At 70.5% G+C, this 55,835-nt stretch carries 53 protein-coding genes and 2 pseudogenes; 34 read left to right on the top strand and 21 right to left on the bottom strand.

The features are described from left to right. Positions 1 to 60: 60 nt before the first annotated feature. The 3 genes and pseudogenes from ABFY07_RS03075 (at position 61) to ABFY07_RS03065 (ending at position 2,543) form a co-directional block, all read left to right on the top strand. Positions 61 to 1,134 (top strand): alpha/beta hydrolase family protein, encoded by a 1,074-nt coding sequence (locus ABFY07_RS03075; protein WP_346172921.1) that lies wholly within the window; start codon positions 61 to 63, stop codon positions 1,132 to 1,134. An 85-nt stretch (positions 1,135 to 1,219) separates the two neighbouring features. Then, positions 1,220 to 1,528 (top strand): annotated as a pseudogene (locus ABFY07_RS03070) (serine protease); the annotation flags it as partial. A gap of 529 nt (positions 1,529 to 2,057) precedes the next feature. Next, a complete protein-coding gene (locus ABFY07_RS03065; RefSeq protein ID WP_346172920.1) occupies positions 2,058 to 2,543 on the top strand; it encodes a hypothetical protein in 486 nt (161 codons plus the stop codon). A gap of 113 nt (positions 2,544 to 2,656) precedes the next feature. Here ABFY07_RS03065 and ABFY07_RS43070 read toward each other — a convergent pair. Next, positions 2,657 to 2,773 (bottom strand): annotated as a pseudogene (locus ABFY07_RS43070) (IS982 family transposase); the annotation flags it as partial. A gap of 223 nt (positions 2,774 to 2,996) precedes the next feature. Between ABFY07_RS43070 and ABFY07_RS03060 the strand changes: the two are divergent. Together ABFY07_RS03060 and ABFY07_RS03055 are read left to right on the top strand one after the other, a co-directional pair. After that, complete coding sequence (locus ABFY07_RS03060) at positions 2,997 to 3,491, top strand: hypothetical protein (protein ID WP_346172919.1); 495 nt, start codon at positions 2,997 to 2,999, stop codon at positions 3,489 to 3,491. A 13-nt stretch (positions 3,492 to 3,504) separates the two neighbouring features. Continuing rightward, a complete protein-coding gene (locus ABFY07_RS03055) occupies positions 3,505 to 4,065 on the top strand; it encodes a hypothetical protein (protein ID WP_346172918.1) in 561 nt (186 codons plus the stop codon). 10 nt (positions 4,066 to 4,075) lie between these two features. Here the strand turns inward: ABFY07_RS03055 and ABFY07_RS03050 are convergent, their stop codons facing one another. From ABFY07_RS03050 to ABFY07_RS03040, 3 genes are all read right to left on the bottom strand, one after another. Then, positions 4,076 to 4,642, bottom strand: a complete 567-nt coding sequence (locus ABFY07_RS03050) for a TetR/AcrR family transcriptional regulator (RefSeq protein WP_346172917.1) — start codon at positions 4,640 to 4,642, stop codon at positions 4,076 to 4,078. Positions 4,643 to 4,729: 87 nt separating this feature from the next. Further along, entirely contained in the window at positions 4,730 to 6,115 is a 1,386-nt protein-coding gene (locus ABFY07_RS03045; RefSeq protein ID WP_346172916.1) for an amidase, read from the bottom strand. Then, complete coding sequence (locus tag ABFY07_RS03040; protein WP_346172915.1) at positions 6,102 to 6,311, bottom strand: hypothetical protein; 210 nt, start codon at positions 6,309 to 6,311, stop codon at positions 6,102 to 6,104. The genes ABFY07_RS03045 and ABFY07_RS03040 overlap by 14 nt, the downstream gene beginning before the upstream one ends. A gap of 195 nt (positions 6,312 to 6,506) precedes the next feature. Between ABFY07_RS03040 and ABFY07_RS03035 the strand changes: the two genes are divergently transcribed. Continuing rightward, on the top strand, positions 6,507 to 7,433 hold the full coding sequence (locus ABFY07_RS03035; protein WP_346172914.1) for an MBL fold metallo-hydrolase: 927 nt from the start codon (positions 6,507 to 6,509) through the stop codon (positions 7,431 to 7,433). A gap of 52 nt (positions 7,434 to 7,485) precedes the next feature. Here ABFY07_RS03035 and ABFY07_RS03030 read toward each other — a convergent pair whose 3' ends face one another. Then, positions 7,486 to 8,337, bottom strand: a complete 852-nt coding sequence (locus ABFY07_RS03030; RefSeq protein WP_346172913.1) for a LysR family transcriptional regulator — start codon at positions 8,335 to 8,337, stop codon at positions 7,486 to 7,488. Between the two features lie 81 nt (positions 8,338 to 8,418). Here ABFY07_RS03030 and ABFY07_RS03025 point away from each other — a divergent pair, with 81 nt between their 5' ends. Beyond that, positions 8,419 to 8,913: a cupin domain-containing protein gene (locus ABFY07_RS03025; RefSeq protein WP_346172912.1), complete on the top strand. Its 495-nt coding sequence runs from the start codon at positions 8,419 to 8,421 to the stop codon at positions 8,911 to 8,913. Between the two features lie 70 nt (positions 8,914 to 8,983). Here ABFY07_RS03025 and ABFY07_RS03020 read toward each other — a convergent pair whose 3' ends face one another. Further along, a complete protein-coding gene (locus ABFY07_RS03020; RefSeq protein WP_346172911.1) occupies positions 8,984 to 9,352 on the bottom strand; it encodes a VOC family protein in 369 nt (122 codons plus the stop codon). A gap of 109 nt (positions 9,353 to 9,461) precedes the next feature. Next, positions 9,462 to 10,412 (bottom strand): LysR family transcriptional regulator, encoded by a 951-nt coding sequence (locus tag ABFY07_RS03015; protein ID WP_346172910.1) that lies wholly within the window; start codon positions 10,410 to 10,412, stop codon positions 9,462 to 9,464. Positions 10,413 to 10,483: 71 nt separating this feature from the next. Between ABFY07_RS03015 and ABFY07_RS03010 the strand changes: the two genes are divergently transcribed. Further along, complete coding sequence (locus ABFY07_RS03010; protein WP_346172909.1) at positions 10,484 to 11,431, top strand: quinone oxidoreductase family protein; 948 nt, start codon at positions 10,484 to 10,486, stop codon at positions 11,429 to 11,431. Between the two features lie 117 nt (positions 11,432 to 11,548). Beyond that, the gene (locus ABFY07_RS03005) at positions 11,549 to 12,460 is read left to right on the top strand and encodes a PhzF family phenazine biosynthesis protein (RefSeq protein WP_346172908.1); all 912 of its coding nucleotides are present in this window, start codon (positions 11,549 to 11,551) and stop codon (positions 12,458 to 12,460) included. A gap of 109 nt (positions 12,461 to 12,569) precedes the next feature. On the opposite strand, the gene ABFY07_RS03000 is transcribed toward ABFY07_RS03005, so the two are convergent. Next, entirely contained in the window at positions 12,570 to 13,142 is a 573-nt protein-coding gene (locus ABFY07_RS03000) for a carboxymuconolactone decarboxylase family protein (protein ID WP_346172907.1), read from the bottom strand. Positions 13,143 to 13,279: 137 nt separating this feature from the next. Between ABFY07_RS03000 and ABFY07_RS02995 the strand changes: the two genes are divergently transcribed. Beyond that, a complete protein-coding gene (locus ABFY07_RS02995; RefSeq protein ID WP_428836851.1) occupies positions 13,280 to 13,576 on the top strand; it encodes a winged helix-turn-helix transcriptional regulator in 297 nt (98 codons plus the stop codon). A gap of 54 nt (positions 13,577 to 13,630) precedes the next feature. On the opposite strand, the gene ABFY07_RS02990 is transcribed toward ABFY07_RS02995, so the two are convergent. Together ABFY07_RS02990 and ABFY07_RS02985 are read right to left on the bottom strand one after the other, a co-directional pair. Beyond that, positions 13,631 to 14,053 (bottom strand): SRPBCC family protein, encoded by a 423-nt coding sequence (locus ABFY07_RS02990; RefSeq protein WP_346172905.1) that lies wholly within the window; start codon positions 14,051 to 14,053, stop codon positions 13,631 to 13,633. Then, a complete protein-coding gene (locus ABFY07_RS02985) occupies positions 14,041 to 14,625 on the bottom strand; it encodes an alpha/beta fold hydrolase (protein ID WP_346173117.1) in 585 nt (194 codons plus the stop codon). Before ABFY07_RS02985 ends, ABFY07_RS02990 begins: the two co-directional genes overlap by 13 nt. Here ABFY07_RS02985 and ABFY07_RS02980 point away from each other — a divergent pair. The 4 genes from ABFY07_RS02980 (at position 14,543) to ABFY07_RS02965 (ending at position 17,730) form a co-directional block, all read left to right on the top strand. Then, positions 14,543 to 14,884 carry a LysR family transcriptional regulator gene (locus ABFY07_RS02980; protein WP_346172904.1) on the top strand — a complete coding sequence of 114 codons (342 nt, stop codon included), beginning with the start codon at positions 14,543 to 14,545 and terminating at the stop codon, positions 14,882 to 14,884. The two genes, ABFY07_RS02985 and ABFY07_RS02980, sit on opposite strands and share 83 nt — an antisense overlap. Beyond that, complete coding sequence (locus ABFY07_RS02975; protein WP_346172903.1) at positions 14,881 to 15,417, top strand: LysR family substrate-binding domain-containing protein; 537 nt, start codon at positions 14,881 to 14,883, stop codon at positions 15,415 to 15,417. Before ABFY07_RS02980 ends, ABFY07_RS02975 begins: the two co-directional genes overlap by 4 nt. Before the next feature lie 191 nt (positions 15,418 to 15,608). Then, positions 15,609 to 17,177 (top strand): MFS transporter, encoded by a 1,569-nt coding sequence (locus tag ABFY07_RS02970; RefSeq protein ID WP_346172902.1) that lies wholly within the window; start codon positions 15,609 to 15,611, stop codon positions 17,175 to 17,177. Further along, complete coding sequence (locus tag ABFY07_RS02965) at positions 17,059 to 17,730, top strand: TetR/AcrR family transcriptional regulator (protein WP_346172901.1); 672 nt, start codon at positions 17,059 to 17,061, stop codon at positions 17,728 to 17,730. Before ABFY07_RS02970 ends, ABFY07_RS02965 begins: the two co-directional genes overlap by 119 nt. Before the next feature lie 108 nt (positions 17,731 to 17,838). On the opposite strand, the gene ABFY07_RS02960 is transcribed toward ABFY07_RS02965, so the two are convergent. Beyond that, positions 17,839 to 18,789 carry a helix-turn-helix transcriptional regulator gene (locus tag ABFY07_RS02960; RefSeq protein ID WP_346172900.1) on the bottom strand — a complete coding sequence of 317 codons (951 nt, stop codon included), beginning with the start codon at positions 18,787 to 18,789 and terminating at the stop codon, positions 17,839 to 17,841. A gap of 63 nt (positions 18,790 to 18,852) precedes the next feature. On the opposite strand from ABFY07_RS02960, the gene ABFY07_RS02955 reads away from it, so the two are divergent. The 9 genes from ABFY07_RS02955 to ABFY07_RS02915 all read left to right on the top strand — a co-directional run bounded on the left by ABFY07_RS02955 (position 18,853) and on the right by ABFY07_RS02915 (position 33,792). Beyond that, a complete protein-coding gene (locus tag ABFY07_RS02955; protein WP_346172899.1) occupies positions 18,853 to 21,156 on the top strand; it encodes an ATP-binding cassette domain-containing protein in 2,304 nt (767 codons plus the stop codon). A 75-nt stretch (positions 21,157 to 21,231) separates the two neighbouring features. Continuing rightward, positions 21,232 to 24,396 carry a beta-galactosidase, LacZ type gene (lacZ, locus tag ABFY07_RS02950; RefSeq protein WP_346172898.1) on the top strand — a complete coding sequence of 1,055 codons (3,165 nt, stop codon included), beginning with the start codon at positions 21,232 to 21,234 and terminating at the stop codon, positions 24,394 to 24,396. A 125-nt stretch (positions 24,397 to 24,521) separates the two neighbouring features. Further along, positions 24,522 to 25,520 carry a LacI family DNA-binding transcriptional regulator gene (locus ABFY07_RS02945; protein ID WP_346172897.1) on the top strand — a complete coding sequence of 333 codons (999 nt, stop codon included), beginning with the start codon at positions 24,522 to 24,524 and terminating at the stop codon, positions 25,518 to 25,520. A gap of 157 nt (positions 25,521 to 25,677) precedes the next feature. Then, entirely contained in the window at positions 25,678 to 27,018 is a 1,341-nt protein-coding gene (locus ABFY07_RS02940; protein ID WP_346172896.1) for an ABC transporter substrate-binding protein, read from the top strand. Between the two features lie 5 nt (positions 27,019 to 27,023). Further along, positions 27,024 to 27,980 carry a carbohydrate ABC transporter permease gene (locus tag ABFY07_RS02935; protein ID WP_346172895.1) on the top strand — a complete coding sequence of 319 codons (957 nt, stop codon included), beginning with the start codon at positions 27,024 to 27,026 and terminating at the stop codon, positions 27,978 to 27,980. Further along, complete coding sequence (locus tag ABFY07_RS02930) at positions 27,977 to 28,852, top strand: carbohydrate ABC transporter permease (protein WP_346172894.1); 876 nt, start codon at positions 27,977 to 27,979, stop codon at positions 28,850 to 28,852. Before ABFY07_RS02935 ends, ABFY07_RS02930 begins: the two co-directional genes overlap by 4 nt. A gap of 49 nt (positions 28,853 to 28,901) precedes the next feature. Then, the gene (locus tag ABFY07_RS02925) at positions 28,902 to 30,500 is read left to right on the top strand and encodes a glycoside hydrolase family 13 protein (protein WP_346172893.1); all 1,599 of its coding nucleotides are present in this window, start codon (positions 28,902 to 28,904) and stop codon (positions 30,498 to 30,500) included. Positions 30,501 to 30,559: 59 nt separating this feature from the next. Further along, on the top strand, positions 30,560 to 32,740 hold the full coding sequence (locus ABFY07_RS02920; protein ID WP_346172892.1) for a discoidin domain-containing protein: 2,181 nt from the start codon (positions 30,560 to 30,562) through the stop codon (positions 32,738 to 32,740). Positions 32,741 to 32,958: 218 nt separating this feature from the next. Then, the gene (locus ABFY07_RS02915) at positions 32,959 to 33,792 is read left to right on the top strand and encodes a PIG-L family deacetylase (RefSeq protein WP_346172891.1); all 834 of its coding nucleotides are present in this window, start codon (positions 32,959 to 32,961) and stop codon (positions 33,790 to 33,792) included. Positions 33,793 to 33,874: 82 nt separating this feature from the next. Here ABFY07_RS02915 and secD read toward each other — a convergent pair whose 3' ends face one another. The 3 genes from secD to ABFY07_RS02900 all read right to left on the bottom strand — a co-directional run bounded on the left by secD (position 33,875) and on the right by ABFY07_RS02900 (position 38,505). Further along, positions 33,875 to 36,184, bottom strand: a complete 2,310-nt coding sequence (gene secD / locus ABFY07_RS02910; RefSeq protein ID WP_346173116.1) for a protein translocase subunit SecD — start codon at positions 36,182 to 36,184, stop codon at positions 33,875 to 33,877. Positions 36,185 to 36,832: 648 nt separating this feature from the next. Beyond that, positions 36,833 to 37,540 (bottom strand): response regulator, encoded by a 708-nt coding sequence (locus ABFY07_RS02905; RefSeq protein WP_346172890.1) that lies wholly within the window; start codon positions 37,538 to 37,540, stop codon positions 36,833 to 36,835. A gap of 2 nt (positions 37,541 to 37,542) precedes the next feature. After that, positions 37,543 to 38,505: a HAMP domain-containing sensor histidine kinase gene (locus ABFY07_RS02900; RefSeq protein WP_346172889.1), complete on the bottom strand. Its 963-nt coding sequence runs from the start codon at positions 38,503 to 38,505 to the stop codon at positions 37,543 to 37,545. A 387-nt stretch (positions 38,506 to 38,892) separates the two neighbouring features. On the opposite strand from ABFY07_RS02900, the gene ABFY07_RS02895 reads away from it, so the two are divergent. The 4 genes from ABFY07_RS02895 (at position 38,893) to ABFY07_RS02880 (ending at position 41,225) form a co-directional block, all read left to right on the top strand. Next, the gene (locus ABFY07_RS02895; protein WP_346172888.1) at positions 38,893 to 39,222 is read left to right on the top strand and encodes a TraR/DksA family transcriptional regulator; all 330 of its coding nucleotides are present in this window, start codon (positions 38,893 to 38,895) and stop codon (positions 39,220 to 39,222) included. 51 nt (positions 39,223 to 39,273) lie between these two features. Next, positions 39,274 to 39,642: a TraR/DksA family transcriptional regulator gene (locus tag ABFY07_RS02890; RefSeq protein WP_065968238.1), complete on the top strand. Its 369-nt coding sequence runs from the start codon at positions 39,274 to 39,276 to the stop codon at positions 39,640 to 39,642. After that, positions 39,639 to 40,496, top strand: a complete 858-nt coding sequence (locus ABFY07_RS02885) for a rod shape-determining protein (RefSeq protein WP_346172887.1) — start codon at positions 39,639 to 39,641, stop codon at positions 40,494 to 40,496. The genes ABFY07_RS02890 and ABFY07_RS02885 overlap by 4 nt, the downstream gene beginning before the upstream one ends. Before the next feature lie 102 nt (positions 40,497 to 40,598). Beyond that, positions 40,599 to 41,225, top strand: a complete 627-nt coding sequence (locus tag ABFY07_RS02880; protein WP_346172886.1) for an Rv1733c family protein — start codon at positions 40,599 to 40,601, stop codon at positions 41,223 to 41,225. Between the two features lie 433 nt (positions 41,226 to 41,658). On the opposite strand, the gene ABFY07_RS02875 is transcribed toward ABFY07_RS02880, so the two are convergent. The 4 genes from ABFY07_RS02875 to ABFY07_RS02860 form a co-directional block, all read right to left on the bottom strand. Further along, positions 41,659 to 42,951: a serine hydrolase domain-containing protein gene (locus tag ABFY07_RS02875; protein ID WP_346172885.1), complete on the bottom strand. Its 1,293-nt coding sequence runs from the start codon at positions 42,949 to 42,951 to the stop codon at positions 41,659 to 41,661. Between the two features lie 261 nt (positions 42,952 to 43,212). Further along, positions 43,213 to 43,884: a response regulator gene (locus ABFY07_RS02870; RefSeq protein ID WP_428836846.1), complete on the bottom strand. Its 672-nt coding sequence runs from the start codon at positions 43,882 to 43,884 to the stop codon at positions 43,213 to 43,215. Further along, entirely contained in the window at positions 43,871 to 45,070 is a 1,200-nt protein-coding gene (locus tag ABFY07_RS02865; RefSeq protein ID WP_346172883.1) for a sensor histidine kinase, read from the bottom strand. Before ABFY07_RS02865 ends, ABFY07_RS02870 begins: the two co-directional genes overlap by 14 nt. Positions 45,071 to 45,389: 319 nt before the next feature. Then, positions 45,390 to 46,820, bottom strand: coding sequence for an endo-1,4-beta-xylanase (locus ABFY07_RS02860; protein ID WP_346172882.1), 1,431 nt, complete (start codon positions 46,818 to 46,820; stop codon positions 45,390 to 45,392). A gap of 557 nt (positions 46,821 to 47,377) precedes the next feature. Here ABFY07_RS02860 and ABFY07_RS02855 point away from each other — a divergent pair. Next, positions 47,378 to 48,847, top strand: coding sequence for a non-reducing end alpha-L-arabinofuranosidase family hydrolase (locus ABFY07_RS02855; protein ID WP_346172881.1), 1,470 nt, complete (start codon positions 47,378 to 47,380; stop codon positions 48,845 to 48,847). Between the two features lie 144 nt (positions 48,848 to 48,991). Here the strand turns inward: ABFY07_RS02855 and ABFY07_RS02850 are convergent, their stop codons facing one another. Next, positions 48,992 to 49,657, bottom strand: a complete 666-nt coding sequence (locus ABFY07_RS02850; RefSeq protein ID WP_346172880.1) for a TetR/AcrR family transcriptional regulator — start codon at positions 49,655 to 49,657, stop codon at positions 48,992 to 48,994. Between the two features lie 63 nt (positions 49,658 to 49,720). On the opposite strand from ABFY07_RS02850, the gene ABFY07_RS02845 reads away from it, so the two are divergent. The 4 genes from ABFY07_RS02845 (at position 49,721) to ABFY07_RS02830 (ending at position 52,394) form a co-directional block, all read left to right on the top strand. Continuing rightward, entirely contained in the window at positions 49,721 to 51,241 is a 1,521-nt protein-coding gene (locus ABFY07_RS02845) for a monooxygenase (protein ID WP_346172879.1), read from the top strand. 12 nt (positions 51,242 to 51,253) lie between these two features. After that, entirely contained in the window at positions 51,254 to 51,385 is a 132-nt protein-coding gene (locus ABFY07_RS02840) for a hypothetical protein (protein ID WP_346172878.1), read from the top strand. An 83-nt stretch (positions 51,386 to 51,468) separates the two neighbouring features. Further along, positions 51,469 to 51,909: a VOC family protein gene (locus ABFY07_RS02835; protein ID WP_346172877.1), complete on the top strand. Its 441-nt coding sequence runs from the start codon at positions 51,469 to 51,471 to the stop codon at positions 51,907 to 51,909. A gap of 197 nt (positions 51,910 to 52,106) precedes the next feature. Beyond that, positions 52,107 to 52,394, top strand: a complete 288-nt coding sequence (locus ABFY07_RS02830) for a YiaA/YiaB family inner membrane protein (RefSeq protein ID WP_076971172.1) — start codon at positions 52,107 to 52,109, stop codon at positions 52,392 to 52,394. A 214-nt stretch (positions 52,395 to 52,608) separates the two neighbouring features. Here ABFY07_RS02830 and ABFY07_RS02825 read toward each other — a convergent pair whose 3' ends face one another. Together ABFY07_RS02825 and ABFY07_RS02820 are read right to left on the bottom strand one after the other, a co-directional pair. Next, positions 52,609 to 53,415: an HD domain-containing protein gene (locus ABFY07_RS02825; RefSeq protein ID WP_346172876.1), complete on the bottom strand. Its 807-nt coding sequence runs from the start codon at positions 53,413 to 53,415 to the stop codon at positions 52,609 to 52,611. A gap of 245 nt (positions 53,416 to 53,660) precedes the next feature. Next, positions 53,661 to 54,446, bottom strand: coding sequence for a helix-turn-helix domain-containing protein (locus tag ABFY07_RS02820; protein WP_346172875.1), 786 nt, complete (start codon positions 54,444 to 54,446; stop codon positions 53,661 to 53,663). Positions 54,447 to 54,509: 63 nt separating this feature from the next. Here ABFY07_RS02820 and ABFY07_RS02815 point away from each other — a divergent pair, with 63 nt between their 5' ends. Continuing rightward, positions 54,510 to 55,316: an SDR family oxidoreductase gene (locus ABFY07_RS02815; protein WP_346172874.1), complete on the top strand. Its 807-nt coding sequence runs from the start codon at positions 54,510 to 54,512 to the stop codon at positions 55,314 to 55,316. 133 nt (positions 55,317 to 55,449) lie between these two features. After that, a partial coding sequence (locus ABFY07_RS02810; RefSeq protein WP_346172873.1) for a hypothetical protein occupies positions 55,450 to 55,835 on the top strand: 386 nt, incomplete at its 3' end.

Genomic DNA, 55,835 nt, shown 5'->3' with positions numbered 1-55,835 from the left:
GCCTTTCGGCCAGGGCCTGAACCTTCGCATCGTGACGGCCCCCGCCCCAAGGATGTCCGTATGACGTCACGACGCGCTCTTCTGAAAGGCACCCTATGCGGGAGTGCCTCCGCCCTGCTGCCCACGGCCGCGTCCGCCTCCGGTGGCGGCCCGGTCCTCCGGCTGCCCGCGCCCGCCGGCCCGTACCCGGTGGGCATGCGGACGGTCCATCTGACGGATCCGGCCCGTACCGACCCGTGGGTGGGCGGCGTGCGGGAGGTCATGCTGACCGTCCTGTATCCGGCCCGATCGGTACGCGGCTGCTCCCGGGCCCCGCAGCTCACCCCGGATGAGGCCGCGGTGTTCGCCGAGTACGCGCCGCACGTTCATCCGGGACTGCCGGGGCCGGGGACGGTGGACTGGGGCGCGGTCCTCACCCACGGGTACGTCGGCGCACCGCCGCTGCCCGGGCGGCGGCCGGTGCTGGTGTACTCCCCCGGTGGCGGTGACTCCCGCACGCTCGGCACCACCCTCGCCGAGGACCTGGCGAGCCACGGCCGAGTGGTCTTCCTCGTCGACCACCCCGGTGACGCCTCTCAGGTGGAACTGCCGACCGGGATGCGGACGACCGTCCTGACCGGACCGCCGGACCCGGCGACCTTCCGCACGATGGTGGACACCCGGATCGCGGACCTCCGCTTGGTCCTTGACCGGCTCGGCGACCTGCCGCTCGCCCCGGTCATGGACCCCTGCCGGATCGGGATGTACGGACACTCCGCGGGTGGCACGGCGGCGGTGTACACGGCCCGTGGCGACCGCCGGGTCGGCGCGGTGGCGAACCTCGAGGGCTATCTCGACCTGTATCCGACGCCGGGCGGCTTCGACCCGCCGCTGCTGCTGTTCCGCACCGGCGGATTCGAGGGCGCCGCCCGTATCGAGTCCTCGTGGGCGAGCCTTCCCGGCCACCGCGCGCTGCTCGCCGACGCGAACCACTGGGCGTTCACCGACTACGGCTCGCTCGTCGCGCGGCTCCAGACCGCCGGACTCGTGACGGCGACGGCGCGGGCCGCGCTCATCGGCACCGGCGACCCTGCGGTGACACTCGCCGAGGTACGGCGCCGGGTGGGGACCTTCTTCGCCCGCCACCTGTTGTAGCGGGGCCGCTCACCCGGGCCCGGCCGGTGCTCGGGCCGCCACCGCGGGGGGCAGGCCCCCCATCCGCCGACCCGCTGCCCGGATGGTCCAAAAGGGCCGCGACGGCCGCTGGGAGCTGATCGGTGTCACCTCGGGGCCCGGCGCCCCGAACGTGCCGTGCTCCAAGGGTCCCGGCCTCTACTCCAGCGCACCCGCCTACACGGGCTGGATCGCCAAGACCATGAAGGCCAACCGGGCTCCCGCTCCGTCGGCTGCGGCCAAGGGCTCCGCCCTCGCCGAGACCGGCACGGACGACAACGCCGCGGCGATGGCCGGCGTGGCGGCCGCGCTGATCGTCGCCGACGGCGGCACCGCCCTCGCCGTACGCCGCGGCAAGGCCCGCCGCGCCGCCTGAGCGGCCCTCCTTCCTCTGCGGCGACGACCACCTCGCAACAGATCATCCGTGGCTTGCACCGTTCCCGCCGGCCATACGGAGGGCGCCGGGCGTGGTCGGGCTCGGCGCCCTCCGCTGTCCGTCGTCGGTCTTCGCGCTATGACCAGGGCAGGACCAGGGCGCCCCAGGCGACGACGGGGCCGAGGGCGACGATTCCGCCGGTGTAGCCGATGACCTGGCGGTAGAAGCGGCGGGTGTCCACCCCACGGGCGTTGCTGAGGACGAGTGCTCCGTTGGTCGAGAAGGGAGAGGTGTCGACGATCGTCGTGGAGACGGCGAGCGCGGCGATCAGTCCGGCGCCGCTGAGGTGACTGGCGAGCAGCAGCGGTACGGCGATGGGGATGATCGCCGTGAGAATCGCGGTGGAGGAGGCGAAGGATGCGGATCAGCAGGCGGATGTCGCCGGCGTTTCCTTGCGGGCCGCCCTGCGCGGGAGCTTCAGGCCTTCGATACCCGCCCCGTCGCTCGTCAGGTATGCGACCACCGCCCAATGCTGCGCAGCCTTGAGATCAGTGCGGTTCTGTCCGGAGTGGAGCAGGCTCACCGTGAACGCTTGTTCTGGGAGCGCACGATCGAGTTGAGCTTGGACTGCTTCGTCTGCGAGCGAGTGGGCCGGACGACGGTACTGAAGTGGGGAGCCGAGCGGGCTGTCTGCATGAGCGGCCGGGATGGCCACCACTTCACGGCAGCAGGGATCGCGGCGTTCGACGTGACGAGCCAGGATGACCGGCTCACGTTGAAGTCCGCGGTCGACTTCTGGTGGGCACCGTTCCAGGACGCCAAACGCGGAGGGCAGGCGACGCCGCTCAGCTCATGGGTCCGCCTGCATTACGGCTGCTACTGCCCGCATCAGGAGACGTCAAGCAAGGGCTCGATCCAGACCAATGTGCGGCGTCCCAGCCCCGTGTATTGCGCAGAGTGCAAGACGGAGATCGCAGTTGATGTGGAAGCACCGTCGATTCGGCTGCTGGTGTAGACCTTGGGAAAGGGTGCGTCCGCCCGCGCGGCTCAATTCCCCACTGCATGCCGGACTGGTAGGGGCGAGCACCGGGCGTCCAACGGGCTCGGCGCTCCCCCGACGCCCCGGCATCGCACGACCGGCTGTCCGGTCTTGTGGTTGTGCCCGCTCTCCGCGGCCGGCGCGAGGAGGCGCTGTCCGACGCGGACGGCGACACCCTCGAAGGTCCGACCGCCGCGCTGTTCCAGTCGAGCCGGCCTTGAGGGGCCGCAACCGGGAAGGCCCAACCCCCGGCCACACACCCAGCGGCAAGCTGGACGAATTGAGGCTAACTTTGCCCGGCCGCAGCCGGAGTGATGTCATCCGATTCAGCTAGCATGCGTTTTTATTCGCGATGTGGTGCGGCGGGCCAGGGGAGGGACCGCCGCGGCGCCGGGCGCGGTGATGTTCTTTTCGGGAGGTAACGGGGAAATGTCGTTCGACAGCGAGTGGTCTCAGCTCAAGGCGGACGCGGCCGGGCAGCAGAGCGCCCATACGCGACTCAACCAGCTTGCCGCGGCCGGCGGTGGCGGCGGGGGCGAGGACGGCGGCAAGTCCTCCGATCTCATCGTCCACCAGGACGACTTGGGCGCCGTGGGGCACGAGGCCTTCGTCCTGCACGGGAAGCTGCAGAAGGCGGCCGACATCGCCGGGGCCGGGGCGGACAAGGACGGCGTGGGGTCGTCCATGCAGGCGGCCAAGGCGCTGAGCGACCGCAACTTCACCATGGGCGATGAGCTGAGCACGACGGTGTCCGTCTGGACTTCCCAGGTGAAAACCGTGCTGCAGATGTGCGCCCATATCTCCAACCACCTGGACTACTCGAAGAAGAGTCACGCGCACGACGACGAGCTGATCGCGGCCTCGTTCCGAAACCGGGACGGCTCGGCCGTGAGCGTTTCCGAGATATCCGAGATGGTGAAGTAGCGGAAACGGGGGAATGACCATGGGGACTCTTACTTACACGGATCTCGTCGGGGCCGATCTCGGAAAGCTCAGTACCGCCGCCACGGACTGGAAGTCCGTTGTCGATGGCCTGAAGGAGCTGATGAACGACGCGCGTTCGGGCCTGCTGAAGAAGTCGGAGGGCGCGCGGTGGGCCGGGCTCAACGCGACGGTCACGGGTGAGTTCGTCGGCAAGACCGCGAAAGAATTCGAGGACCTGTACAAGGAGGCCAGCAGCGTCTGGGCGATCCTGGACGACGCGCATTCCCAGCTGACTGCGATTCAGTCCAAAGTCAAGTCGCTCGTGGCAAGCGCGCAGGACGACGGGTTCCAGATCTCCGACGACTCCGACGGCACCGTGACTTTCCATGAGGTCGGGGACGGCGGGTCGTGGTGGTCTCTGGACTCCCCGCAGTCATACGCCGAAGCCGTCAATCATGAAATTCGCCGGGCCGTCACGGTCGACGGCATGGCCAAGCGCGCCCTGGCCAAGATCCACGGCGGAGACCCGTCCGACGCGGGCCACGCCCAGTACCACTCTCTGCTGGACGCATAACGGCGGAGCGTCATCCGTCGGCCGAGCCGAGGAGCCCTGTCACGAGCTGATGCGCGTAGGCGGCGTCGAGCCCGTCCGGGCGGAAGAGGATGCGGTACATCACCGGGCCGACGACGCGGTCGAGGACCATTTCGACGTCGGGCGCGCTCTCCCCCCGATCGGCCGCGCGGGTGAGGATGACGTCGATCTGCTCGGCCGCGTAGGCGGAGCACTGGCCGGCGTTGCTGCCGTCCGGGTCGCCCAGCAGGGCGTCGCGGATGTAGGCGCGGCCCGTCGGGGAGGCCATTTCCTCGAGGAACTGCTCGGCCCAAGCCTCGAGATCGGACCGCAGATCCCCTTTCTCCTCCGGTGCGGTTTCGGGCCGCAGGCGCTCAACCGCCACGTCCGACAACAGCTCCTGAAGGTCGCCCCATCGACGGTAGATCGTGGAAGGGGTGACTCCGGCCCGGGCGGCCACCAGGGGGACGGTCAGACCCTCCCGGCCCACCTCCGACTCGAGCTCGCGCACGGCGGCGTGCACCGACGCCTGCACCCTGGCGCTGCGCCCACCGGGGCGCACCATCGGTTTTCGACCCATGCACCCAGCTTAAAGCAAATTTGTTGCTTCAAGCGCCCCGGTCCCGGTCGGTCGGCCGGTGCCCGCGTTCGTCCGTTCGTCCGTTCGTCACACCGTCGCGAGTCGGCGCGCGGGCCGTGTCTGCTCGTAGGCGTGGCCCATCCGCAGGAGCACGGGTTCCCCGAGGGGTCGGCCGAGCAGCTGCATGCCGATCGGCAGGCCCGCCGTGTCGTCGCCGACCGGTATCGAGAGTGAGGGCACCCCGGTGATGTTGGCTGGGGCCGAGAGGCGTACGTAGGCGTCGGACACGCCCTCCACGGTGCCGTCGGACCAGGTGACGGTGTCCTGGCCGGCCTTCACCGCGGTCACCGGGACCGTGGGGGCGGCGATCACGTCGACGTCGTCCAGCAGGCGGGTCCAGGCCTGCCGCATGAGGGTGCGGGCGCGCTGGGCGCGCACATAGTCCCCGGCGGGCATGAGTTCCCCGGCCTCGAGGAGGATGCGCACGTCCGCCTGGTACAGCTCGGGGACCGCGCGCAGGGTGCGCTCGTGGTAGGCGGTGGCCTCCGGCACCATCAGGCCCCACTGCGTGGCCTGGATGTAGCGCGTCATGGGGATCTCGACCTCGACGAGGCGGGCGCCGAGGCTCTCGAGCGTGTCAATGGCGCGCCGGACGGCCGCCTCGACCTCCGGGTCGACGTGGTCGAAGTAGTAGTTGCGCGGCACCCCGACGCGCAGGCCGGTCAGGTCCGTGCCCGCGCCCGGCCGGTAGTCCCCGGACGTGGCGAGGGAGGCGGGGTCGCGGGGGTCGTGGGCGGCCAGGGCGGCGAGGACCAGCGCGGCGTCCTCGACGGTGCGGGTGATCGGCCCGACGTGGTCCAGGGACCAGGACAGCGACGTGACACCGTGACGGGGGACGAGGCCGTACGTCGGCTTGAGGCCGACGACGCCGTTGAGCGCGGATGGCACGCGGATCGATCCGCCCGTGTCGGTACCCAGGGCGAAGGTCGCGGTGCCCGCGGCGACCGCGACGGCCGATCCGCCACTGGAGCCGCCGGCGACGCGGTCCCGGTCCCAGGCGTTGTGGGTCTGCGGGGTTGTCAGCCCATAGGCGAACTCGTGGGTGTGTGTTTTGCCGATCAGGATCGCGCCGGCCGCGGTCAGGCGGGCGGCGACCGTGCTGTCGGCGTCCGCGCGGTGGTCCGCGCGTACCCTGGAGCTGGCCGTGGTGGCCGCCCCGGCGACGTCGATCAGGTCCTTCAGGCCCATGGGGATGCCCTGCAGCGGGCCGCGCCGCCGGCCGGCCGCGAGATCCCGCTCGGCCTCGCGCGCCGCCCGGCGGGCCTGTTCCGGGGTGACGGTGACGTAGGCCTCCAGCTGCGGCTCCACCGTCCCGAGGCGGTCCAGCACGGAGTCCACCAGCTCGACCGGGGACAGCTTCCGGGTCCGGATCGCCTCAGACGCTGCCGTGAGGGACAGTTCATACGGCTGCATCGCGCTTCTCCTCTCCCGCGCGATAGGCGGCGGCAGGCGGGGTGTCGCCGAAGTCCAGTTCCCGCAGGACCGCGACGACGGAGTGGATGTGGTCGGCGGTGGCGGCCACCGCGGCGTGGCGGTCGGCCGGAAGCGAGAGACCGGCACGGGCGGCCCAGCGGGCCGCTTCCGGCGGTGTGAGTTCATCGGCGGACATGGACGTTTCCTCCTGACCGGACTGGAGCGACTGCGATCGGACTGGAGCGACGGAGCAGCAACCCCACCCATCAAAAGCTAATGGTTTGCTTTAAGCGACTCTAGGGCCTACGGTGACTTAAGGCAAATCCATTGCGTTTAGCGGGGAGGGACGCCCCCTCCCATCACCTCCGCTGACGACCAAGGGAACACGACCATGAACACTTCACAGGCCGACGAGACCACCGCCACCCCCACGTGGACCGTGGGCGACATCACCGTCCACCGCATCGACGAGACCCCGCTGCCCTCCGCAACCGGACCCTGGCTACTACCGGACGCCACCACGGACGTCGTCAACCAACAGGATTGGCTGCGCCCCGACTTCGCCGACCACGAGGGCACCCTGCACCTCGACAGCCACAGCTTCGCCTTCACCATCGGTGGAGTGCGTGTCCTGGTCGACACCGGCATCGGCAACGGCAAGACGCGAGCCAACCCCGCCTGGCACGACCTGCGGACCGATTACCTGGAGCGCCTCACCGCCGCCGGATACGCCCCGGAAACCATCGACTTGGTGATCCTCACCCACCTGCACACCGACCACGTCGGTTGGAACACACGGGAAGTCAACGGCACGTGGGTCCCCACCTTCCCCACCGCCCGCTATGTCACCTCCCGCGTCGAGCGGGAGTTCTGGGCCGGCTACGACATGGACGAGCCGCGCGAGCAGATGTTCCGCGACTCCGTGATCCCGGTCGAGGAGGCGGGCCTGCTCGACACCGTCGACGTCCCCGCCGAGGGCGCCGAGATCGTGCCCGGCCTGCGCCTGCTGTCCACTCCCGGGCACACCCCCGGTCACCTCGCCGTCCGACTGACCAGCGAGGGCGAGACAGCACTGATCACCGGCGACTGCATCCACCACCCGGTCCAGCTCGCCCACCCCTCCATCGGCTCCTGCGTCGATATCGATCCGGAGCAGTCCGAGGCATCGCGCCGCCGGCTGCTCGGCTCGCTCGCCGGCACCGGCGCGCTTGTGCTGGGCACCCACTTCCCGCCGCCCACCGCCGGCCACGTGGTCCCCCATGGCGACGCCTTCCGGCTCTCGCCCGTCCCTCCTGCCCCGCAGGCCGCCCCGCACTGACCCAGGACCGGTACCGCCGGTGGCCGGGGCGCGGACCCCACCTCGCCAGCGCTCAGTGGCGGTACGCGGCTGTCGCGATCTCGGCGAAGGATCGGATCAACGGGTTGGTGTCACCTTCGTTCCACACCGCCACCACTCGGCTCGGCGCCATGTCGATCAGCGGTACCACGGCCAGCTCCGTGGGAAGGTCGTGTCCGAGCGGGGCCAGGCCGACCGTGCCGTTCCACAGCACGGCCTGCAGGCATTCCTGGACAGCGCGCACCACGGGGCCCTCGCGCGGCCTGCCGCCGTTCCAGTACGACTGCCAGAGGGGGTCGGTGCCCTGCGGGAACTGGAACCAGCGGCGTTGGCTGAGGTCGGCCAGCCGCAGCCGTTGGTGGCGGGCCAGCGGATCATCGGCGCGCAGGACCACGCCGACCGGGTCGGTCCGCAGCGCACGCACCGTCAGGGCGGTCTCGTCGAACGGCGCTCGGGTCAAGGCGATGTCGACCAGTCCGGCGCGCAGCCCGCACGTGGGGTCGGTCAGATCGGTGTCGCGGATGCGGATCTCGATGCCGGGGTGGCGTCGTCGGTAGGCGGCGGCCAGCCTGGTCACTCCCGGGTCGGTGCCGTCACCCAGGATGCCGACGGTGATGGTCGTGACGCCGGCCGCCGCGCTCACGCGTTCACGGACGCGGTCGGCGTGGTCGAGCAGGGCCCGCGCCTCGTCGAGCAGCACCGTGCCCATCGGTGTGAGCGCGACGCCGACGGGCGAGCGGGCGAACAGCAGGGCCCCGACATCGGCCTCCAACTGCTTGATCGCCCGGCTCAGCGGCGGCTGGCTCATATGCAGTCGGGTGGCGGCCCGGCCGAAGTGGAGTTCCTCGGCGACCGCCACGAAGTAGCGCAAGGTCCGTAGCTCCACCCTGCAACGATACCCACCAGGTATCCGCGCCACGGGACAGGTCTTGGACACGAGCAGGGCCCCGGCGGTGCACTCGTGAGCATGAGTGAAGAAGCCAAGACCAGCGACCCGCAAGCCGCCCCCGCCCTCTCTGTGGTGGGTCCCGGCGACGGTGAGACGATCGTTCTGGGCACCACACGCATGCGTGTCCTGGAGGACGGCAGCCACACCGGGCACCGCCTCGCGATCGCCGAGTCCGTCCTCGCCCCGCACACCCAGGGACCGCCCCAGCACCGCCACGCCCGACACGACGAGGGCTTCTACATCCTCTCCGGCACCGTGCGGTTCACCGTCGGAGACGAGGACTACGACGCCACCACGGGCACACTCGTGATGGTCCCGCCCGGCACCCCGCACACCTTCGCCAACCTGACCGACCAACCCGCCGTCATGCTCAGCACCTTCACCCCCGATCTGTATGTGCAGTACTTCCGAGACCTCCGGGACGCGCTCGCCGGCGGCCGGCCGCTGACGCCACAGGCCAACATCGACGCGATGAACCGCTACGCGACCGAGCCCGCCACCGAACTCGCCTGAAGCCGCCGGGCCGCACGGCCCGGCGGCTCCCCTTCCGACCGGCGGGGCCGTGGCGCGTCCCCCTTCCGCGTCACTGAGCCGGGATCGGCTGGGTGAGGTTCACCGGGTTGCCGTCGGGGTCCTGGATGTGGGCGACGCGCTGTCCCCACGGCATGTCGTTGGGACCGCCGCGGACCGAGCCGCCCAGCGCCGTCACCCGGCCGAGCATCTCGTCGACGTCGTCGACACCGATGCTGAGCAGGATCCGCGGTGCCGCCCCGGTCCCCGGGTCCGTCTTGGCCACCAGCCCGAGGTCGGTGTCGCCGATGCGCAAGCCGAGGTAGAAGGCCGGGCCTTCCTCCGGTACCCGGAAGATCTCCTCGGCGCCGAACAACTTCGTATAGAAGCCGAGCAGGACGTCCTGGTCGGCAGTCAAGATCACTGGCTGGATGGTGGACATGGCACTCCTGTCGAGAACGGTCGGGTCGCTGGGTAGACCGTTCGAGGGCGGTGAACTCATCGGCAAACCGCCCGCCAGACGATCTACACCACAGACTGCCGCCCGGGACTCAACGCGATACGGAGGGCCGGTGCTCGGTCGTGCGCTGGGCGCGGAGCTCGGCGATGAGTCCGCGGACGGCCGCTGAGTTGAGCATTTCGGGGGTGGTGACGTATCCGATGCGCCGGATCGGTGCGTCAGGGCCGAGTTCCTGCACCGCCACCGCGGGGTGCGCGCTGCCCAGGGTCAGTCGCGGGACGACCGCCGCGCCGAGTCCGTGGCGCACCATGGACATGGCCACGTCGTCGTCTTCCACCCGGATGTCGTTCGCGGAGAGCCAGTCCTGCCGTGCGCACCAGGCTTCCGTTTCGGCCGAGGTGCGTGCCTTCCAGTGGATTGTGGGGAGGCTACGCGGATCGGGGTGTCCGGTTGGGTAGGCCAGTACATACGAGTCCTCGAAGAGTTGCCGGGTGACCAGGTCGTCAACAGGGGGGAAGAGAGCGGTGACGCCCACGTCGGCCAGACCGTCACGCACTTTTCCAGGAACGCCTGCGTCGGTCTCCGGCACGACACTCACATCCACGGTGACGCGGGGACACCGCTGCCCGAAGCGGCTCAGCACGCCGGGCAGCAGGTGGAACGCGGCGCTGCGGAAGGACGCGACCCGGATCGTTCCGGTTGTCCCGCCCGCCGCGGCGATGCCGGCTTCCTGTCGCATGGTGTCCATCAGGCGAAGAATCCGGCGGGCATGCCTGACGGTGGTCGCGCCGGCTTCGGTGGGTTGCGCTCCGCTGCGGCCGCGCTGGAAGAGCACCGCTCCGATCTTGCGTTCCACCGTGCGCACCGCGTGAGAGACCGCGGACTGGGTGAGCCCGAGTCGCTGTGCGGCGGCCGTGAAGCTCCCTTCCCCCGCGATGGCGACCAGGATGCGCAGTTCCCCCGCGGTCAGGTCTCCCGTACTCACTCGCGCGAGGCTACATGAGGAGCTTTCATGGAAGGCGCTCAGCCCATTGGTGATCACCGATGGTTTCTCCGGCGGCCTGCTTTCTAGGCTTGCAGGGCACCTGCTGGTCACAGCCTCGAGGAGAGCCCATGCGCGCCGTTCAGTTCGACAGATTCGGCGGGCCCGAAGTCCTGACCGAGGTCGAGCGCCCAGACCCGGTGCCGGGCGACGGCGAGGTCCTGGTCGAGGTCGAGGCCGCGGGCGTCAACTTCGGAGACATCAAGAACGTCGCCGGCCAATACGCCCCAGCCGAGACCCTTCCACACGTGCCCGGCATGGAAGTCGTGGGAAGAACCGCCGACGGTACGCGCGTCCTTGGCTATCTGACATCCGGCGGCTACGCGTCCCTGGCCGCCGTCCGCGCGCGCGACCTGATCGAGATCCCGGAAGAGATCGGCGCGGGCCAGGCGGCGGCACTGCTCGTCCAGGGGCTGACCGCCTGGCACCTGCTGCGGTCGGCAGCACGGGTCCAGCCGGGAGAGGCCGTGGTGGTGAACGCGGCTGCGGGCGGCGTGGGGTCGCTCGCGATCCAGTTGGCCAGGCATTTCGGTGCCGGACGGGTGATCGCCACGGCGTCGACCCCGGACAAACGGTCCCTGGCTCTTGACCTCGGGGCCGACTCGGCGGTCGACGGGGCTGCCGACGGCTACCGGGAGCGAATCCTCGACGCCAACCACGGAAGAGGGGTGGACGTCGTGCTGGACGCTGTCGGCGGCGAGGTGTTCGAGCAGGCTCTCGGCACGCTCGCGCACTTCGGCCGTCTGATCACCTACGGAGCCTCGGCGGGCGGGCCCCTGCCGGCGGTCGATCCGGCCCGCCTCACCATGAGCAACACCGTTCTGGGCGGCTTGTGGCTGGTGCCCGTGCTTGAGCGAAGCGGTGCCGCGGGACCCCCGCTCCGCGAACTGCTGCGCCTCACCGTCGCCCAGCAGCTCCGACCGCTCGTGGGCGGAGAGTACCCGCTGGCGTGCGCGGCCGACGCGCACCGCGACCTCCTCGACCGCCGGACCGCGGGCAAACTCGTCCTCCGCGTGTGAAGCGGTGTCACCGCGACCTCGGCGGTGTGGCGTACGCGCGATGGCACTCTTTCCCGTTCACGTACCGTGCGATAGCGTGCCCGCATATTTCGATTTCCGAAACGATCGGTGTGTGTCATGCATGATCCCCTCTCCGGTACGACCGCCACGGGCGGCGCCGGCCCGTCGGTCACGCTCGTGCATGCCTGCCTGCGTGACGGAGCGGGCGGCAGCCCGACCGCCGTATTGGAGGAGACAGGCCTCGGCGAGGCGGAGCGCCGCAGGATCCCGACCGTACTGGGAACGTCGCATGCCGTCTTCGTCTCGGTCGAGGCCGATGCCCCCGCTCACCCCGGCGCTGGTCCTGTGGTGTCGCTGCGGTTCTTCACGGCCGCCGGTGAACTGCCCGCGTGTGGCCACGGAACCATTGCCGCCATGGCGTTTCTCGCCGAGCGGTCGGGACAGGTCGAGTACCACGCAGCCCTTCGCAGCGGGGGACGCGTCGTCGTGGGCCGGGCCGTCCGGACCGGCGGGCAGTTCAACTCCTCGTTCGACTGGGGGCCGGTCGGGATCGAGGAACCGGAGCCGGACGCGCACCGTCCCGTGCTCGACGCTCTCGGCGTTCCCCCGGAGATGCCCGCGCCCGGGGCGAGGGTCGCCGAACTCGGCCGGCGGCGACTGCTCGTTCCCGTGGCCACGCAGCACGCGCTCCAAGCGCTCACACCGGACTTCGACCGGCTCGCCGAGGCATGCGACCGCCTCGGCCTGCTCGGCTGCTACGCCTACAGCCCGCCGTCGGCGACCGGGCGTCTCGCCGCCCGTATGTTCGCCCCCTCCATCGGCGTCCCGGAGGACATCGCGAACGCCAACAGCTCCGCCTGTCTCGCCGCCCTGCTCGCCGACGACGGCGGCACCGGCGTCACCGTGGACATGGGCGACGCCCTCGGCACCCCCGCAACCGTCACCGCCTCCGCCCGCCTGACCGAGGCCGGACCGGTCGCGCTCGTCGGGGGCATGTCGGCGATCGAACGCGTCGTATCCCTGCCATGACCGGGGCGCCGCCCTTCCCACGCCGGCGCCCCGCGGACGATGCCCCCTGACTGGTGGCGCTCATGGCCTTCGGGATGCCGCTCAACACCGGCACAGCTGCGGAAGCGGCTCATCCGGCAGACGGAAGGACGTCGGCGAAGCGGGGCGCGCCGGGCTCGTGGGGCACGCGTGCGGCGCGCGCGGCGAAGCTGACGGCGTGGTACCAGCCGCAGAGCAGCAACAGATCGAGTAGTTGCAGATCGTCGAAGAAGGCCGCGAGCCGTGCCCACAATGCGTCGTCGATGTCGGAGTGCTCGTGCAGGGCGTCGACGGCGAGGATGAGCAACCTTTCCCGCTCCGACGTCCAGCACGGGTCGTCCGGGCCGCCGTGGACCAGCGATGCCGTCTGCTCGTGGGTGAGGCCGGCCTTCCCGGCGAAGGTCATCACGTGCACGCCCCACTCGTACTCGCAGCTGCACCGTGCGCACGTCCGGTCGATGACGATCTCGCGTTCCCGCAGGCTCAGAGTCAGTTGCCTGCCCAGCTCGTAGCGCCCCCATGCGTGCATGGCGCCGGCCATCGGGAGGTTTCTGGCGAACATCCGGAACAGTCCGACGGGGGCGGCTCCCGCAGGCATCATGCGGGCGAGCTGCGCGCCGGCCTCGTCAGCGTACGGGGGCTCCAGAAGGGCTATCCGCGACATCGAGTCTCCCAGTGCACTGTTTCGAAATCAGAAACAACGACGGATGCTAATGTTTCGAATAGCGAAACACAAGGAGGGCCATGCCGACACCGCACCCGGGAACGCCGGTTCGTGGCTCGACGACCGGTCGTCCGGTCATGGCCGCGATGGATCTCTTCGGCCGCCGATGGGCCTTGCGGATCCTCTGGGAGCTGCGCGAGGGGCCCCTGGGCGCTCGCGCCCTGATGGCGCGGTGCGAAGGCCTCTCGTCCAGCGTCCTCTACCAGCGGCTCCGCGAACTCACGTCGAACGGCATCGTCGTCGCCACGACCGACGGCTACGCGCTGACCCCGCAGGGGTCGTCCCTCATCGACGCCCTCGGTCCGCTCAACCAGTGGGCCATCGCCTGGGCCAGGGCACAGGAGCAGGACGGCGAGGGTCCCGCGGGGGCGTGAAGGCGACTCCGGCGCAGGAAACCGTAGCCCGCGGGAAGCCGTGGCCCGACGGCGTCAGCCCGATTCCTCAGCGCGCCGCTTCATGCTCATCGCCTCGACCTCGACGTAGCGTCGCGTCTGCCACCCCGTCAGCAGACCAACGAGCGGGGCCAGGAGCCCGGTTTGATCGATGCCGAGGGTCAGGCTGCTGCCGTCGCCTCGGGGGGCGACGGTATGGGTGCCGGTCGTCGTCACACCGCCGGACGCGGACTGCCAGGCGAACGACCGACCGGGCGTCCATTCGATGATCCGCCACGTCAGCACCGGCATGCGGGGCTGGGCGACGCGCACCAGCGAGCCCGGCCCCGGCTCCTTGCCGTCGAGGCGCTCGACGCGCCGCATCGTGGCGATGAACGCCGGCCAGCGTTCCACCTCCGCAACGACCTTCCACAGAGCGTCCGGCGACGCTTCGACATCGACCCGGGTCACCCACTGCATCGAAGAACACCTCCACGGTGACCGGACTTGGCGCCCCGCACGATATCGCGCCGCCCCGGATCCGGGCACGGGTCCCGACCGGGGAGGCCGTGTCCGCCGGGCACCCGCAGCAGCCTGGCGTGGGGGATGCGGTCGGCCAGGTCGTGCTGGTGGGGCGGGGGCAAGACGCGATCGTCGCCGCTGGCGATGATCAGCGTCGGAGCGCTGACGCTCGGCAGGAACTCGGCGATGTCGAGGGTCATGTTGGCCGCCGCCTGCCGGGCCACGCCCTCCCCCGCGCCCTCGAGCAGGCCGGTGAAGGCGGCGGCCATCTGCTCGAACTCGGCCACGCCCCAGGCGTGGAGGGTGTCCTTCCCCATGGCGGTCAGCAGCAGCAGGCGGGCCAGCGCGGCGGGGTCGGTGAGCGCCAGCCGCTTCCACAGCTCGAACTGGAACACCATCCGTGCATCGGCCTTGATCCATCCGGCGTGGGCCGTCAGGGAAAGGACCATGCCGGGGTGGAGCCCCGCGGTGGCCGTGGCGACGACGGCGCCGAGCGAATGGCCGACGAGGTGGAAGCGGTCGAGCGTCAGCCAGCAGATCCGGCGGCTGGAGCGCGAGTTCGGCCTTGCGCTGTTCGACCGCACCACCCCCACCGTCATGCTGACCGCCGAGGGCCGGGCCTTCCTCCCGCACGCCCGCGCCATCCTGCGCGCCGAGCGCTCCGCAGCCGAGGCGATGGCCGGGCTCCGGGCCGAGCAGGAATCGACCCTGCGGCTGGGCACCAGCGTCGGGCTGGGCACCCGGCTGGACGCCCTGCTGACCGTGCTGAGCGAACGCGCCCGCAGATGATGGTCGAGCTGATCAGCGCGCCCACCGCGGCCCGGCTCCAGCGGGTCCGCGACGGTGAGCTGGACGCCGCCTTCGTCCGGGGTGTCGAGGACAGCCCCGAGCTGGAGCACCTCCCGCTCTGGCGCGACGCCCTGGTCGCGGCCCTGCCCGCGGGACACCCCCTGGCCAACCGGCAGAGGATCGCCCTCGCCGACCTGGCCGGGCTGCCCTTGCGGATTGCCCCCCGCGAGGCCAATCCCCACCTGGTGGACACAGCCGTCGCCGCCTGCCGGGCGGCCGGGTTCGAGCCGATCATGGGCCCGCCGTTCACCACCGACCAGGACACCCTCGCCGCCATCGCCTCCGGCAAGCCAAGTTGGACGCTCTACTACGCTCCCCAGGCCGAGATCCAGCCGGCCCCCCGCGTCGTCTTCCGGCCCTTCACCGACCCCGCCCCGGCCGTCCAGAGCTATCTGGTCGTACGCCAGGGCCCGCCGTCACGCCGACTGGCGGCCCTCCTGGACGCCTGCCACCGGCTCGGGGACACCCCCTAGATGTTGCCGACCGGCACTGCCCTTGCCGGAAACGCCATCCGTTCCGTCCGAAGGGGTGCGGACATGTCAGTCGCCGTCTGCCACGGCGCCTGCGGGCCGCCGTGGCAGACGGCGACAGCCGACCCTTCTTGCGAGGTGAATGACGTTCACCTAGGGTGGTGAACGTCATTCACCTCCGAGGGGGTCTCACCGTGCCCACTGATTCGCATCCGTCGGCGTCTCCAACCGCCGGCCGTGGCGTCCTGGCCGTTCTGGCGGTCGGCGGCATCGTCACCACGCTGGTGCAGACGGCGGTCGTGCCGCTGCTGCCGCGGCTCCCCCGCCTGACCGGCGCGGCGCCGGTCGATGTCGGGTGGGTGGTCACGCTCACGCTGCTGACCGGCGCGGTCGCCACCCCGCTGCTGGGGCGTGCCGGGGACATGTACGGCAAGCGGCGGATGCTGCTGCTCGCGCTCGGGGCGCTCGCCGCCGGGTCGCTGGTGTGCGCATTCGCCTCCACCCTCCCGTGGTTGTTGGCGGGGCGGGCGCTGCAGGGTGTGGGCGCGGCGGTGGTGCCGCTGTCGATCAGTTTCCTGCGGGGTGTGCTGCCGCCGCAGCGGACGGGTTCCTCGGTGGCGCTGATGAGTTCGACGGTGGGCATCGGCGCGGCTCTCGGCCTGCCGCTGGCCGCGCTGCTGGTGCAGTACGCGGACTGGCACGCGATGTTCTGGGCCATGACCGTGCTCTCGACGGGAGTGCTCGCCCTGGCGTGGCGGGTGCTGCGGGAGGAGCCGGCCCGGTCACCGGGGCGTTTCGACCTGCTCGGGGCGTGCGGGCTGAGTGCGGGGCTGGTGTTTCTGCTGCTGGCGTTGTCCAAGGCGGGTGAGTGGGGCTGGGGCAGTCGGCGGATTCTGGGTCTGTCGGGGGCGGCGCTGCTGATCCTCGCGGGCTGGGCCGTCCAGCAGCGCCGCGTGTCGCGGCCACTGGTGGACGTGCGGCTCGCGACGCGTCCGGCGGTTCTGCTACCGCACCTGGCCGCGTTGCTGGCCGGGTTCGCCTTCTACGCCAACTCCCTCGTCACCGCGCAACTGGTCCAGGCGCCCCGGGCCACCGGGTACGGCCTGGGGTTCTCGGTGGTGGCGGCGGGTGTATGTCTGCTGCCCAGCGGTGTGATCATGGTGGTGTGTGCACCCTTGTCCGCCCGCCTGTCCGCCGCCCGCGGGGCCAAGGCCACCCTGACCCTGGGCACGGTGGTCATCGCGGCCGGCTATGGTCTGCGCTTCGCGGACAGTCGGCAGTTGTGGGCGGTCATCGTGGGCGCGGCCGTGGTCTCGGTCGGCACGGCGCTCGCCTACTCCGCGCTGCCCATGCTGATCATGCGGGCGGTGCCGCTGGAGCAGACCGCCGCGGCGAACGGCCTCAACGTCCTCATGCGCACCATCGGGCAGGCCCTGTGCAGCGCGGTGGTCGCCACCGTGCTGGCCCAGCACACCCGACTGTTCGCCGACACGGGGGGCGTGGCCGTGGCGGCGCCGACCCTCGACGGGTACCGCGTGGCCTTCGCCGCGGCGGGCGCGGTCGCGCTGCTGGCCTGCGCGGCCGCCTGCCTCATCCCCCGCCGGCCGCGACCCGAGCCGTCCCCCTTCCAGGAGACTGACCAAGATGCCCGACCCGAACTCCGCCTCCCCGCGCAGTGCCCGCCCGCGAACGAGGTCCAAGAACCCGCCGACACCGCCGCCGACGCCCGACCCGGCCCCGGGGCGGCCGGCACGACCCCGTGACGCCGACGCCCGCCGCGCGGACATCCTCGCCGCGGCCCGGCGCGCCTTCGCACGCCACGCCTACGCCGACACCACCATCGCCGCCATCGCCGACGACGCGGGCGTCAGTCCGGCGCTCGTGATGAAGTACTACGGCACCAAGGAAAACCTGTTCACCCAGGTCTTCACCTTCGACGCCGACGCCACCGCCCTCTTCGACGCCCCCCTGGACCGCCTCGCCCGGCACATGGTCCTGCACCTGCTCGCCACCCAACGCGGCCAGACCCGCGACCCGATCCTGCGCATCGCCTTCTCCCGCCACCACCTGGAGCTCGGCGGACAGGCACGAGCCAACTTCCGCACGCAGGTCATCGACGCCCTCGCCGCCCGCCTCCCCGGCCCGGGCGCCCCGCTGCGAGCGGAGATGGCCATCGGCGTGCTGCTCGGCCTCGGCGCCCTCTACGCGACCGTCCAAGCCGACCGGCTCACCCAACTGGACCCCGAGGAAGTCGCCGACCTGTACGTCCCACTCCTGCAACCCCTGCTCTGCGGCGAGGCGCCGACGGGCCGCTGACCACCGCTGAGTGAAGCGCCAGGGGAGAACGGCCTCGGCCTGCGCCGTCCGGGTTCTCCTCGAACCGTCGGGCTCGTGATGTCGCACACCGCCGGGACGGCCGACCGGTCACTGACGGCCGAGGCGGGCGCCGAACCGCCGCAACACCTCGCGGAACTCCGCGGGCTCCTCGACGCGGAAGTCGGCGTCGAGGAAGGCGAGACGGGGCAGGAGCCACTGCCAGGAGTCGAGCATGAGGACGGCGCGGGTCCCGCCTCCGGCGGCCGCCGTGAGGTCGACGTCCTCATGCGCGAACGCGTCCGCCACCTCCGTCATCGGGGCGTCGATCGTCATCACCACACGCTGCCGGTTTCTGTTGAGGCCCTGGCGGAGGTAGTCGACGCCGGTCCTCGCGGGCAGCGTGCGCGGTGCGAACGTCCTGCTCCGCGCCTTGAGTTCACTGACGCGGTCGATGCGGAACACGCGCCAGTCCTCCTTGTCGGTGTCCCATCCCAGCAGGTACCACCTCATGAGCAGGTGGATCTGGCGATACGGCTCCACCGTGCGCGAGGTGGCCGTCCCGTTCGCGCCGACGTAGTGGAACGTCACGACGCGCTCCTGCGTGATCGCTTCGGCGAGCGTGCTCATCAGGTCCGCGCTGATGCTCGGCGTGGGCGTCGGCGTCGTCTCCAGGCTGGTGCGCAGCGCGGCCACGCGGGGGCGCAGCCGCTTGGGCAGGTACTGATCGACCTTGCCGTAGGCGCGGATCGCCGCGTCGTCGACACTGCCCTCGCGCGCGTTGCCGGTCGCGCCGAGGGCGGCCAGGCCCAGGAGGGTCGCGATGGCCTCGTCGTCGTCGAGGAGCAGCGGGGGCATGGCCCGCCCGGCCGTGAGCCGGTAGTAGCCGCCCGGGCCCGGCCGTGTCTCGACCGGGTACCCGTAGCCGCGGAGCCGGTTGATGTCGCGCCGCAGGGTGCGCGGGGGGACGTCCAGCCGGGCCGCCAGCTCCTCACCCGTGAACGTCTTGCCCGACTGCAGCACGACCAGCAGAGCGAGGATGCGTTGCATGACGTCGGCCATGACCGCATGGTCGCAGACAGTCGCGGCCACTTTCCGTCCACATCTCGCAGTACGGTCCTGAATATGTCCAACCAAGGGATCCGGATCAGGCGAGCCCGTACCCACAATCTGCAGGACCTCGACGTGGACGTGCCCCGCTCACACATCGTGGTCTTCGTCGGCGTGTCGGGCTCGGGCAAGTCGTCGCTGGTGTTCGACACGATCGCGGCGGAGGCGGGCTACCAGTTGTACGAGACGTTTCCGCCCCACCTCCGCAACCGGCTGCCGAAGTGGACCCGCCCGGAGGTCGGCGCGATCGAGGGGCTCTCCCCGGTGGTGGTGATCGACCAGCGTCGCCTGGGCGGGAACGCCCGCTCCACGGTCGGCACGATCACGGACACCTGGACCTACCTGCGGCTGCTGTTCTCCCGGGTGAGCACACCGCACGTCGGCGAGTCCAGCCACTTCTCCTTCAACGACCCGGTCGGCATGTGCCCCACCTGCTCGGGCATCGGCGAGGTCGTGGCCAGCGCCGTCGACCGTTTCATCGACCCGGACAGGTCGCTGCGCGAGGGCGCCGTCCTGCTGCCCGGGTTCGCCGTCAACGGTTACTGGTACACGAACTTCGCCGACATCGGCGTCTTCGACCTCGACAAGCCGCTGCGCCACTGGACCCGGGCCGAGCGGGACGCGCTCCTGTACGGCGTCGGGTCCGCCGGGTCGCCGGCGAACCGGCTGCCCAAGGGCTACCAGGGCGTCGTCGAGCGGTTCGAGCGCATCTACCTGCGCACCTCCGACGACATGAACCATCGCAAGAAGGAAACCCTCGCCAAGTTCACCCGTTCCGAGGTATGCCCGGACTGCCGCGGGGACCGTCTCAACAAGGCGAGCCGGGCGGCCACGGTGCTCGGCCACACCATCGGCGAGATGGCGCGGATGGAGGTCGATGAGCTGGCGGAGCTGATGACGGGCGTGACCGACGCGACCGTGGCCCCGGTGGTGGCCGCGCTGACGGAACGGCTCCAGGCGATGATCACCATCGGGCTCGGCTACCTCCACCTCGGCCGCGCCACCACGACGCTCTCCGGCGGCGAGTCCCAGCGGATCAAGACCGTCAAGCACCTGGGCAGCAGCCTCACCGAGATGCTGTACGTATTCGACGAACCCACCGTCGGACTGCACCCCCACGACATCTCCTCCATGACCGAGCTGCTCAAGCAGCTCCGGGACAAGGGCAACAGCGTCCTCGTGGTCGAGCACGACCCCGCCGTCATGGCCATCGCCGACCAGATCATCGAGGTCGGGCCCCTCGCGGGCGCGCACGGCGGAAGGCTCGTCTACCAGGGCAGCTTCCGTGGCCTCCGCACGGCCGGCACCGCCACGGCGGCGGCACTGTCACAGCGCCGGCCCATCAAGGACGATCCGCGGACGCCGCGGGGACACATCACCGTGGCCGACGCCACGCGCAACAACCTCAAGAACCTGACCGTGGACATTCCGACGGGCATGACAACCGTGCTCACCGGCGTGGCCGGCTCCGGGAAATCCAGTCTCGCGAGCGAAATCGTCGCCCAGCACGACGCGGTCGTGATCGACCAGAAACCGGTCAGCACCAACCGCCGCTCGACCCCCATCACCTACACCGGGATCGCGGCCCCCATCCGTAAGGTTTTCGCACGCCACAACCGGGTCCCGGCCGGCCTGTTCAGCGCCAACTCCGAGGGCGCCTGCCCCGACTGCAAGGGCCTTGGGGTCGTCTCCACCGACCTGGCGTTCATGGAGGATCAGGAGACCGTCTGCGAGACCTGCCAGGGGCGCCGGTTCACGCCCGAGGTCCTGCGGTACCGGGTCGACGGGCTGTCCATCGCCGACATCGACGACCTCACGGTCACCGACGCCATCGACCGGCTCTCCGATCGCACGATCACGAAGGCGCTGCGCCACCTCGAGGAGGTCGGCCTGGGCTACCTCCGGCTCGGCCAGCCCCTCACGTCTCTCTCCGGAGGTGAATGCCAGCGTGTGAAGATCGCCAAGGAGCTCCGGGACTCCACCGACCCGACCCTCTACGTCCTCGACGAGCCCACTACCGGCCTGCACCTACGCGACATCGACACCCTGCTGAGCCACCTCGACCGCCTGGTGGACCACGGTCACACCGTCGTGCTGATCGAGCACAACCTCGACGTCATCCGACAGGCGGACTGGATCATCGACCTCGGCCCCGGCCCCGGAAAGCACGGCGGGCAGATCCTCTATCAGGGACCCGTCGCCGGCATCACCTCCACGGCCACCGCCGAAGCGCTGCACGAAACCGTCTCGCACCGGCCCGGTCCGCGCGCCGACCACGGCCGGGCACCGCGCACACCGGGGGCACCGGCTGACAAGTGACCGTCGACGGTCTTGTGCCTTGGGGCATTCTGTTCGATGCTGACGGTTCTTGATGCCTTGGGTTCGGAGTCGCGCATGAGTGCAGAGAGAAACAGTTCGAACCATCCGGGCCGTCGCACGGTCCTCGCCGCGGGGGCCCTGGCGGGTTGGGCCGCTTTCAGCGCCCAGAAGAGGGCGTTCGCCGCCGAGAACGATCCGTGGGACGCCAACCCGCGGATCTTCCAGGTGAACCGTGAAGCGGCGCGAGCCCGCCTCGTGCCGTACGCGGGCCCGGCCGAAGCGCTGCGGGGGCGGTTCCAGGATTCCCCGTACCACCGTTCTCTCAACGGAAGCTGGCGCTTCCGGTGGTCGCGGAACGCGGACCAGCGGCCCACCGGGTTTCAGGTCCCGGACTTCGACGACAGTGGATGGGACCACATCCCGGTGCCCTCCAACTGGGAGATCGAGGGCCACCCGGAGCCGATCTACCTCAACATCAAGTACCCGTGGATCGGCTATGAGACGCCGAACCCCCCGCGCGTACCCAAGGACTTCAACCCGGTCGGCTCCTATCGCCGAACCTTCACCGTGCCCGCCGACTGGTCGGGACGGCGCACCCTGCTGTCGTTCCAGGGGGTGAAGTCGGCGTTCTTCGTGTGGGTGAACGGCGAGCAGGTGGGCTACAGCGAGGACAGCTACACGCCCGCCGAGTTCGACATCACCCCGCATCTGCGGAAGGGCGGCAACACCCTCGCGGTGGAGGTCCACCGCTGGTCCGACGGCAGTTGGCTGGAGGACCAGGACATGATCGACCTGTCCGGGATCTTCCGGGACGTCTACCTGTACTCGATCCCCCCGGTCCATGTGCAGGACCTGTTCGTCCACACCGAACTGGACTCCGCCTACCGCGACGCCGCGCTGACCGTCGACGTCACCGTGCGGGACCGTGGCGGGGCCGGCACCGCGGGGCACCGCGTCGCGGCGGACCTCTTCGATGCGCGAGGCCGCCGGGTGGCCCACCTCTCGGGCGACGCGGGCGACGGCTCGGCGTCCCTGAAGGGCGATGTGCGGGCTCCCGCGCTGTGGTCCGCCGAGGACCCCAACCTGTACACGCTCGTCGTGACACTCACCGACGCACGCGGTCGGACGACCGACGTCCATGGCACGCGGATCGGATTCCGGCAGGTGGAGTACGGGCCAGGACGGTTCACCGTCAATGGCAAGCCGGTGATGTTCCGCGGCACCAACCGCCACGAGACCGACCCCGAACGGGGCCAGGCCGTCGACGAGGCGCGGATGATCGAGGACATCCGCCTGATGAAGCAGCACAACATCAACGCCGTCCGCACCTCGCACTACCCCAACCACCCGCGGTGGCTGGAACTCTGCGACGAGTACGGACTGTACGTGATCGACGAGGCGAACCTGGAGACGCACGGCGTGCGGGACACGGTGCCCGGTTCCCTGCCGGAGTGGACCGACGCCTGTGTGGACCGGCTGCGGTCCATGGTCGAACGGGACAAGAACCATCCGTGCGTCGTCGTCTGGTCGCTCGGCAACGAGGCGGGGCAGGGAACGAACTTCAAGGTCATGGCCGACTGGGCGCACGCCCGCGACGCATCGCGCCCGGTGCACTACGAGGGCATGAACTCCGTCGCCGACCTGCACAGTGAGATGTACACCAGCCCCGACGGCGTGGAGGCCTACGGCAGATCCGGCAACCGGACCCCCTTCATGCTGTGCGAGTACAACCACTCGATGGGCAACAGCGGCGGAAACCTCCAGGAGTACTGGGACGTCTTCGAGCGCTATCCGAACCTGCACGGCGCCTTCGTCTGGGACTGGGTCGACCAGGCCATCAGGCTGCCCGTACCGAGCGACTCCCGGCACACGTACCTGTCCTACGGCGGCGACTGGCACACCGGCTATCCCACGGACGGCAACTTCTGCTGCAACGGGCTGGTGGCCGCGGACCGGTCGGTCCACCCCGGGCTGATCGAGTTGAAGAAGTGCTACCAGCCGGTGGGCATCGCGGCCGACGACCTCTCCGGCCGGTCCGGGGGCACCGTGAAGGTCCGCAACAAGCATCTCTTCAGCGGCCTGAACGCCTACACGCTGCGCTGGTCCGTGACCCGGGACGGTGAGACCGTGCAGCACGGCACGCTTCCGGCCCCGGCCGTGGCTCCCGGCGGGGAGGGTGTCGTGCACATCCCGTACCGCACACCCTCGCCCCCCGCGTCCGGGGGCGAGTACTTTCTGAACCTCTCCTTCGTGCTGCGCGAGCGGACCCGCTGGGCCCCGGCCGGGCACGAGGTCGCCGCCGGGCAACTGACGCTGGACCGGCACGCCCCGGACCCCGGCGACGCCCCGGTGACCGGCAGGCTGACGGTCACCGAGACCGCGACCGAGGTCACGGTGAGTGGCCCGGAGGTGGAGGTGGTGGTGTCCAAGTCCTCCGGCACCCTGGCCTCGTACACCTGGAAGGGACGGGCCCTGGTCGCCGAGGGACCCGTGCCCAACTTCTGGCGCGGGCCCACGGACAACGACATCGGCCGCGGCTTCCAGAAGACGGCCGCGACCTGGCGGGACGCGGGAACCAAGCGGACGGTGACCTCCGTGACGGCCTCACAGCCCGCGCCCGGCGAGGCCGTCGTCGAGGTCGTCTGCACGCTGCCCACCTCGCCCAGGACCGCCACCTGGAACACGGTGTTCCGGGTGCGGGCCGACGGTGAGGTGCGGGTGCGCCACACCCTCGACGCGCCGGCCGGACTGCCGGACCTGCCCGTGGTCGGCGCCCAGCTCACCGTGCCGGACGGCCATGAACGGCTCGACTGGTTCGGGCGCGGCCCCCACGAGAACTACCAGGACCGCAAGGGGTCCGCGTTCGTGGGGCGGTGGCGCTCAACGGTCGATCAGCAGGTCGCCCCGTACGTACGGCCCCAGCAGACGGGTAACCAGACGGACGTCCGCCGGCTGTCGCTGACCGACCGCTCCGGCGAGGGTCTGACCGTCGTCGCCGACCCCGCCGAGGGCGAGCCGCTGCTGGAGACGAGCGCCCTGCACTTCACGCCGTCGGACCTGGACGGCCCCAGGCACCCGTATCAGCTGAGGCGTCGCGACGAGACGATCCTGCTCGTCAACCACCGCCAGATGGGCGTGGGCGGCATCAACTCCTGGGGCGCGGCGCCGCTGGAGAAGTACCTGTTGCACTCCGGGCGCACCTACAGCTACGCCTACCGGCTGCGTCCCGCCTCCGCCTGACGAACCCCCGCGGCCCTCAACAGCCGCCCCGGGCCTGGCCGCCGAGCGCGGCCAGGCCCGGACTACTACGCGCTCATAGAGCATTTACGCAAGCGACTTGCATAACTTGCGCTAGTCTTGCGCGCATGACGCGACGACTTGCTGAAGTGGCGAAAAAGGTGGGAGTCAGCGAGGCCACGGTGAGCCGGGTGCTCAACGGCAAGCCCGGGGTGTCCGAAGTCACCCGGCAGTCGGTGCTGGCCGCCTTGGACGTCCTGGGCTACGAACGGCCCACGCAGCTGCGCGGCGACCGCGCCCGCCTGGTCGGGCTGGTCCTGCCCGAGCTGCAGAACCCCATTTTCCCGGCGTTCGCAGAGGTCATCGGTGGGGCACTGGCCCAGATGGGCCTGACCCCGGTGCTGTGCACACAGACCAAGGGCGGGGTCTCCGAGGCCGACTATGTGGCCCTGCTGCTGCAACAGCAGGTCTCCGGCGTGGTGTTCGCCGGCGGCCTGTACGCGCAGGCCGACGCGGAGCACAATCACTACCGGCTGCTCGCCGACCGCAACATCCCGGTGGTGCTGGTCAACGCCGCCATCGAGCAGCTCGGCTTCCCGGGCGTCTCCTGCGACGACGCCGTGGCGGTGGAGCAGGCGTGGCGCCATCTGGCCTCCCTCGGCCACGAGCGGATCGGGCTGGTGCTCGGGCCGGGTGGCCACATGCCGTCGGCCCGCAAGCTGGCCGCCGCCCGAGCCGTCGCCGGCGATCTGCCGGACGAGTTCGTCGCCCAGGCCATCTTCTCGATCGAGGGCGGCCAGGCCGCGGCCTCCCGGCTGATCGACCGGGGGGTCACGGGCATCGTCTGCGCCAGCGACCCGCTGGCCCTGGGGGCCATCAGGGCCGCGCGCCGCAAGGGACTCGGCGTGCCGTCGCGGATATCCGTCATCGGCTACGACGACTCCGCGCTCATGAGCTGCACCGAGCCGCCGCTCACGACCGTGCGCCAGCCCATCGAGGCCATGGGCAGGGCGGCGGTGGAGCTGTTGAACGCGCAGATCAGCGGATTGGCCGTGCAGGCCGACGAGTTGCTGTTCGAGCCCGAACTGGTGGTGCGGGCCTCCACCGCACAAGCCCCGCAGGGGTGAGCCCGACCCGGACCCCACTCCTGTCGATTGTTTTCAGTTTCTGCGCGACATCTTGCAGCACGATGTCGACGGTGCTTGAGTGTGCGGCGCACCCACCGCTGTGTGCGCTCCGCCCACCGGCGGGGGGCTTCCCTGCTCCTGTCCAGAGGGGTCCACCATGAGAAGCACCGGGTTCCGTCATCGCCTCATCGTGCTGAGTGCCTGCTCCCTCCTCCTCACCGCCTGCGGCTCGGACAACGACGCGGCGAGCGGAAAGACGCGTATCACCGTCAACTGCATGCCGCCCAAGAGCGCCAGGGTCGACCACGCGTTATTCGCGGAGGACGTCGCCTCCTTCGAAAAGCAGAACCCGGACATCGATGTTGTCGCACACGACGCGTTCCCCTGCCAGGACCCGAAGACCTTCGACGTCAAGCTGGCCGGCGGCCAGATGGAGAACGTCTTCTACACGTACTTCACCGACGCCAAGCACGTCGTCGACATCGGCCAGGCCGCCGACCTCACCCCGTACCTCAAGGAGCTGAAGAGCTACGGCACCATCCGGAAGGAACTGCGCGACATCTACACCGTCGACGGCAAGGTCTACGGCATCCCGCGCACCGGCTACTCGATGGGCCTGATCTACAACCGCAAGCTCTTCGAGAAGGCCGGCCTCGACCCCGACAAGCCGCCGACGACCTGGCAGGAGGTCCGCACCGACGCCAAGAAGATCGCGGAGCTGGGCGGCGGAACCGTCGGCTACGCCGACTACAGCGCGCAGAACCAGGGCGGGTGGCACTTCACGGCGGAGCTGTACTCCCAAGGCGGCGACGTCGTCAGCCCCGACGGCAGGAAGGCCACCATCGACACCCCCGAGGGGCGCGCCGTGCTGCAGAACCTGCACGACATGCGCTGGGTGGACGACTCCATGGGCAGCAAACAGCTGCTCATCCTCAACGACGTCCAGCAGCTGATGGGCTCCGGCAAGCTCGGCATGTACCTCGCCGCGCCCGACAACATCCCGATCCTGGTCAAGGAGAAGGGCGGCGACTACAAGGACCTCGCCATCGCCCCCATGCCCGGTGGCAAGGGCACACTCATCGGTGGCGACGGCTACATGTTCCACAAGGGGGACTCCCCCGCCCAGATCCGGGCCGGCCTGAAGTGGCTCGACCACATGTTCCTCACACCGGGCGAGGGGTTCCTCGGCGACTACGCCCGCGCCAAGAAGCGGGGCGCCCCCGTCGGCCTGCCCGAGCCGCGGCTGTTCACCGGCGCCGCCGACGCCAAGGACCAGCGGATCAAGAGGGCCAACGCCAATGTCCCCGTGGAGAACTACCGGGCCTTCCTCGACGGCAACCAGGGCCTGCGGATGAGGATCGAGCCGCCGAAGGCCCAGCAGATCTACTCGGTCCTCGACGGAGCCGTCTCCGCGGTCCTGACCAAGGAGGACGCCGACATCGACGCGCTCCTCGATGACGCCTCCGGCAAGATCGACAGCATTCTGGCCCGGAGCTGACATCGATGACCAGGACCGTGGCCCGGCGCCCCGCCGATCCGATCGCCGTACGGCCCGTCCCGGGGCCGCCCCCGGTGGCGGGCCGGAGGCGGCGGCGTCTGCACGACCAGGCCCGCGCCTACGCCTTCCTCCTCGGCGGCCTGCTCTGTTTCGCGCTCTTCTCCTGGTATCCGGCGATCCGCGCGGTGGTCATCGCCTTCCAGAAGTACACACCGGGCTCCGAGCCCGAGTGGGCCGGCACCGCCAACTTCACCCGGGTCCTGCACGACCCCGAGTTCGGTGCCGCCTGGCGCAACACGCTCACCTTCACCCTGCTCGCCCTGCTCATCGGCTTCGCGATCCCGTTCGTACTGGCGCTGGTGCTCAACGAGATCCGGCACGCGAAGGCCTTCTTCCGCGTCGTGGTCTATCTGCCGGTGATGATCCCGCCGGTGGTCACCGCCCTGCTGTGGAAGTGGTTCTACGACCCCGGCGCCGGCCTGGCCAACGAGGCACTCCGCTTCGCGCACCTGCCCACCTCCAACTGGACCAACGGCGCCGACACCGCCCTGCTGTCCCTGGTCGCCGTCGCGACCTGGGCCAACATGGGCGGCACGGTCCTGATCTATCTGGCGGCGCTGCAGTCCATCCCCGGTGAGCTGTACGAAGCCGCCGAGCTGGACGGCGCGAACCTGTGGCAGCGCATCCGGCATGTCACCGTTCCCCAGACCCGTTTCGTCATCCTCATGCTGATGCTGTTGCAGATCATCGCGACGATGCAGGTCTTCACCGAGCCCTTCGTGATCACCGGCGGGGGCCCGGAGGACGCCACGGTCACCGTGCTCTACCTCATCTACAAGTACGCCTTCCTCTACAACGACTTCGGCGGCGCCTGTGCGCTGAGCGTCATGCTCCTGGTGCTGCTGGGGCTCTTCTCCGCCCTCTATCTGCGACTGACCCGTTCCGGGGAGGAGAACGCATGAGCACCCGGACCCTGGTCTCCCCCGCGGCCCTGGCCCGCCCCCGCGGCAAGGCCGTCTACTGGACCGTCTTCGCCGGCATCGTGGTGCTCTTCACGCTCGCCTTCCTGTTCCCCGTGTACTGGATGGTGACCGGCGCCGCGAAGTCACCGGACGAGGTGGCCAGAACCCCGCCCACCCTCGTCCCGTCCCACTGGCGCCTCAGCGGCTACACCGACGCCTGGGAGCTCATGCAGCTGCCGACCCACCTGTGGAACACGGTGGTCCAGGCGGCCGGTGCCTGGCTGTTCCAGCTGGTGTTCTGCACGGCCGCCGCCTACGCCCTGGCCAAGCTGAGGCCCGCCTTCGGCAAGGTGATCCTCGGCGGCATCCTCGCCACCCTGATGGTCCCGGCCCAGGCGTTGGTCGTACCGAAGTACCTGACGGTCGCCGACCTGCCGCTGCTCCACACCAGCCTGCTCAACGACCCGCTGGCGATCTGGCTTCCGGCGGTCGCCAATGCCTTCAACCTGTATCTCCTCAAGCGCTTCTTCGACCAGATTCCGCGCGATGTGCTGGAGGCCGCCGAGATCGACGGCGCCGGAAGGCTGCGCACCCTGTGGTCGGTCGTGCTGCCCATGTCGCGTCCCGTGCTCGGCGTGGTGTCCATCTTCGCTCTGGTCGCGGTGTGGCAGGACTTCCTGTGGCCGCTGATGGTCTTCTCCGACCCGGACAAACAGCCGATCAGCGTGGCGCTGGTCCAGCTGTCCCAGAACATCCAGCTGACCGTGCTCATCGCCGCGATGGTCATCGCCAGCATCCCGATGGTCGCGCTGTTCCTCGTCTTCCAACGGCACATCATCGCCGGGATCAGCGCGGGCAGCACCAAGGGATGACCCCCGCCCGCGGCGCGCGGGCCCGCCCCCTCTACAGAAAGGCACCGCCGTGGCACAGCCCACCCCTGCCCGGCCGGACCGCGACTGGTGGCGTTCCGCGGTCATCTACCAGGTGTACGTGCGCAGCTTTGCCGACGGCGACGGCGACGGCACCGGCGACCTCGCGGGCGTCCGGGCCAGACTGCCCTATCTCGCCGAACTCGGCATCGACGCACTGTGGTTCACGCCCTGGTATCTGTCGCCGCTGAAGGACGGCGGCTACGACGTCGCCGACTACCGCACCATCGACCCGGCCTTCGGCACCCTGGCCGAGGCGGAGAAGCTCATCGCCGAGGCACGGGATCTCGGCATCCGCACGATCGTCGACATCGTGCCCAACCACGTCTCCGACCAGCATCCCTGGTTCCGCGCCGCTCTCGCCGGGGGTCCCGAGCGCGAGCTGTTCCACTTCCGGCGGGGCCGTGGCGACCACGGTGAGCTGCCGCCCAACGACTGGCGATCAGAGTTCGGCGGTCCGGCGTGGAGCCGGCTGCCCGACGGTGGCTGGTATCTGCACCTGTTCGCCCCCGAGCAGCCCGACCTCAACTGGAGCCATCCGGCCGTCCGCCAGGAACACGAGGACATCCTGCGCTTCTGGTTCGAGCGGGGCGTCGCGGGGGTCCGCGTCGACTCGGCCGCCCTGCTCGTGAAGGACCCCCGCCTGCCCGACTTCGTCGAGGGTCGTGACCGGCACCCCTACGTCGACCGCGATGAACTGCACGACATCTACCGTTCCTGGCGGACGGTGGCCGACGCGTACGGCGGGATCTTCGTCGGCGAGGTGTGGCTGCCCGACACCGAGCGCTTCACCCGCTATCTGCGCCCCGACGAACTGCACACCGCCTTCAACTTCTCGTTTCTGACCTGTCCCTGGGACGCCCGGCGCCTGCGGGCGTCGATCGACGAGACGCTCACCCGGCACGCTCTCGTGGGCGCGCCCGCCACCTGGGTGCTGTGCAATCACGATGTGACCCGCACGGTCACCCGCTACGGCCGCGAGGACACCGCCTTCGACTTCGCCACCAAGGCCTTCGGCACCCCCACCGACCTCGCTCTCGGCACCCGGCGGGCGCGGGCCGCCGCCCTGCTGTCGCTGGCCCTGCCCGGCTCCGTCTACGTCTACCAGGGCGAGGAGCTCGGCCTGCCCGAGGCGGACATCCCCCGCGACCGCGTCCAGGACCCGATGTACTTCCGCTCCGGCGGCACCGACCCGGGCCGGGACGGCTGCCGGGTGCCGCTGCCGTGGGCGGCCGAGGCGCCGTACGCCGGTTTCGGCTCCCGCGTGGAGCCCTGGCTGCCGCAGCCCGCCGACTGGCCCGGCTACGCGGCCGACCGCCAGGCGCGGGACCCCGGCTCGATGCTCAGCCTCTACCGCGCGGCCCTCCGTGTCCGCCGCGCCGCGTCCGGCTTCGGCGACACCCCGCTCACCTGGCTTCCCGCCCCCGATGACGTCCTCGCCTTCGCCGGCGCGGACGGGCTCATATGCGTGGTGAACTTCGGGGACGCGCCCGCCCGGCTGCCCGCCCACTCCCGGTCCCTGCTGGTCAGCGGGCCACTGGACGACCGTGGCCGTCTGCCACGGGACACCGCGGCCTGGCTGCGCGCCTGAGCCGCCACGCAGCGCACTTCCTTCCCACCCCACACCCCCACACGCGAAGGGATCAGCACATGCGCAGCAATACCTTCGGATCGGTCAGGCGCATGACGACGATCGGCGCAACGGTGGCCCTGGCAGCCGGCATGCTGCTCGTCCTGCCCCCCGCCTCCGCGCACGCCGCCGCGGGCGCCGCCCTCCCCTTCACCTCGGTCGAGGCGGAGTCGGCCACCACCACCGGCACCAGGATCGGCCCCGACTACACCCAGGGCACCCTCGCCTCCGAGGCGTCCGGCCGCCGGGCCGTCCGTCTCACCTCCGGCCAACGCGTCGAATTCACCGCACCCCGCGCGGCCGACGCCGTGAACGTCTCCTACAGCGTGCCCGACGGCCAGTCCGGCACGCTCAACGTGTACGTCAACGGGACCAGGCTCGCGAAGAGCCTGGAGGTCACCTCCAAGTACTCGTATGTGGACACCGGCTGGATCCCCGGGGCGAAGACCCACCACTTCTACGACAACGCCCGGCTGCTGCTCGGCCGGAGCGTCCAGGCCGGCGACAAGATCGCGTTCGAGGCCGGCAACGTCCAGGCCACCGTCGACGTGGTCGACTTCGAGCAGGTGGAGCCGGCGGCCACGCAGCCCGCGGGATCGGTCTCCGTCACCTCGAAGGGCGCCGACCCGACCGGGCAGGGCGACTCCACGCAGGCGTTCCGCGATGCCATTGCCTCCGCCCAGGGCGGCGTGGTCTGGATCCCACCCGGCGACTACAAGCTGACCTCCTCCCTGAGCGGCGTCCAGAACGTCACCCTGCGGGGCGCCGGCCACTGGTACTCCACCGTGCACACCTCGCGCTTCATCGACCAGTCCAGCTCGTCCGGCAACGTCCACATCAAGGACTTCGCGGTCATCGGGGAGGTCACCGAGCGCGTCGACTCCAACCCCGACAACTTCGTCAACGGCTCACTGGGCCCGAACTCCAGCGTGTCGGGCATGTGGCTGCAGCACCTGAAGGTGGGCCTCTGGCTGATGGGCAACAACGACAACCTCGTCGTCGAGCGCAACCGCATCCTCGACACCACCGCCGACGGGCTGAACCTCAACGGCAGTGCGAAGGGCGTGCGCGTCCGCGACAACTTCCTGCGCAACCAGGGCGACGACGCGCTCGCCATGTGGTCGCTGTATGCGCCGGACACCGACAGCAGCTTCGAGAACAACACGATCTCGCAGCCGAACCTCGCCAACGGCATCGCGATCTACGGCGGCACCGACATCGCGGTCAAGAACAACCTGATCTCCGACACCAACGCCCTCGGCAGCGGGATCGCCATTTCCAACCAGAAGTTCCTCGACCCCTTCCACCCTCTCTCCGGCACGATCACGGTCGACGGAAACACGCTGGTGCGCGCCGGCGCCATGAACCCCAACTGGAACCACCCGATGGGGGCCCTGCGCGTCGACTCCTACGACAGCGCCATCAACGCCACCGTCAACATCACCAACACGACCATCACGGACAGCCCCTACAGCGCGTTCGAGTTCGTCTCCGGGGGCGGCCACGGCTACGCGGTCAGATACGTCAACGTGACCGGCGCGACCGTGAAGAACACCGGAACCGTCGTGGTCCAGGCCGAGGCGCCGGGGGCGGCCAGGCTCGGCGGTGTCGCGGCCACCGGAGTCGGCGCGGCGGGTGTCTACAACTGCCCCTTCCCGGCCGGTTCCGGTCCCTTCGAACTCGCCGACGGCGGCGGCAACTCCGGCTGGAGCAGCACCTGGTCCGACTGCTCCACCTGGCCGCAGCCGGGGCAGGGCAACCCCGACCCGGACCCCGCCCGCAACCTCCTCAAAGGCCGGCCGGCCACCGCGACCGGCTCGCAGGACGTCTACACCCCCGGCAAGGCGGTGGACGGCGACGCGAACACCTACTGGGAGTCCACCAACCACGCCTTCCCCCAGTCATGGACGGTGGACCTCGGCTCCCGCCAGGCGGTGCGCCGGGTCGTGCTGAAGCTGCCGCCCTCCGCCGCATGGCAGGCCCGCACCCAGACCCTCTCCGTACTCGGCAGCACCGACGGCTCGTCATACTCCACGGTGGTCGGCTCCCAGGACTACCGCTTCGACCCGGAACGGGGCAACGCCGTCACCCTCAAGCTGCCCGAGAACACGGATCTGCGCTATCTGAGGCTCCATGTCACCGCCAACACGGGCTGGCCTGCGGCCCAGTTCGGCGAGGTGGAGGCCTATCTGACGTCCTGACCCAGGACGGTGAGGGCCGCTCATGTCACCGGGGCCGAACGGCCTCGCGGGGAACAGCCGTCCCGGCGGCACGGTTGCATGGACCGGGGGACCGGCGCCGCGCGTCGGGGCACACGGAGACCACAAGGCCGTCCGCCCCACCAGGATCCGGGCCCCAGCACTGCGGTGCGCCTGCCGCGCCCTCGGACCAAGACGTATTCCTGCGGGAGGACTGTTCCATGACTGACCGGCCCTTGACGCTCATGGCCGTGCATGCCCACCCCGACGACGAGGCCACCGGAACCGGAGGGACCCTCGCGCGGTACGCGGCGGAGGGCATCCGGACGGTTCTCGTGACGTGTACCGACGGCCGCTGCGGTGACGGACCGGGGGGTGTCAAGCCGGGCGATCCCGGGCACGATCCGGCGGCCGTCGCCTCGATGCGCCGTCAGGAACTCAAGGAGAGCTGTGACGTCCTGAAGGTCAGCGATCTGGAGATGCTGGGCTATGCCGACTCCGGGATGGCGGGCTGGCCGGGCAACGAGGCCCCCGGATCGTTCTGGCAGACCCCCGTGGAGGAAGGAGCCGCCCGACTCGCGGAACTCATGCGCCACTACCGGCCCGATGTGGTCGTCACCTACGACGAGAACGGCTTCTACGGCCACCCCGACCACATCCAGGCCCACCGCATCACGATGGCGGCGCTGGAGATGACCCCGCTGACACCGAAGGTGTACTGGACGACGATGCCCCGCTCCATGATGCAGCGGTTCGCGGAGACCATGCGCGAGTTCCAGGGGGACATGCCCGAGCCGGATCCTGCCGAGGCCGCCGCGATGGCCGAGATCGGCCTCCCCGATGACGAGATCACCACGTGGGTGGACACCACCGCGTTCAGCGGTCAGAAGTTCGATGCGCTGGCCGCGCACGCCAGTCAGGGCGAGAACATCTTCTTCCTCAGGATGGGCAAGGAGCGGTTCGGCGAGTTGATGGGCGTGGAGACCTACGTACGCGTCAAGGACACCACCAACGCCGCCGTACCCGAGCACGATCTCTTCGCCGGACTGCGCTGAGGGGGAAATGGCCACGCTCCTGAGACAGGAGCGTGGCCATCGCGGTGAGACCGACAGGCGACCGGCCGTAGGGTTCCGGAACTCAGCCCGGGTATTGAGGGGTTTTCTCGGAAGTCGCCACCGCGTTCTGCCCCGAGGGGGAGTGCCGCCGGGTGGACCGCGACGGCCGCGGCCGCGACGCCTTCCGCGGCGGGTACAGCTCGGTGGTGAGTGAGGCGGCGGTGAAGACGGAGGAGTAGGTGCCGACCGCCAGGCCGATGAGCAGGGCGAGGGCGAAGTCGGCGAGGGTGTCGTCGGCGAGGACGGCGAGGGCGGTGAGGATGAGTGCCGCGCCCATGCCCGTGTTGACGGTACGGGGCAGGGTCTGCAGGATCGCCCGGTTCGTCAGGCGCGGAAAGGGCGTGGTGCGGTCCCGGGCGAGCAGTTCGCGGACGCGGTCGAAGAGGACGACGGAGTCGTTGACCGAGTAGCCGATGACGGTCAGCAGGGCGGCCAGGAAGACCCCGTCGATGGGCTTGCCGAGCCAGGCGAAGGCGCCGATCAGGATCACCACGTCGTGGGCGAGCGCGACGACGGCCGCGGTCCCGAAGAACCAGCGGAACCGCACCGCGAGGTACAGCAGTTGGGCGCCCAGGGCGAGGGAGAGCGCGATGAGGGCGTTGCGGCGCAGCTCGTCGCCCATGCTCGGGCCGATCAGCTCGTCGCGCACCTTCTTCGTCTCGCCACCGAGGTCGCTGATGGTTTCGGTGACGGTGGCCTCGTCGGCGTTGGTCAGGTTCTCGGCGCGCACCGTGAGCCCGGTGTCACCGGAGGACTGCACCACCGCGCGGGGGAACCCGGCGTCGGTGAGGGCGGTGCGGGCCCGGTCCGGGTCGACGGAGGTGCTGGTGGCGTACTCGATCAGCCGGCCGCCGGTGAACTCGATGCCGAAGTCCAGGCCGCGGACGAGGATGCCCGACGCGGCCATGACGGCGAGTACGGCGGAGGCGGCCAGCCAGCGGCGCGGACGGCGCATCAGGAACGGGTCGCGGCGCAGCAGCCGGTCGCGGACCCAGCCGGTGCTCGCGATGCCGGTGACGCGGGGTCGGCGGAAGACCGCGGGGCGGTTGGCCGCGTACTCGGCGAGCACCCGGCTGATCACCAGGGCGCTGACCATCGATGCGAGGACGCCGATGGCGAGGGTGATGCCGAAGCCGCGCACCGGGCCGGAGGCGAAGGCGAACAGGAGAGCCGCGGCGATCAATGTGGTGATGTTGGAGTCGGCGATCGCGCTGAGGGCTCCGCGGAACCCGGCCGCCAGCGCCGATCGGGGGGTGGGGCGGCTGCGCGCCGCGTACTCTTCGCGGGTCCGTTCGAAGACCAGGACGTTGGCGTCCACGGCCATGCCGATCGCCAGGACGAACCCGGCGAGGCCCGGCAAGGTCAGTGTGGCGCCGAGCGCGGCCAGGGCGGCGTAGGAGATGAGGGCGTAGCAGGCCAGGGCCGCGGTCGCGAGCAGGCCCATGAGCCGGTAGACGGCGATGATGAACAGCGCGGTCAGCGCGGTGCCGATGCCGGCGGCCCAGGCCGCGGCCTCGATGGCCGCGTCGCCGAGCGTGGCGCCGATGGTGCGCTGTTCCACGGTCTCGACCGGTACGGGCAGGGCTCCGCCGGAGATGAGCAGGGCCAGTTCGCGGGCTTCGGTGCCGTCGAAGGAGCCGGTGATCTGGGTGCTGCCGCCCGGGATGCCGGTCCCGCACGGTACGGAGGGGTCGACCTGCGGCGAGGAGATGATCTTGTTGTCGAGGACGATGGCGACCCGGCGCTGCGGGTCACCGGCCGGGTGGCAGGCGGCCCGTGCGGTGACCTGCCGCCATTTGTCCTGGCCGGTCTTGGAGAAGTCGACCGCGACGTGCCATCCGGCACCGCCCTGCTGGTCGAAGCGGGCGTCGGCACCTTCGACGTCCCGTCCGGTCAGCTCGGCGGCCCGCAGGCGCAGCGGCTGTCCGGAGTCGTCCGGCAGAACGCGCTCCTTGGCCGGATCGGTCGCCGGGGCGGTGGCCCCGTCGGCGGTCCGGGCCGGGCCGAGGACCGCGTGGACGGTGAGCTGCGCGGTGCGGCCCAGCACGTCGGCGGCCTTCTTCGGGTCATGAACGCCGGGCAGCTCGACGAGGATGCGGTGGTCGCCGGAGCGGACGAGGGTCGGTTCGGCGACGCCGAGCGCGTCGATGCGGCCGCGCAGCACCTCCAGGGTGCGGTCGGTGGCCGCGGCGTCGGCATCAGTGGTGGGGGTGGAGCGGGTCTCCAGCGTGATCTGGGTGCCGCCGCGCAGGTCGAGGCCGAGGCGGACGGGCGTGGTGAGGGCGATGGCCAGCGATCCGGCGATCACCGCGAGGGCGAGCAGCGCACGCACGCGCAAGGATTTGGTGTGGTTGTTCCGGCGGTTGTTCCCACGATTGTTCCGGCGGTTGTTCCGGCGTTTCAAGACGAGCCTCCGCAGGCACGCCGCGGCAGCGGCCCGCGCGGCCGCGACGGAGGAAAGGGTGATGGGTCGCGTCAGGTACCTGCGGGTGCCGGCGGGGCCCGGCCGCGGTCGTGGGCCGACCGGCCGGGAGAGACGGGTGCGCACGCGGAAGGCGCTGAAGCACGGGTACCGGCAGCCGGGCCGGCAGCCGCGCGAGGGGGGTCGGCGGCGTGGTGATCCGGTGGGCACGGGCGCTCGCCGAGGTGGTCGTGGCGGACCCTGGCCTGGGCCGCGCAGCCGACGGCACACGGGTCGTCCGCGTGGGGACCGGTGTCGGGGCGCTCCGCGCCCGTGGCCGCCGGGGCCGGATGGAGCACCGGGGCGGAGGCGGCGGGCACCGGGGCGGAGGCGGCGCGCGCGGCACCTGCGGGAACCCACGCCAGCAGGACCGCGAGGAGCGCGATGAGCGTCCCCGCGAGCGGGTGAACTGCGGTCGGGGTGCCGCGGGATGCTGCGCGCATGCACCGTCCCCTTCCTGCCGGGGTGCTCGACTTCCTGCGGGTGCCCGGCGTTCGGGGGGCCGGTCGGGGGCGGGCGTCAGGGTTCGATGAGACCTGCGCGGATGGCGTAGCGGGTCAGCTCCAGCCGGTCGTGCAGACCGAGCTTGTGCAGGAGGTTGGCCCGGTGGCGGTGCACGGTCTTGACGCTGATGAACAGGATCTCGGCGATCTCCTTGGAGGAGTGCCCTTCGGCGACGAGTTTGAGGACCTCCTCCTCACGAGGGGTGAGGAGCTGGTCGGGGTCTTCCTCTCCGTGGCGGACGCGCTCCAGGTAGTTGCGGATGAGGGCGGTGACCGCGCCGGGGTAGAGGAACGGCTCGTTGCGCATCGCGGCCCGGCAGGCGGCGACCAGGTCGCGGTCGGCCACCGACTTCAGCACATAGCCACAGGCCCCGGCCTTGAGTGCCTGGAACAGGTACTGCTCGTTGTCGTGCATCGTCAGCATCAGGATGCGCAGACCCGGCTTGAGCGCCGCCAGCTCCCGGGTGGCCTGAAGACCGGTCAGGCGCGGCATGGCGATGTCCAGCACGGCCAGGTCGATCTCCTGGCTCCGGGCCGCCTCGATGGCCTCGGCACCGTCCCCGGCCTCCGCGACGACCTCCAGGTCGGATTCCCGGTCGAGGATCAGCCGTACGCCGCGGCGTACGAGAGCGTGGTCGTCGGCGAGCAGGATACGGATCGGCTTCCCGGCCGGGGAGGACGGTGCCGAGGCCGTGGTGGGTCCGTGCGGAGTCGGGTCGGGCATGGTCAGAGCTGCTTCCTGGGGGCGGGTGTGATGAGGCGGATCCGGGTACCGGTGCCGGGCGTCGAGGTGATGTCCAGGGTGGCCCCGGCGAGCAGGGCCCGTTCGCGCATGCCGCGGATCCCGGCGCCTTCGCAGGCGGCCTCGATGCCGCGGCCGTCGTCGGCGATCTCCAGTACCACCGTCTCGCCCGCCCGGCGCAGGCTCACCTCGACCTGCCGCGCGTCCGCATGGCGGGCCGCGTTGGTCAGGCTCTCCTGGGCCACCCGGTACAGCACGAGCTCGCTCTCCTGGTCGAGGGCGGGCAGATCGGAATCGAGGCGGCGTACGACCCGCAGCCCGGTGTGGGTGGCGAAGTCCTGCGTGAGCGAGGTCAGTGCGCTGACCAGGCCCAGGTCGTCCAGAACGCCGGGCCGCAGGCGGCGCACCAGGCGGCGGACCTCGTCCAGGCTCTCCCGGGTGATCTCCTGGGCCTGCTGGAGTTCCCCGCGCAGCGGCTCGGGGGCGTCGTCCGCGGCGCGCTTGAGCACCAGCAGGATCGCGGTCATGCTCTGCCCGACCTCGTCGTGCAGTTCCTGGGCGATGCGGCGGCGTTCCGCCTCCTGGGCCAGCAGCGCCCGGGCGCTGGACGTGGCGCGCTCGTGCTCCAGCCGGTCGAGCATGGCGTTGAAGGTGCGGATCAGCTCGGTCACCTCGCTCCCGCCGCCGGCGCCGGGCACGGGCAGCCGCTGACCCGGGCGCAGCAGGTCGACGGTGGTCATCAGCCTGGTCAGCCGGTCCAGCGGGGCCAGGCCCCAGCGCAGCAGGGCGCCGTTGGCGACCAGCATGACGGCGAGACCGCCGACCAGGATGATCGCCTCGGTCAGCACCACCGGCACGGAGACGGTCACCGGCGCCCACAGCAGCAGCGCCGTAGCGGTGCCCAGCACCAGGGCGTTGAGTCCGAAGATCCGCCAGAACAGCGACACCGGGGACGTTCCTCCTTCTGCGCTCCACGTGTGATCAGCTCTACTGTCGCTCATCTCCACTGTCGCCCGTCGCACCCCGGCGGAGCCGCGACTGATCACGACCGAGCCTGACCCAGCCTGCCTCCCGCACCGCGCGCGGTCGATGGGGCCCGTCACCCATATCCGAGGTCATCGGGTACCCATGCGCCCTCCCCCGCCATCGCCCCGTGGTCACCGCTGCCCCGGGCAAATGGGGTCCGCGCCCGATGGGCTTCCGACGCCGGGTCCAGCAGAGTCGAAGGTGATCGAGCCGTCCGGTACGGCCAGTGCTCGCGGTCGTGGAGACCGCGGCCGGTGGACCGGGCGGCCACTGCCGCGCCCGGCGCGCTTTCGCGAAAGGACATCGTCGTGCCGCTCGACACCGCCCAGACCGGTCCCCGCCCCGGACGGCTGACCTCTCATGAAACCCGTCAGCGCCTCGAGCACGCCCGCAACAGCCGCCTGGCTCAGCTGCGTGCCCTCGACGAGAGCGCCCCGAGCACGGACGCCCATCTGGTGTCCGCGCAGAGGGAGGCGATCCAGCGAGTCCTCACCGAGATCGACGAGGCGTTCGCCCGCGTGGAGGAGGGCACCTACGGCACCTGCCAGGGCTGCGCCAAGCCCGTCCCCGCCGAACGCCTGGAGATCCTCCCCTACACCCGGTACTGCGTCGCCTGCCAGGGCCGCGCCACCGCCTGATCCGCCCCGTCCGCCCCCTGTCTTCGTCTCCGCCCTGCTCAAAGGGGTGAAGTGGTGAACCACCAGACCATCGGCGACCGTGCCGCGCACCTGTCGCCCGAGGACCTCGCCGCGCTGCGGGAGAACCTCCACGAACAGCGCCTGTTCCGCCAGGAACAGCTGCGGCAGATCGCCGCGCCGCCCCGCGCCGAGGACCTGCTGCGGCGCCGCTCCGCGGCACAGGCCGAAGTACAGGTCAAAGTCGCCGCCTCCGCGCGCATGGTCCTCGCCGACGTGGAGGCGGCGCTGCGACGCATCGCCGAGGGCCGCTACGGCACGTGCCATCTGTGCCGTCGCCCCGTCGAGCGCGACCGGCTGATGATCGTTCCACAGGCCCGCTACTGCGCACGGTGCCAGCAGGTGCGGGAGGCCGGACGATGATCGTCCGTCGTCCCTTCCGGTCCGGCTCCCCCGCCGGGCACCGGCACCGGCCCTGGCCGTTGTGCCGGCACTGCTGCGGCCTCGCCCTGGACCTGGGCAGCGCCCGCACTCGCGCCTGGATAGCCGGCCGCGGGATGGTCCTGGACGTACCCACCATCACCTTCCCCGGCGCCGGGGCGGTGTACCCGGTCCAGCGCGGCGCCATCGTCGACGTTCCGGGAACGGCCCGGATGCTCGACCGGCTCCTCAGCCACCGCCTGCCCCGCCTCACCCGCCCGCTGGTGATGGTCACCGCGCCGGTGCTGGACGGCCCCGCCTACCGGGAACGGGCCCGCGCCGCCGTGGAAGTGCTCCGCCCCCGCGCGGTCCTGACCGTCCCCACCGCGCGCGCCATCGCCCTGGCCGCGGGCGCCGACCTCTCCCTGCCGCTGCTCGTGGTGGACATCGGCGCCCACCTCACCGAGGTGGTCCTCCTCGTCGACGGCCTGGTCTTCGACGCCCGCCGCACCGCCCTGGGCACCACCGACCTCGCCGGCACCACCGGCCTCGCAGACGCCGACGCCACGGCGGAGATCAGCGAAGCCATCAGCACCATGATCACCTCCATGCTCCGGCAGGACCGCACGTCCCTCACCGCCGAGGCCCTGAGCCGGGGTGCCCTGCTGGCCGGTGGCGGCGCACTGCGCCCCGACCTCACTCGCCGGCTCGTCGGCGGCACCCACGCGCCCCTGCGGGCGGTTCCCACACCACACACCGCGGCGATCCGCGGCGCCGCCAAGATGCTGCGGGCCGTGCACGCGCATCCGTCGGCCAGGGGCGCGTCCCCACCGGGGCCCGGCCCGCTCGTCCGCTGACGTCGCCGGCCCCGCTGCCCTCCCCCTGACCCCGCCGCCTCACCGGTCGGGGTCTGCTGTACGCCACCCCCTGCCCCGGAAAGGAGAACCACAGTGTCCGGCGTGCCACCACCCGCACAGCCCCCTGATCCCCCGCACCACCAGCTCGTGCACCCCCTGTCGCTGTGGCGCTGGCGGCACAATCCGCTGTACCGGCGCACCGACCGCCTCCAGGGCCGGATCGCCCTGGTGATGTTGCTGCTCGTACCGATCCTGGGGCTCGGTGCCACGTTCGCCATCGGTGACGCCGCCCACCGGCACTACCGCGCGGCCGCCGAGCACCAGAGGCAGAACCTGCGCCTCACCACCGCCGTCCTCACCCACGACGCCCCGGACCATCCCGAGCCCGGGTCGGCGGAGGCGAGAGAGAACCGCTATCCGGCCACGGTCCGCTACACCGACCCGGCCGGACGGATCCGCACCGCCGAGACCGACGTCCTGCCCGGGCTCAGGGCGGGCAGCTCCGTCGACGTGTGGGTCGACGCGGACGGAGCGATCGCCGAGCCGCCCATGCCCGCCGATAAGATCCGCAGCCGGACCATGGGCTGGGGGCTCGTCGCCTTCCTGACCGTGACCCTCGCCGGTGCCGCCGCCTACCGCGGCGTCGCCGTGGTCCTGCGCCGGCGCAATCTCGCCCAGTGGGACGCCAAGTGGGCCGAGACCGCGCCACGCTGGACCACGTCCCCCTGAGCCCTCGCAAACGCTCACGCCTGCGCGGACCGACCACCCTGGACGAGCGCGGCCGAGCCATGTCGCCCCGGCCGCGGGCGGACGGCCGGGCAGGTCGTCGACGGGCCGCCGGGCCGACAGCGGCCGCGGCCACCGGGCCGCGGCCGCTGTCAGCCGCCGCGCGAGCCGGGGATCGACGCCGTCCATGGTCCGCCTGTTGCAGTGTGCGAACGTGGTGCCGTCGGCGATCCCGACTCGTGCGCACCACTGGCCGTCGTTCAGGCCCGACCCGGAATCGGCGCTCCCGCGACTGCCGGGCCCCGTTGTGCACGAGGCTGCTCACCGCCGCCTTACGGAAACGCCCCGCAACCGGGCGCGGTCCGGCCCGCGAGGCAAGGCCGCCACCCGCAAGGCGACGCGAGGAATTCCAGGATCTCCTCGGTGGTCACTCGCGTCACTCGCCGGGGCCCTCCGCAGGCAGCGACCTGCCCAGCATGCGGCAGGCCGCCGCTTCGACGAGGGCCTTGTTCGCGGTCGCGGCCGCCTTCTCCTTGATGCCGAAGTTCGTGCTGGTCAGGACCGCGACGCTGCGGTGTCCGCCGGCGTCGGTGTAGATCTCGCTGGAATAGCCGGGCAGGCCGCCGGTGTGCCCCCAGACGGTGCCACAGGCCGTGTTGACCTTCATCAGGCCGAGTCCGTAACCGCCGCCTTCCTCGGGGGCGGCGACAGTGGTGCGCATCTGCTTCATCTGGGCCTTGGGCAGCAGCTCGCCGGACATCAGCGCGGTCAGGAAGCGCTGCCAGTCCTGTGCGGTGGAGACCATGGCTCCCGCCGCCCAGGCCCAGCTCGGGTCGATGGCGGCGGTGTCGATGTTGCCCTCGGGACGTTCGGGGCCCTTGAATCCGACGCCTTCGGGCAGCTCCACGGTCGGGGAGAGGATGTCCTTCAGGCGCTCGGCGTCCGGCTCGTAGCCGGTCACGTGCTGCTTCCCGGTGGGCCAGTCGGCGTTCGTGGCCAGGAACGAGTCCTTCATCCCCAACGGCTTGGTGATCTTCTGCTCGACCAGCTCGGCCAGGCTACTCCCGGTCGCCTTCTCCAGGATCAGCCCGAGGGCCGCGTAGTTGGCGTTGCTGTAGGAGTACTTCTCACCGGGCTTGGCCGGCGGATCCTGCTCGGGCGTGATGGCCAGGAGGTCCTCCGGCCGCCAGGTGCGCTGCTGCCGGCCGGTGAGGGAGGGCAGGAACTCCGGCGTCAACAGGAAGTCACCCAGACCGCTGGTGTGGTTGAGCAGCATCCGGACGGTGATGTTCTCACCGCCCTCGACCAGTCCGGGCAGCCACTTCTCCACCGAGTCGGCCAGGCTGATCCTGCCCTCGGCGACCTGTTGCAGGACGAGGGTCGCGGTGACCGTCTTGGTGTTGGACCCGACTCTGAACTGGTCGGTGGCGGCGATGCGGTGATCGTCCCTCGTCCAGGCGGCCTGCCGCGCGATCTCCACGGGCGCCCCCTTGCCGCGGTCGATCCGGACGATCACCCCCAGGGAACCCCCCTCCGCCGCCTTCCGCGCGAGGTCGGCCAGCCGCCCGTCAGCCGAGGTGCCCTGCTCGACCGTGGTCTTCGCCCCGTTCGGCCCCGCCTCCGGCTCCGCGTCGGAGCAGCCCGTCAGGACCGCGCTCATACAGGTCGCCAACGCCACGGTGACCACCCCGCACAGGAGTTGGTGACGAGACGGTGTGTGTGCGGACATGGCAGTTCCCTTCGGCGCATGACGGTTGCTTCGCGCGGCGGGACCCGGGTGTTCTTCCCGCTGACCGTCCTGGTGGCGGCCCCGCCCGCACAGCAACCATTCAGCCAGCGGCAGCCACCCGGCACATCGCTCGATGGCGGGCTTCCCGTGGGCGCCGGGTCACTCCAAGGAATGACAAGGAGTGACCCGGCCGGCAGGAGCGTCGGGACATGCGGGGGCCCGTCAGGAATGCCAGGACGCCTCGGAACCGGTCAGAACGCGTCAGGACAGCGTGTTCCTGGCCAGCACCGCCGCCTGCGCCCGGCTCTGGCAGCCGGTCTTCGCGAGCATGCGGCTGACGTGCGTCTTCACCGTGTGCAGGCTCACCACGAGCCGGTCGGCGATCTCGGCGTTGCTCAGCCCGTCCCCGACCAGCCGCAGCACGTCGCGTTCCCGCTCGGTGAGGTCCCTCAACCGGGCCAGGTCCTGGTCACTGGGCCGCTGCCGGCCGCTCAGATGCCCCTCGATGATCCGGCGGGTCACCGCCGGGCTCAGCGCGCTGTGCCCGGCCGCCGCCGCCCGCACCGCCCCGGTCAGCTCCTCGTACGAACTGTTCTTCAGCAGGAATCCGGACGCCCCGGCCGCCAGCGCCTCGTCGACGTATTCATCCAGCTCGAACGTCGTCAGCATGAGCACCTGGCTCCGCCCCGGTCCGAGGAGCCCCCGGCGGCCCAGCTCGGCCAGCGTCCACAGCCCGTTCCGGCGCGGCATGCGGATGTCCACCAGCAGGACGTCCGGCCTCAGCCGCGCGCACGCCTCGACGGCCTCCTCGCCGTCCCCGGCGGTGCCGGCCACGGTGAGGTCGGCCTGACTGTCCAGGATCGCACTCAGACCGGCGCGGATGATCGGCTCGTCGTCCACCACGAGGACGCTGATCCGCTCAGGCATCGGCATGCTCCAACGGCATCGTGGCCACGACGCGGAAGCCGCCGCCGCCGGTCGGTCCAGCGGTCAGTTCGCCGCCCAGCGCGTCCACCCGTTCGCGCATGCTGACCAGGCCGAGCCCGATCCCCGCACCGGCCGTGCCGCGCCGCGCCCCGCGGCTGTTCTCCACCTCGCACCGCAGCCGGCCGGCTGTGCCGTCGACGGTGAGCCGGACCGGCGCGCCGGGCGCGTGACGGCGGGCGTTGGCCAGCGCTTCCTGCACGATGCGGTACCCCGCCGTCTGTACCGGAGTCGGCAACGACTCCAGCGCGGTCTCCGCCGTCCCCAACCGCACCTCGACCGTCCCCCCCGCGGCGCGGTGGCTGTCCAGCAGGGCACCCAGCTCACCGAGTCCGGGCACCGGCTGCAAGGGGGCCGCCTCCGCGGGATCGCGCAGCATGCGCAGCAGGTCACGCAGCTCGCCACTGCTCTGCCGGCCCGCCGCCGCCAGCCCGTCGACCTGGGCACGGGCCCAGTCGGGCAGCTCGTCGCCGCGGGCCCGCAGAGTCTCGGCGTGCACGACGAGCAGGGTGAGCGAGTGGGCGACCACATCGTGCATCTCGCGGGCGATCCGCGCCCGCTCCCGCTGCGTGGCCTGCGCCGCCTCCAGGCGCTGTGCGCGCCTGGCCTCGGCCGCCCGCTGCTCGGCCGCGACGAGCAGCGCCCGCCGGGAACGTGCGGCGAAACCCATCGCCCACGCCAGTGGCATCGGAGCCAGGGCGGCGAAGACGTCCAGACCGCCCCGGAACTCACTGGCGCCGGCCGTCATCCAGTTCAGCCACAAGCCGACCAGAACCATCACACCACCGCCGAGCAGCGCCGCCCCGGTGCGCGGCCAGCTGGTGTAGCGGCTGCCCAGGTTGTGGAGCAGCACGGCGAGCGGCACGAAGACCAGCGGGGTCAGCTTGCCCCCCTCGCCGGCACTCGTCACCAGCGCCACCACGAGCGCACCGAGTCCGGCGACGAAGGCCGTCGCCGGCACCCGCCGTCGCAGCACCAGCACCACCACGGCCACCGCCTCGTAGCCGGTGAGGGACGCCCACGCCGGCCCCGACGTGTCGGCGTACGGCTGCGACAGCAGTGGCGGCAGCAACGCCAGGGCAACCAGTCCGGCATCAGCGCCCCACCTGGGCCACTTGCCGTCAACCACATTCATCCGCCCGACACTATGCGCCCGCGCGTCGCTCTTCATCGCTCCTAAGAGCGACTCGCGCGGTCGGCTTGCCCGGGCGACCTTTGTGCCGCGCGGTCGTTGGCCGTGCACTCGACCGCCCGCCTGCACCCGGCCGTGGAGGCATTGGTGTTCACCGTCGCCGCCTCGGCGGGCGCCGGATTCACCGCGGCGAGCATGCCGATCCGAGGGCCGCCGCCCCTACGGCGGCGACCCGGGACCATCAGCGAAGTCTTCGTGGAGGGGCGGGGGAAGCCGCACCGTAGGTCTTCATCGATTCACCGCTTCGTATGTGGCAGGCTCCTCAGGTGCGGGTCCAGCGTTGGTTGCTGCCGTTCGAGCAGGAGTAGAGCTGGATCAGGGTGCCGTTGGCGGTGGCGCCTGCGGCGGCGTCGAGGCAGAGGCCGGACTGGACGCCGACGACGGATCCGTCGGAGTTGAGGCGCCACTTCTGGTTGTCGCCGCCCCAGCAGCTGTAGATCTGGACTTTGGAGCCGTTGCCGGTACCGGCGGCGTCAAGGCACTTGTCGCCGTAGACCCTGAGTTCGCCGGTGTCGGTGTACGTCCACTGCTGGTTGGTGCCGCTGTGGCAGTCCCATAGCTGGAGCTGGGTGCCGTCGGTGGTGCCGGCGTTGGGCACGTCCAGGCAACGGCCCGAACCGACGCCCTTGATCTGTCCGGAATCCGCAGGGGGCGTCGTGGAGCCGCCGTTGAGTGCGTTGAGGACGGCGGTGTAGGCGGGCTTCTTGCTGCCGTCGTTGTTGAACAGCAGCGGCGTGTCCCCCGGTCGCCAGGAGTCGGAGTCGCGCACACCCCAGACGGTGATGCCGAGGCAGCGCGGGACGGCCAGGCAGTCGTTGGTCACGTTGGCGTAGGTCGTGGCCGAGGCGCCCTGGATGTCGAGTTCGGTGATGGCCACGTCGACGCCGAGGGCGGCGAAGCTCTGCAGGGTGGTGCGGAAGTTGCTGTTGTAGGGGCTGCCGCTGTTGAAGTGCGACTGGAAACCGACGCAGTCGATCGGTACGCCGCGCTGCTTGAAGTCCCGGACCATGGCGTACACGCCCTGGGTCTTGGCCCAGGTCCAGTTCTCGATGTTGTAGTCGTTGTAGCAGAGCTTGGCTGCCGGGTCGGCGGCGCGCGCGGTGCGGAAGGCTACCTCGATCCAGTCGTTGCCGGTGCGTTGCAGGTTGGAGTCCCGCCGACCTCCCGAGTTGCCGTCGGCGAAGGCCTCGTTCACGACGTCCCACTGGGCGATCTTGCCCTTGTAGTGGCTCATCACGCCGTTGATGTGGTCGATCATCGCCTGGCGCAGTGTGCTGCCGCTGAGGCTCTGCATCCAGCCGGGCTGCTGGGAGTGCCAGGCCAGGGTGTGACCGCGCACCTGCTTGCCGTTCTGCACCGCCCAGTTGTAGACGCGGTCACCGGCGGTGAAGTTGAACTGGCCCCGCTGCGGCTCGGTTGCGTCGATCTTCATCTCGTTCTCGGCCGTCACCATGTTGAACTCACGGCCCGCGATCGTCGTGTACGCCGAGTCGCCCAGCCTGCCCGAGGCGATGGCGGTGCCGAAGTAGCGGCCGCTCTGTGCCGCCGCGGCGCCGAGCGTGTTCCCGGCGGCGTGTGCGGTCGGCGGCGCGGCCAGTGTGGCGACCGCACAGAGGGCGCCGACGACCAGCGCTAACAGCAGGCCGCGGATCTTCTGGCGGACAACGGGTCCGGGACGGGCATATGAGCCCATGACTGTGCCTCCAAGGTAGGAATCACGGAAGGACTGAAGCGCAGGGGATTGCGTCGTCCGCTCCCATCGGCACGGGCCGCATCCGGTCGGCCGTCGGTGGAGCGAAACGGGGTGGCGCAGGTGCTGTGGTGCGCGGATCTGTCGTGCAGCTGTGCCTGAATCTGCTGTGCAGCACAGATTGCCCAGGCCCGACGGGGTTCGACATCTCGAACCATGGCCGCTTCCTCAGGCAGGGATGATTGAGGCATTGACGATGGATCGTCAATACTCCTCGCAGAAAAATTTCGGCTCTTCGCCCGAAACATTCCAGAGCCGAAGTCGGAGCCGGGGCGCCGCGCAGACGCTGCTTGCTTGACTCCTCAAGCCCATCCGGGGAGGCGCTGTTTGTGGACAGATCGGCGACAGGCCTTGACCCGGGGGCCCCGCATTCCTAGCTTGTGGCGTCAAAGCGTCCGGTAATTCTCCGAAAACTTCCGAGGTTGTCCCTGTCCCCGGCACGTGCGCTCCGCGGTTCCTCGAGGTCACCCCACCCCCGCCCCCCCGAAGGAGGCCGTCCTATGTGGTTTCGCCACCCGTCCCCGATCCGTCTGAAACGCTTACTCGCCGCCCTCGCGCCCCTGCTGCTCGTGGCCACCTTCCTCGGCGCCCAGCCCGCCGGCGCGGCGACCGTAGACCCCAACGCCTCGTACGTGCTGGTCAACCGCAACAGCGGCAAGGCCCTGGACGTCTACAACCTGGCGACCGAGGACGGCGCCCGCATCACCCAGTGGACCAGGAACGACCAGAACCAGCAGCAGTGGCAGTTGGTCGATTCCGGGGACGGCTACTACCGCATCAAGTCCCGCCACTCCGGCAAGGTCCTGGACGTCCAGAACCGGTCCACCGCGAACGGCGGCTCGATCGTCCAGTGGACCGACCTGAACGGCACCAACCAGCAGTGGCGACTGGCCGACAGCTCGGATGGCTATGTGAGGTTCATTTCGCGCCACAGCGACAAGGCCCTCGAAGTACAGGGTGCCTCCACCGCCGACAACGCGAACGTCGTCCAGTACGACGACTGGGGCGGCACCAACCAGCAGTGGCAGCTCGTCAAGGTCGGCGGGGGCAACCCCAGCCCGTGCGATCTTCCATCGGCATACCGCTGGACATCAACGGGCGCGCTGGCGCAGCCCAAGCCGGGGTGGGTCTCGCTCAAGGACTTCACCGTCGTCCCCTACAACGGCAGGCAACTCGTCTATGCGACGACGCACGACACGGGGACGAGATGGGGTTCGATGAACTTCGGCCTGTTCACCAATTGGTCGGAGATGGCCTCGGCCAGTCAGAACACGATGTCGGCCTCCACCGTCGCGCCCACGCTCTTCTACTTCGCGCCGAAGAACATCTGGGTGCTGGCCTACCAGTGGGGTGGGACCGCCTTCTCCTACCGGACGTCGAGCGACCCCACCAACCCGAATGGCTGGTCATCCCAGCAGGTGCTCTTCTCCGGAAGCATCTCCGGCTCCGGAACAGGACCCATCGACCAGACGCTCATCGGTGACGGGACGAACATGTACCTGTTCTTCGCCGGTGACAACGGCAAGATCTATCAGGCCAGTATGCCGATCGGGAACTTCCCGGGCAGCTTCGGCGCGACGTCGACAGTGGTCATGAGCGATACGACGAACAACCTGTTCGAAGCCCCGCAGGTCTACAAGTTGCAGGGCCAGAACCGCTACCTCATGATCGTCGAGGCGATCGACTCGCAGGGCCGCCGCTTCTTCCGCTCGTTCACGGCCACCAGCCTGAACGGCTCATGGACACCCCAGGCCGCGACCGAGAGCAATCCTTTCGCCGGCAAGGCCAACAGTGGCGCCACCTGGACCAACGACATCAGCCATGGCGAACTGATCCGCACCAGCCCCGATCAGACCATGACTGTCGATCCCTGCCATCTGCAGTTGCTCTACCAGGGACGCAACCCCAACTCCGGCGGCGACTACGGCCTGCTGCCCTACCGTCCGGGTCTGCTGACACTGCAGCGCTGACGGCGTGACACGAGTCCGGCTCCGGTACGGAGCCGGCGTGGCGGGCTCGGCTGAAGGCCGAGCCCGCCCGCGTCATGCGACAACGTCATCACCAACCTGCCCGTGCCGGTTCTGCGCGATCAGCACGTTCCGCGGCCCGTCGGCTCACCGCCGGACGGAGCGCAGTCCGTCCAGGAGCAGCCGCAGTCCGAACTCGAAGTGTGCCGTGAAGTCCGTACTGGTGAGCGCCGGCAGGGCGGCGGCGAGGTGCGGATACTGCCCAGCCACCACCGCCTCGTGCAGGGCCCCCGCATCGGTGGGCCCCCCGTCCCCCGGCCGGAGAGCGGCCTGTTCCTCCAGGGTGTGGCCGACGGTGAAGTTGGTCACCGAGTAGAGCGCCCGCGCCGCTTCGCCGTCCCCGAAGCCCGCCTCACGCAGCACGCCGACGAGGCTGTCGGCGAAGCCCAGGGTGTTGGGGCCGGTCGAGTGCGTACCGGCGAAGACGCGTGCGCCGTCGCGATGGGCGAGCAGGGCCGTACGCAGCGCGCGGGCGAGGCGCGCCACTCTCTCGCTCCAGTCGCCGCCCCCCGTCGGCCCGGCGGCGTCGGCGACGCCGCCGACCATCCGCTCCGCCATCGCGGTGAGCAGGTCCTGTTTGGTCGCGAAGTAGCGGTACAGCGCACCGGCCTGGACGCCCAGCGCATCGGCGAGCCGACGCATGGTCAGCGCGTCGAGTCCGGACTCGTCCAGCAGGTCGAGGGCGGTCTGGATGGTGCGGGCCTGACTGAGCCGGGCGGGCCGGCCTCTGGTCGGGCTTGACGAGGTGGTCATGGACCTCACTATACTGAACACCGTTCACGTGAACAACGTTCACTAAATAGGAGGGACATCCCGATGAACACCGATGTGATCGTCGTGGGCGCCGGCCCGACCGGGCTGATGCTCGCCTGCGAGCTGGCACTGGCGGGCGTACGGACCCGGATCCTGGAGCGCCGCACCGAACCGCAGCCCCATTCGCGGGCGCTGAGCCTGCACCCGCGCAGCGTGGAACTGATGGACCAGCGGGGACTGCTCGACCGGTTCCTCCCGCTCGGCCGGACCGTGCCGGGCTGGCACTTCGCGGGGCTGCGCACCCAGCTGGACTTCAGCGCCCTCGACTCCCGGCACGGCTACACCCTCTTCCTGGCCCAGGCGCGCACCGAGGCGATCCTCGAGGAGCGGGCGCGCGAGCTGGGGGTGGAGATCAGCCGGGGATACGAGACCCTCGGCGTGAGCCAGGACGGCGACGCGGTCGAGGTCGAGACGCGCGTCCCCGGCGGCGGCACCGAGACCGTGCGTGGCCTTTACACGGTCGGGTGTGACGGCGGGCGCAGCGTCGTGCGGCAGGCCGCAGGGATCGGCTTCCCCGGCACCGACGAGACCCTGACCGGGGTGCTCGGGGACTTCGCGGTCGTCGACCCGCAGCCCGGCGCCCTCGACGCGGCACGGGCCCGAGGCGTGATCGTCGCGCCGCTGGAGCGAGGGCTCACCCGGTTCGTCTACCTGGATCCGGAGCGGTTGCGGGTGCCGGCCCGGGAGCCGGTGACCCTGGAGGAGTTCCGTACCTCACTCACCCGGATCACCGGCTCCGACTGCGGGGTCGCCGAGCCCCGCTGGCTGTCGCGCTTCGGCAATGCCACCCGGCTCGCGGAGAGCTACCGTTCGGGACGCGTCCTGCTGGCGGGCGACGCCGCCCACATCCACTTCCCGGCGGCGGGCCAGGGGCTCAACACCGGGCTCCAGGACGCCATGAACCTGGGGTGGAAGCTGGCCGCCGAGATCAACGGCTGGGCCCCGCCCGGGCTGCTGGACAGTTACGACGGGGAGCGCCGGCCGGTCGGCCAGTCGGTGACCGAGAACACCGAGGTGCAGACTCTGCTGGCGGAGCTGACGCTGACCGCCCAGTACCAGCGCCCGGCCGCTGCCCTGCGCAAGCTCCTCGACCAGCTGCTGGGCATGGCGGAGGTCAACCGCCGGCTCGCCGATCAGATCTCCGCGCTCGGCACCTTCTATCCGCCGACGGTTCCGGGCGCCGATCCGCTGGTGGGGCGGCGCATGCCCGATGTCGGGCTGACGGCCGCCGGTTCGGAGGCGACGCGGGTGTACGAACTGCTCCCCCAGGGCCGCTTCGTTCTGCTCACTCCGCCCGGGGACCCGGCCCTTCGCGAGGCCGTCGATACAGGCTGGGGCTCGCGGGTCACGGCCGTCACCGTTGACAAGCACGACGAGCACGCGGACCTCGACGGGGTGACCGAGGTCCTCGTGCGCCCCGACGGCCACGTGGCGTGGGCCACCCGTACCACCGACGGCGGCGCGCGCGAGGACGAGCGGGTCCAGGCGCTGACCGCCTGGGCGGGTACGCCCTCCTCCTCCTGAAAGGAGCTGATCATGCCTGTGAACCGCGTCAGTCCACCGTCCGTGCACAACTCGTCCGAGCAGATCAGCCAGGTCGTCACCGTGGGCGGCACCCGGTTCGCACGCTGCGGATCGTCGAGGAAGGTTCGGAGTTCGGCGGTCTGAGAATGTCGAGAACGGGCCGTCGGCTCCGTCCCAGGGACATCAGCGACCACCACCGGCCGCACGAGGAAGAAGGAGAAACCAGCATGGCGATTCAGCGGATGGACAACGTCGGCATCGTCGTCGAGGACATGGATGCCGCCATCGCGTTCTTCGTGGAACTCGGTATGGAGCTGGAGGGCAGGGCGACCGTCGAGGGCCTCTTCGCCGACCAGTGCACCGGACTCGACGGCGTCCGCTGTGACATCGCGATGCTCCGGACTCCGGACGGCCACAGCCGGCTCGAGCTGGCGAAGTACCGCAGCCCCGCGGTGATCAGCGCCGGGCCGCGCAACCAGCCGCACAACACTCTGGGTATGCACCGCATCATGTTCGCCGTCGACGACATCGAGGACACCGTCGCCCGCCTGCGCCCCCACGGCGCCGAACTCGTCGGCGAGATCGCCCGGTTCGAGGACAGCTATCTGCTCTGCTACATCCGCGACCCGGAGGGCAACATCGTCGGACTGGCCGAGCAACTGCGCTGAGAAGGCACCTGGAACGGGTTGCACGCAGAAGCGTCCGCTGACCACTTGAGCAGGGGAGAAAGTCGCGGGGTGGATCCACGCCCTGTTGCGGTTGCAGCGGACGCATGTCTCGGTGCTCTCACGGCTGGATCCATCTGAGTACCCGCTGAGTATCCGGGCGGATGCGGAGTCGACCACGTCCGCCGATCCTTGTCCGCATGAGTGAGACACCGGTCAGACAGCAGAGTACGGCCGCGTTCTACGGCCAAGCGGTCGCCTCCTTCGCTGTCGCCATGGCAGCCACCGCCATCGGCATCTTCCGGCTGAACGCCGACGCCTGGGTGCGCGGCTTCCTGGCCATCGCCGTGCTCTACCTGGTGACCTCCGCTTTCACCCTGGCCAAGGTGATCCGGGACAGGCAGGAAGCCGTGCAGATCGTCAGCCGCGTCGATCAGGCGCGGGTGGAGAAGCTGCTCTCGGAGCACGACCCCTTCGAAAAGCTGTGAACAGTTGCCTCGAAGCCGGCGGGGACGGGAGTGACCAGGCCTGGATGAGAGCGCGCGGCCCGGGCCTGGCCGCGCCGGGCGGCCAGGCCCGGGGCGGCTGGCGAGGGCCGCGGGGGTTCGCCGGGCGGAGGCGTTGACGAGCAGGATCGTCTCGTCGCGACGCCTCAGCTGACACGCCCTCGTGGCGGCCGGCCTCCGCCCGCGGGCAGTTCCCTCACTCCGCGAAGGGCGCGGCGAACAACATGTCCTCCACCGTGGGCACCGCGAAGTCGGGGATGTGACGGCGGCCGACCTCCGCGAAGGGGTGCATCAGCTCCGCCATGGGCTTGGTGCGGCACAGCGACAACATGGTGTTCAGTGCGTTCTGCTTGAAGCCCTTCCGGGGATATACGGTAAGCACTTCCTCAAGCGCGTCGGACGGGATTTTCTGAAGCTCGTATCCGGTGAAGTCCACCCGTGAACCGACGGAGATCATGGCGATTTCCGGCCTCTTCCGGGTCGCGATACCGGCGTTGGTGTGCAGGGCGATCGCGTCCCAGACCACTGCCACTCGGCCGGCGGGCATGCGCTGCCCTTCCAGGAACCGCTGCGCGGCGTCGGCGCCGTCGACTTCGAAGCGCTCGGTCGGGGTCTGGTACGCCTCGACCATCCCGAGGTCGTGCAGGACCGCGGAAACGAAGACGAGTTCACGGTCGTAGCGAATGCCGCGCCGGTCGAACAGGATGCATGCGAAAAGGTACGATCGCATGACGTGATTGAAGAGCGTTTCGGAGGACGCGTTGCGCGCGAACGCCGCTGCCTCCCGGGCCAATCTGCTGTCGGGAATGCCGATTCCAGCCACTGCCGCGGGCAGGGCGTCGGCACGAGAATGCGAGGCGTTGTCACGCGGCGCCGCGGCGGCAGGTGGTGTGGACACGGTGGTGGCCAGAGCTGATGCCGCGCCAAGTGCGGCGACGCCGGCACCACGTTGCAGCATCGTGCGCCGGGTGACCTTTTTCATGTCATTGCTCTTGTCGGGCATGCGGACATCCTTCTTTTCGGTGGTTGATACCGAAAGCCTATGAAGTGGGCCGCCGGGCCGACAGTGACGAAAGTGCCGAGGAACCTCGGATTTTTGCCACGAAGGATTTCACCCTCTGGATGCGTTTCGGCGATCCGCCGTGGCTGCCACGGCCGTTGGTCGGCGCGGGCGATCACGCACTGGTCGTGCTCGATGAGGATGCGCGTCGCCCCCGAGTGCCCTGGCCAACGGCAGACGTCCGCGCGTCACAAAAGCCGCGTCAGGGCCGCTTCGGACGGACTCCCGGCCGTCGCCTGGTACACGATGATCACCTGTTGCTCGGCACCGCCGACGGTGAGCGCCTGCCTTCGTAGGGCGAGGCTGCCTGCGACCGGGTGCGCGAAGCGCTTGAGGTCGTCACGGGCGGGCCGCGTCTCGTGCCGCATCCACAGACGGCGGAACTCCTCGTCCGTCTCCAGCTCGGCGACCAGGCGGACGGTTCTGGGGTCGCGTGGGTCGGCTTCGGCGCGCAGGGCCGCCGCGGTCTGCGCGGCTACCTCCGCCCAGTCGGGGAAGAGCCGGCGGGACGCCGGGTCGAGGAACACCGCTCGGGCCAGGTTGCTCCCGGGCTCGTACATCGGGGCGAGCGCGCGGGCCCGCTTGTTCGCCGCCAGTACGTCGAAGCACCGGTCGCGGACGTACGCAGGGCGGTCCGCCCACGCGTCGAGCAGCCGGTGCACGTCCGCGGAGACCTCGGTACGCGACGGCGACACGGGGGCGGGGTCGACGAGGGCGTGCAGATGAGCGGAGGCGTCGGCGTCCAGGTCCAGCGCCCGCGCGAGGGAGCGGAGCACCTGGGGCGAAGGGTGCCGGTCGACGCCCTGTTCGAGCCGGACCAGGTACGGCTCGCTGATTCCGGCGAGCCGGGCCAGTTCCTCCCGGCGCAGTCCTGCCACCCGGCGACGTCCGCCGGCGGGTACCGCCACATCCGCCGGAGCGACCCGGCCCCGCCGGGCCTTGAGGAAGTCTCCCAGGAGATTGTCGGCCGCCATGATGCGAGGGTAACCCTGCAAGGGTGCTGGCTGTCGAGGTGCGGACGGCGCAGGCTCGATGCCATGAAGACCTGGTTCATCACCGGCGCGTCCCGCGGCTTCGGCCGTATCTGGGCCGAAGCCGCTCTCCACCGCGGCGACCGCGTCGCCGCCACCGCACGCGATCCCGAGACCCTGCGACCCCTCCTTGACGCCCATGGGGACGACGTCCTCCCGCTCCGCCTTGACGTGACCGACCGCACCGCCGCGACCGCCGCGGTGCAGCGGGCCGCCGAGGTCTTCGGCCGCCTCGACGTGGTCGTCAACAACGCGGGGTACGGCCTGTTCGGCATGGTCGAGGAAACCACCGAGGAACAGGCCCGCGCGCAGCTCGACACCAATCTGTTCGGCCCGCTGTGGGTGACGCAGGCGGCCCTGCCGTACCTGCGGGCCCAAGGCAGCGGCCACATCCTGCAGGTCTCCAGCCTCGGTGGCCTCGCCGCCTTCCCCACACTCGGGTTGTACAACGCCTCCAAGTGGGCGCTGGAGGGGATGAGCGAGGCCCTGGCCCAGGAGGTCGCTCCGTTCGGGATCCACGTGACCCTCGTCGAACCCGGCCCCTACGGCACCGACTGGTCGGGCGCCTCCGCGGTGCATACCGAGCCGCTCCCCGCCTACGAACCCGTCCGCGCCGCGCGCCGGGCCGGTGCGTCCGCCCGCACACCCCAGGACGCGCGAGGCACCGCCGCCCTCGTCCTCGAACTCGTCGACACCGACGAACCACCCCTGCGGCTCTTCCTCGGCAGCTATCCCTATCCGGTTGTCGAGGCGGCCTATCAGAAGCGGCTCGACACGTGGAACCAATGGCGGCACCTCGCCTCCCGTGCGTGACCGGTGACTCGGCCACCACGATGAGACCACCCCACGTCTTGTCGCGAAGGCCGGCGGAGCGTTCTTGCGCGGGCGTTCCTCCCCCGGAGCCACCTCCTCACCCCTCCGGTGACGGGGCTTCGGGGGAGCGCGAGTGGCGGATGCCCGCCTCGTAGGTCTCCTTGAGGTGCTGGAGGGTGTCGTCGAAGTGGCGGGCGGCATAGGTGGCGTAGAGGATGTCGATCAGCAGCAGGACGTGTCCCTTTCAGGCGGCGACGGCCATCGAGGTGGGCGACGACCGCAGAGCCCGGACCAGTGGTTCGAGCCCGACATCCCGAGCCGCCTCCGCGACACCCACGATACTTGCATGGGACGACAATCTTCAAGCGCGTCATACCGCGTTTGCACTTATAAGGCGTCTGCAACTATTGTCTTCGAGTGTAAGCGTCTAACGCAATCGCTTGGAAGGTCTGTCCCCATGCCTCTCGCGCTCCTGGCCCTGGCCATCGGGGCCTTCGGGATCGGCACCACCGAATTCGT

This window comes from Streptomyces sparsogenes subsp. cuspidosporus, from assembly GCF_039532705.1.
GTDB lineage: Bacteria > Actinomycetota > Actinomycetes > Streptomycetales > Streptomycetaceae > Streptomyces > Streptomyces sparsogenes.
The sequence above is the reverse complement of the archived record's forward strand: the minus strand, read 5'-3'. Positions and strand labels throughout refer to the sequence as shown.

Bases quoted from the DNA above. Each gene is read 5' to 3' on its own strand.
- ABFY07_RS02835 (WP_346172877.1), top strand. From the start codon at position 51,469: ATGGCGATTCAGCGGATGGACAACGTCGGCATCGTCGTCGAGGACATG.
- ABFY07_RS03075 (WP_346172921.1), top strand. From the start codon at position 61: ATGACGTCACGACGCGCTCTTCTGAAAGGCACCCTATGCGGGAGTGCC.
- ABFY07_RS02915 (WP_346172891.1), top strand. From the start codon at position 32,959: ATGACTGACCGGCCCTTGACGCTCATGGCCGTGCATGCCCACCCCGAC.
- ABFY07_RS03010 (WP_346172909.1), top strand. From the start codon at position 10,484: ATGCGCGCCGTTCAGTTCGACAGATTCGGCGGGCCCGAAGTCCTGACC.
- ABFY07_RS03020 (WP_346172911.1), bottom strand. From the start codon at position 9,352: ATGTCCACCATCCAGCCAGTGATCTTGACTGCCGACCAGGACGTCCTG.
- ABFY07_RS02960 (WP_346172900.1), bottom strand. From the start codon at position 18,789: ATGGCCGACGTCATGCAACGCATCCTCGCTCTGCTGGTCGTGCTGCAG.
- ABFY07_RS03005 (WP_346172908.1), top strand. From the start codon at position 11,549: ATGCATGATCCCCTCTCCGGTACGACCGCCACGGGCGGCGCCGGCCCG.
- ABFY07_RS02935 (WP_346172895.1), top strand. From the start codon at position 27,024: ATGACCAGGACCGTGGCCCGGCGCCCCGCCGATCCGATCGCCGTACGG.
- ABFY07_RS02845 (WP_346172879.1), top strand. From the start codon at position 49,721: ATGAACACCGATGTGATCGTCGTGGGCGCCGGCCCGACCGGGCTGATG.
- ABFY07_RS02840 (WP_346172878.1), top strand. From the start codon at position 51,254: ATGCCTGTGAACCGCGTCAGTCCACCGTCCGTGCACAACTCGTCCGAG.
- ABFY07_RS02825 (WP_346172876.1), bottom strand. From the start codon at position 53,415: ATGCCCGACAAGAGCAATGACATGAAAAAGGTCACCCGGCGCACGATG.
- ABFY07_RS02850 (WP_346172880.1), bottom strand. From the start codon at position 49,657: ATGACCACCTCGTCAAGCCCGACCAGAGGCCGGCCCGCCCGGCTCAGT.
- ABFY07_RS02905 (WP_346172890.1), bottom strand. From the start codon at position 37,540: ATGCCCGACCCGACTCCGCACGGACCCACCACGGCCTCGGCACCGTCC.
- ABFY07_RS02860 (WP_346172882.1), bottom strand. From the start codon at position 46,820: ATGGGCTCATATGCCCGTCCCGGACCCGTTGTCCGCCAGAAGATCCGC.
- ABFY07_RS02990 (WP_346172905.1), bottom strand. From the start codon at position 14,053: ATGCAGTGGGTGACCCGGGTCGATGTCGAAGCGTCGCCGGACGCTCTG.
- ABFY07_RS02995 (WP_428836851.1), top strand. From the start codon at position 13,280: ATGGCCGCGATGGATCTCTTCGGCCGCCGATGGGCCTTGCGGATCCTC.
- ABFY07_RS02865 (WP_346172883.1), bottom strand. From the start codon at position 45,070: ATGAATGTGGTTGACGGCAAGTGGCCCAGGTGGGGCGCTGATGCCGGA.
- ABFY07_RS03055 (WP_346172918.1), top strand. From the start codon at position 3,505: ATGACCATGGGGACTCTTACTTACACGGATCTCGTCGGGGCCGATCTC.
- ABFY07_RS02980 (WP_346172904.1), top strand. From the start codon at position 14,543: ATGCCGGGGTGGAGCCCCGCGGTGGCCGTGGCGACGACGGCGCCGAGC.
- ABFY07_RS02975 (WP_346172903.1), top strand. From the start codon at position 14,881: ATGATGGTCGAGCTGATCAGCGCGCCCACCGCGGCCCGGCTCCAGCGG.
- ABFY07_RS02815 (WP_346172874.1), top strand. From the start codon at position 54,510: ATGAAGACCTGGTTCATCACCGGCGCGTCCCGCGGCTTCGGCCGTATC.
- ABFY07_RS02945 (WP_346172897.1), top strand. From the start codon at position 24,522: ATGACGCGACGACTTGCTGAAGTGGCGAAAAAGGTGGGAGTCAGCGAG.
- ABFY07_RS02885 (WP_346172887.1), top strand. From the start codon at position 39,639: ATGATCGTCCGTCGTCCCTTCCGGTCCGGCTCCCCCGCCGGGCACCGG.
- ABFY07_RS03040 (WP_346172915.1), bottom strand. From the start codon at position 6,311: ATGTCCGCCGATGAACTCACACCGCCGGAAGCGGCCCGCTGGGCCGCC.
- ABFY07_RS02965 (WP_346172901.1), top strand. From the start codon at position 17,059: ATGCCCGACCCGAACTCCGCCTCCCCGCGCAGTGCCCGCCCGCGAACG.
- ABFY07_RS02820 (WP_346172875.1), bottom strand. From the start codon at position 54,446: ATGGCGGCCGACAATCTCCTGGGAGACTTCCTCAAGGCCCGGCGGGGC.
- ABFY07_RS02930 (WP_346172894.1), top strand. From the start codon at position 27,977: ATGAGCACCCGGACCCTGGTCTCCCCCGCGGCCCTGGCCCGCCCCCGC.
- ABFY07_RS02830 (WP_076971172.1), top strand. From the start codon at position 52,107: ATGAGTGAGACACCGGTCAGACAGCAGAGTACGGCCGCGTTCTACGGC.
- ABFY07_RS03050 (WP_346172917.1), bottom strand. From the start codon at position 4,642: ATGGGTCGAAAACCGATGGTGCGCCCCGGTGGGCGCAGCGCCAGGGTG.
- ABFY07_RS02855 (WP_346172881.1), top strand. From the start codon at position 47,378: ATGTGGTTTCGCCACCCGTCCCCGATCCGTCTGAAACGCTTACTCGCC.
- ABFY07_RS02940 (WP_346172896.1), top strand. From the start codon at position 25,678: ATGAGAAGCACCGGGTTCCGTCATCGCCTCATCGTGCTGAGTGCCTGC.
- ABFY07_RS03025 (WP_346172912.1), top strand. From the start codon at position 8,419: ATGAGTGAAGAAGCCAAGACCAGCGACCCGCAAGCCGCCCCCGCCCTC.
- ABFY07_RS02955 (WP_346172899.1), top strand. From the start codon at position 18,853: ATGTCCAACCAAGGGATCCGGATCAGGCGAGCCCGTACCCACAATCTG.
- ABFY07_RS02920 (WP_346172892.1), top strand. From the start codon at position 30,560: ATGCGCAGCAATACCTTCGGATCGGTCAGGCGCATGACGACGATCGGC.
- ABFY07_RS02875 (WP_346172885.1), bottom strand. From the start codon at position 42,951: ATGTCCGCACACACACCGTCTCGTCACCAACTCCTGTGCGGGGTGGTC.
- ABFY07_RS03060 (WP_346172919.1), top strand. From the start codon at position 2,997: ATGTCGTTCGACAGCGAGTGGTCTCAGCTCAAGGCGGACGCGGCCGGG.
- ABFY07_RS03035 (WP_346172914.1), top strand. From the start codon at position 6,507: ATGAACACTTCACAGGCCGACGAGACCACCGCCACCCCCACGTGGACC.
- ABFY07_RS03000 (WP_346172907.1), bottom strand. From the start codon at position 13,142: ATGTCGCGGATAGCCCTTCTGGAGCCCCCGTACGCTGACGAGGCCGGC.
- ABFY07_RS02870 (WP_428836846.1), bottom strand. From the start codon at position 43,884: ATGCCGATGCCTGAGCGGATCAGCGTCCTCGTGGTGGACGACGAGCCG.
- lacZ (WP_346172898.1), top strand. From the start codon at position 21,232: ATGAGTGCAGAGAGAAACAGTTCGAACCATCCGGGCCGTCGCACGGTC.
- ABFY07_RS03065 (WP_346172920.1), top strand. From the start codon at position 2,058: ATGCTGCGCAGCCTTGAGATCAGTGCGGTTCTGTCCGGAGTGGAGCAG.
- ABFY07_RS03045 (WP_346172916.1), bottom strand. From the start codon at position 6,115: ATGCAGCCGTATGAACTGTCCCTCACGGCAGCGTCTGAGGCGATCCGG.